Source organism: Streptomyces lydicamycinicus, assembly GCF_000829715.2.
GTDB classification, from domain to species: domain Bacteria; phylum Actinomycetota; class Actinomycetes; order Streptomycetales; family Streptomycetaceae; genus Streptomyces; species Streptomyces lydicamycinicus.
In genome coordinates, this window is record NZ_BBNO01000002.1 from 228149 (window position 1) to 285819 (window position 57671).

General features: G+C 71.0%; 46 protein-coding genes, 2 tRNA genes and 1 other RNA gene (2 of these 49 running past the window's edge). 22 read left to right on the top strand and 27 right to left on the bottom strand.

From position 1 onward, the window contains the following. A protein-coding gene (gene nth, locus TU31_RS06365; protein WP_042150553.1) for an endonuclease III crosses the window boundary here: on the bottom strand, positions 1-771 show its 5' portion. It extends 240 nt beyond the left edge of the window; the window shows 771 of its 1011 coding nt (coding positions 1-771); its start codon is at positions 769-771; its stop codon lies beyond the left edge, outside the window. Between the two features lie 445 nt (positions 772-1216). Between nth and TU31_RS06370 the strand changes: the two genes are divergently transcribed. Both TU31_RS06370 and TU31_RS06375 read left to right on the top strand, forming a co-directional pair. Further along, a complete protein-coding gene (locus TU31_RS06370; protein WP_006604164.1) occupies positions 1217-1891 on the top strand; it encodes a Crp/Fnr family transcriptional regulator in 675 nt (224 codons plus the stop codon). Between the two features lie 133 nt (positions 1892-2024). Further along, positions 2025-2834, top strand: coding sequence for a nucleotidyltransferase domain-containing protein (locus TU31_RS06375; RefSeq protein ID WP_042150554.1), 810 nt, complete (start codon positions 2025-2027; stop codon positions 2832-2834). A 56-nt stretch (positions 2835-2890) separates the two neighbouring features. Here TU31_RS06375 and TU31_RS06380 read toward each other — a convergent pair whose 3' ends face one another. The 4 genes from TU31_RS06380 to sp36 all read right to left on the bottom strand — a co-directional run bounded on the left by TU31_RS06380 (position 2891) and on the right by sp36 (position 5459). Then, positions 2891-3727, bottom strand: a complete 837-nt coding sequence (locus TU31_RS06380; RefSeq protein ID WP_042150556.1) for an MBL fold metallo-hydrolase — start codon at positions 3725-3727, stop codon at positions 2891-2893. Next, positions 3724-4713: an NUDIX hydrolase gene (locus tag TU31_RS06385; RefSeq protein WP_042150558.1), complete on the bottom strand. Its 990-nt coding sequence runs from the start codon at positions 4711-4713 to the stop codon at positions 3724-3726. Before TU31_RS06385 ends, TU31_RS06380 begins: the two co-directional genes overlap by 4 nt. Positions 4714-4836: 123 nt before the next feature. Beyond that, the gene (locus TU31_RS06390) at positions 4837-5301 is read right to left on the bottom strand and encodes a RidA family protein (RefSeq protein ID WP_042150560.1); all 465 of its coding nucleotides are present in this window, start codon (positions 5299-5301) and stop codon (positions 4837-4839) included. Then, entirely contained in the window at positions 5298-5459 is a 162-nt protein-coding gene (gene sp36, locus TU31_RS37855; protein WP_003975360.1) for a Sp36 family protein, read from the bottom strand. Before sp36 ends, TU31_RS06390 begins: the two co-directional genes overlap by 4 nt. A 209-nt stretch (positions 5460-5668) precedes the next feature. Here sp36 and bagA point away from each other — a divergent pair, with 209 nt between their 5' ends. Next, on the top strand, positions 5669-6727 hold the full coding sequence (bagA, locus tag TU31_RS06395; RefSeq protein ID WP_042150562.1) for an ATPase BagA: 1059 nt from the start codon (positions 5669-5671) through the stop codon (positions 6725-6727). Then, on the top strand, positions 6724-8100 hold the full coding sequence (bagB, locus tag TU31_RS06400; protein ID WP_042150565.1) for an ATPase BagB: 1377 nt from the start codon (positions 6724-6726) through the stop codon (positions 8098-8100). The genes bagA and bagB overlap by 4 nt, the downstream gene beginning before the upstream one ends. Positions 8101-8347: 247 nt before the next feature. On the opposite strand, the gene TU31_RS06405 is transcribed toward bagB, so the two are convergent. After that, a complete protein-coding gene (locus TU31_RS06405; RefSeq protein WP_042150566.1) occupies positions 8348-8689 on the bottom strand; it encodes a WhiB family transcriptional regulator in 342 nt (113 codons plus the stop codon). Between the two features lie 383 nt (positions 8690-9072). On the opposite strand from TU31_RS06405, the gene TU31_RS06410 reads away from it, so the two are divergent. Continuing rightward, positions 9073-11262, top strand: a complete 2190-nt coding sequence (locus TU31_RS06410; RefSeq protein ID WP_042150568.1) for a transglycosylase domain-containing protein — start codon at positions 9073-9075, stop codon at positions 11260-11262. A 94-nt stretch (positions 11263-11356) separates the two neighbouring features. Here the strand turns inward: TU31_RS06410 and TU31_RS06415 are convergent, their stop codons facing one another. Continuing rightward, a complete protein-coding gene (locus tag TU31_RS06415; RefSeq protein WP_042150569.1) occupies positions 11357-11821 on the bottom strand; it encodes a GatB/YqeY domain-containing protein in 465 nt (154 codons plus the stop codon). 126 nt (positions 11822-11947) lie between these two features. Between TU31_RS06415 and TU31_RS06420 the strand changes: the two genes are divergently transcribed. The 6 genes from TU31_RS06420 (at position 11948) to TU31_RS06445 (ending at position 20702) form a co-directional block, all read left to right on the top strand. Beyond that, a complete protein-coding gene (locus TU31_RS06420) occupies positions 11948-12874 on the top strand; it encodes a metallophosphoesterase (protein WP_181018553.1) in 927 nt (308 codons plus the stop codon). A gap of 133 nt (positions 12875-13007) precedes the next feature. Continuing rightward, entirely contained in the window at positions 13008-13736 is a 729-nt protein-coding gene (locus TU31_RS06425) for a Pr6Pr family membrane protein (RefSeq protein ID WP_042150573.1), read from the top strand. A gap of 12 nt (positions 13737-13748) precedes the next feature. Next, positions 13749-13822 (top strand) — tRNA-Pro (locus tag TU31_RS06430). 725 nt (positions 13823-14547) lie between these two features. Beyond that, positions 14548-18555 (top strand): nSTAND1 domain-containing NTPase, encoded by a 4008-nt coding sequence (locus TU31_RS06435; protein WP_042150575.1) that lies wholly within the window; start codon positions 14548-14550, stop codon positions 18553-18555. Positions 18556-19149: 594 nt separating this feature from the next. Beyond that, the gene (locus tag TU31_RS06440; protein WP_042150577.1) at positions 19150-19938 is read left to right on the top strand and encodes a GntR family transcriptional regulator; all 789 of its coding nucleotides are present in this window, start codon (positions 19150-19152) and stop codon (positions 19936-19938) included. Between the two features lie 5 nt (positions 19939-19943). Further along, positions 19944-20702, top strand: a complete 759-nt coding sequence (locus TU31_RS06445) for a glycosyltransferase family 2 protein (RefSeq protein ID WP_245698435.1) — start codon at positions 19944-19946, stop codon at positions 20700-20702. A gap of 151 nt (positions 20703-20853) precedes the next feature. Here TU31_RS06445 and TU31_RS06450 read toward each other — a convergent pair whose 3' ends face one another. After that, a complete protein-coding gene (locus tag TU31_RS06450) occupies positions 20854-21789 on the bottom strand; it encodes an FkbM family methyltransferase (RefSeq protein WP_107070641.1) in 936 nt (311 codons plus the stop codon). A gap of 322 nt (positions 21790-22111) precedes the next feature. On the opposite strand from TU31_RS06450, the gene TU31_RS06455 reads away from it, so the two are divergent. Next, complete coding sequence (locus TU31_RS06455; protein ID WP_042150581.1) at positions 22112-22567, top strand: hypothetical protein; 456 nt, start codon at positions 22112-22114, stop codon at positions 22565-22567. Positions 22568-22684: 117 nt separating this feature from the next. On the opposite strand, the gene TU31_RS06460 is transcribed toward TU31_RS06455, so the two are convergent. Beyond that, positions 22685-23902 (bottom strand): amidohydrolase family protein, encoded by a 1218-nt coding sequence (locus TU31_RS06460; RefSeq protein WP_042150584.1) that lies wholly within the window; start codon positions 23900-23902, stop codon positions 22685-22687. 192 nt (positions 23903-24094) lie between these two features. Between TU31_RS06460 and TU31_RS06465 the strand changes: the two genes are divergently transcribed. Together TU31_RS06465 and TU31_RS06470 are read left to right on the top strand one after the other, a co-directional pair. Beyond that, positions 24095-24544 (top strand): DoxX family membrane protein, encoded by a 450-nt coding sequence (locus tag TU31_RS06465; protein ID WP_042150586.1) that lies wholly within the window; start codon positions 24095-24097, stop codon positions 24542-24544. Positions 24545-24641: 97 nt separating this feature from the next. Further along, positions 24642-25208, top strand: coding sequence for a hypothetical protein (locus TU31_RS06470; RefSeq protein ID WP_078885584.1), 567 nt, complete (start codon positions 24642-24644; stop codon positions 25206-25208). 102 nt (positions 25209-25310) lie between these two features. On the opposite strand, the gene TU31_RS06475 is transcribed toward TU31_RS06470, so the two are convergent. Continuing rightward, positions 25311-26669 carry an LCP family protein gene (locus tag TU31_RS06475; RefSeq protein WP_042150588.1) on the bottom strand — a complete coding sequence of 453 codons (1359 nt, stop codon included), beginning with the start codon at positions 26667-26669 and terminating at the stop codon, positions 25311-25313. Between the two features lie 225 nt (positions 26670-26894). Further along, positions 26895-29006, bottom strand: coding sequence for a bifunctional polysaccharide deacetylase/glycosyltransferase family 2 protein (locus tag TU31_RS06480; protein ID WP_042150592.1), 2112 nt, complete (start codon positions 29004-29006; stop codon positions 26895-26897). 596 nt (positions 29007-29602) lie between these two features. Here TU31_RS06480 and TU31_RS06490 point away from each other — a divergent pair. Together TU31_RS06490 and TU31_RS06495 are read left to right on the top strand one after the other, a co-directional pair. Beyond that, on the top strand, positions 29603-30364 hold the full coding sequence (locus TU31_RS06490) for a TetR/AcrR family transcriptional regulator (RefSeq protein WP_052718860.1): 762 nt from the start codon (positions 29603-29605) through the stop codon (positions 30362-30364). Positions 30365-30650: 286 nt separating this feature from the next. Further along, positions 30651-31943, top strand: coding sequence for a cytochrome P450 family protein (locus TU31_RS06495; RefSeq protein ID WP_042150599.1), 1293 nt, complete (start codon positions 30651-30653; stop codon positions 31941-31943). A 103-nt stretch (positions 31944-32046) separates the two neighbouring features. Here the strand turns inward: TU31_RS06495 and TU31_RS06500 are convergent, their stop codons facing one another. Continuing rightward, on the bottom strand, positions 32047-33129 hold the full coding sequence (locus tag TU31_RS06500; protein WP_042150601.1) for a hypothetical protein: 1083 nt from the start codon (positions 33127-33129) through the stop codon (positions 32047-32049). Positions 33130-33382: 253 nt separating this feature from the next. Further along, positions 33383-34216, bottom strand: a complete 834-nt coding sequence (locus TU31_RS06505) for a class I SAM-dependent methyltransferase (RefSeq protein ID WP_042150603.1) — start codon at positions 34214-34216, stop codon at positions 33383-33385. A gap of 246 nt (positions 34217-34462) precedes the next feature. On the opposite strand from TU31_RS06505, the gene TU31_RS06510 reads away from it, so the two are divergent. Next, entirely contained in the window at positions 34463-36289 is a 1827-nt protein-coding gene (locus tag TU31_RS06510) for a S9 family peptidase (RefSeq protein WP_042150605.1), read from the top strand. A gap of 494 nt (positions 36290-36783) precedes the next feature. On the opposite strand, the gene TU31_RS06515 is transcribed toward TU31_RS06510, so the two are convergent. The 11 genes from TU31_RS06515 to ffs form a co-directional block, all read right to left on the bottom strand. Then, entirely contained in the window at positions 36784-37770 is a 987-nt protein-coding gene (locus TU31_RS06515) for a cation diffusion facilitator family transporter (RefSeq protein ID WP_078885585.1), read from the bottom strand. Between the two features lie 397 nt (positions 37771-38167). Then, positions 38168-39124, bottom strand: coding sequence for an SURF1 family protein (locus tag TU31_RS06520; RefSeq protein WP_042150607.1), 957 nt, complete (start codon positions 39122-39124; stop codon positions 38168-38170). 86 nt (positions 39125-39210) lie between these two features. Next, positions 39211-40794, bottom strand: coding sequence for a hypothetical protein (locus TU31_RS06525; protein WP_042150608.1), 1584 nt, complete (start codon positions 40792-40794; stop codon positions 39211-39213). Then, positions 40791-41453, bottom strand: coding sequence for a SigE family RNA polymerase sigma factor (locus TU31_RS06530; protein WP_181018554.1), 663 nt, complete (start codon positions 41451-41453; stop codon positions 40791-40793). Before TU31_RS06530 ends, TU31_RS06525 begins: the two co-directional genes overlap by 4 nt. 488 nt (positions 41454-41941) lie before the next feature. After that, on the bottom strand, positions 41942-43057 hold the full coding sequence (locus TU31_RS06535; RefSeq protein ID WP_245698437.1) for an aspartate-semialdehyde dehydrogenase: 1116 nt from the start codon (positions 43055-43057) through the stop codon (positions 41942-41944). Next, positions 43054-44325 (bottom strand): aspartate kinase, encoded by a 1272-nt coding sequence (locus TU31_RS06540; RefSeq protein WP_042150611.1) that lies wholly within the window; start codon positions 44323-44325, stop codon positions 43054-43056. Before TU31_RS06540 ends, TU31_RS06535 begins: the two co-directional genes overlap by 4 nt. A gap of 343 nt (positions 44326-44668) precedes the next feature. Then, complete coding sequence (locus TU31_RS06545) at positions 44669-45331, bottom strand: DUF5063 domain-containing protein (protein WP_042150613.1); 663 nt, start codon at positions 45329-45331, stop codon at positions 44669-44671. Further along, positions 45324-45923 carry a recombination mediator RecR gene (recR, locus tag TU31_RS06550; RefSeq protein ID WP_018089931.1) on the bottom strand — a complete coding sequence of 200 codons (600 nt, stop codon included), beginning with the start codon at positions 45921-45923 and terminating at the stop codon, positions 45324-45326. The genes TU31_RS06545 and recR overlap by 8 nt, the downstream gene beginning before the upstream one ends. Positions 45924-45974: 51 nt before the next feature. Further along, entirely contained in the window at positions 45975-46325 is a 351-nt protein-coding gene (locus TU31_RS06555; protein WP_078885587.1) for a YbaB/EbfC family nucleoid-associated protein, read from the bottom strand. A gap of 164 nt (positions 46326-46489) precedes the next feature. Continuing rightward, entirely contained in the window at positions 46490-49084 is a 2595-nt protein-coding gene (locus TU31_RS06560) for a DNA polymerase III subunit gamma and tau (protein ID WP_042150617.1), read from the bottom strand. A 46-nt stretch (positions 49085-49130) separates the two neighbouring features. Continuing rightward, an RNA gene (gene ffs / locus TU31_RS36180) (signal recognition particle sRNA small type) lies at positions 49131-49229 on the bottom strand. Positions 49230-49359: 130 nt separating this feature from the next. Here ffs and TU31_RS06565 point away from each other — a divergent pair. Further along, a tRNA-Ser gene (locus TU31_RS06565) sits at positions 49360-49447 on the top strand. 589 nt (positions 49448-50036) lie between these two features. On the opposite strand, the gene TU31_RS39565 is transcribed toward TU31_RS06565, so the two are convergent. Next, the gene (locus tag TU31_RS39565; protein WP_245698438.1) at positions 50037-50804 is read right to left on the bottom strand and encodes a hypothetical protein; all 768 of its coding nucleotides are present in this window, start codon (positions 50802-50804) and stop codon (positions 50037-50039) included. Positions 50805-51318: 514 nt separating this feature from the next. Between TU31_RS39565 and TU31_RS06575 the strand changes: the two genes are divergently transcribed. The 3 genes from TU31_RS06575 (at position 51319) to TU31_RS06585 (ending at position 53062) form a co-directional block, all read left to right on the top strand. After that, entirely contained in the window at positions 51319-51663 is a 345-nt protein-coding gene (locus TU31_RS06575) for a hypothetical protein (protein ID WP_042150620.1), read from the top strand. A 212-nt stretch (positions 51664-51875) separates the two neighbouring features. Further along, on the top strand, positions 51876-52286 hold the full coding sequence (locus tag TU31_RS06580) for a DUF6153 family protein (protein ID WP_042150621.1): 411 nt from the start codon (positions 51876-51878) through the stop codon (positions 52284-52286). 95 nt (positions 52287-52381) lie between these two features. Further along, positions 52382-53062 (top strand): DUF305 domain-containing protein, encoded by a 681-nt coding sequence (locus TU31_RS06585; RefSeq protein WP_042150623.1) that lies wholly within the window; start codon positions 52382-52384, stop codon positions 53060-53062. Positions 53063-53349: 287 nt separating this feature from the next. Here the strand turns inward: TU31_RS06585 and TU31_RS06590 are convergent, their stop codons facing one another. Continuing rightward, positions 53350-53676 (bottom strand): SHOCT domain-containing protein, encoded by a 327-nt coding sequence (locus tag TU31_RS06590; RefSeq protein WP_042150625.1) that lies wholly within the window; start codon positions 53674-53676, stop codon positions 53350-53352. 313 nt (positions 53677-53989) lie between these two features. Between TU31_RS06590 and TU31_RS06595 the strand changes: the two genes are divergently transcribed. Continuing rightward, on the top strand, positions 53990-56026 hold the full coding sequence (locus TU31_RS06595) for a TerD family protein (RefSeq protein WP_181018555.1): 2037 nt from the start codon (positions 53990-53992) through the stop codon (positions 56024-56026). Between the two features lie 39 nt (positions 56027-56065). On the opposite strand, the gene TU31_RS06600 is transcribed toward TU31_RS06595, so the two are convergent. Beyond that, positions 56066-57671: the 3' portion of an APC family permease gene (locus TU31_RS06600; RefSeq protein WP_042150627.1), read on the bottom strand. 53 nt of this gene lie beyond the right edge of the window; only the last 1606 of its 1659 coding nucleotides appear in the window; its start codon lies off the right edge, out of view; the stop codon is at positions 56066-56068.

Below are 57671 nucleotides of genomic sequence, written 5' to 3' on the forward strand. Positions count from 1 at the left end.
CATCGTCCACTCGCTCTTGGGGAAGATCGCGGCGACATCCGCCTCGACCTTCTCGGCGTCCTCCGCGGTGGTCCAGCCGAAGCGGCGGGCCAGCCGGCCGAAGTGGGTGTCGACGGTGATGCCCGGGACGCCGAAGGCGTTGCCCAGCACCACATTGGCGGTCTTGCGGCCGACCCCGGGGAGGGTGACGAGATCCTCCAGGCGGCCCGGGACCTCCCCGCCGAAGCGGTCGCGGAGCGCCGCCGACAGGCCGAGCAGCGACTTCGTCTTGGCCCGGAAGAAGCCGGTCGGCCGGATCAGCTCCTCCAGCTTCTCCGGGGGCATCGCGGCCATGTCCTCGGGCGTCGGGCAGACCGCGAAGAGGTGCGGGGTGGTCTGGTTGACCCTCAGGTCGGTGGTCTGCGCGGACAGGACCGTCGCGACCAGCAGCTCGAAGGGGTTGGTGAAGTCCAGCTCGGGGTGGGCGTACGGATACAGCTCGGCCAGCTCGCGGTTGATCCGGCGGGCCCGCCGCACCATGGCGACCCGGGACTCGGGCTTGCGTGCGGGCGCCGTCTTGGCGGGCGCCTTCCCGGCGGCCGTCTTGGCGGCCTTCTGCGCCGTCGTCTTCTTGGCCGTCGTCTTCTTCGCCGTCGCCCGCTTGGCCGGGGTGGTCTTTCCGGCGGCCGTCTTCTTGGCGGGGGCCTGCTCGACGGCCGCGCCGGTCCGCTTGGCGGCGGCCTTCTTCGCGACGGCCTTCTTGGCCGCCGGCTTCTCGGGGGTTGCGTTCACGGGGCGGCCTTCTTCCCTGCCGAGGTCTTGCCTGCCGGAGTCTTCCTCGCGGCGGTCTGCACGGTCGTATCCTGCGCCGACGGTCGCGACGCGCCGAATTTCCGGACGGGCGGCTTCCGGTGGGGTGCCACCCCGGAGAGGGATTTGTTACTTTTATCCGAATCCGATGCGCGGCCGGACGACTGTTCGCCCACAGCGGAATCCCGCCTTGCGCTCACTCTTCCGGCCCCCCAGTCCTCTGCTCTCACCGGCGTATTGGACACTCGGCCAGACTAAGGCCAGCCACTGACATCCGGCTTGATCGCTGTGATTCCTGACCCCAATCGGCCCCCTGCCTTATGGCTCGGGGCACCGGTCCGGCAAACTTGTGATTGATCGCACTGTTTTGCATTCCGGCATGATGGGGACCACAGTCCCCCGGAGCATGTCGACAAGGAGAGATCTCGTGGACGACGTTCTGCGGCGCGCACCGCTCTTCGCGGCGCTCGATGACGAGCAGGCGGCCGAGCTGCGCGCCTCTATGGGAGAGGTCACGCTCGCCCGCGGCGACGCCCTGTTCCACGAAGGGGACCCCGGCGACCGCCTCTACGTGGTCACCGAGGGCAAGGTGAAGCTGCACCGCACTTCCCCCGACGGACGGGAGAACATGCTCGCCGTCCTCGGTCCCGGAGAGCTGATCGGTGAGCTCTCGCTCTTCGACCCCGGCCCCCGTACGGCCACGGCTTCCGCCCTCACCGAGGTCAAGCTCCTCGGCCTGGGGCACGGCGACCTTCAGCCCTGGCTGAACGCCCGCCCCGAGGTGGCCACGGCCCTGCTGCGGGCGGTCGCCCGCCGGCTGCGCAAGACCAACGACCAGATGTCCGACCTGGTCTTCTCGGACGTACCGGGCCGCGTGGCACGCGCCCTGCTCGACCTGTCGCGCCGCTTCGGCGTGCAGTCCGAGGAAGGCATCCACGTCGTCCACGACCTGACGCAGGAAGAGCTGGCCCAACTGGTCGGCGCCTCCCGCGAGACGGTCAACAAGGCGCTCGCGGACTTCGCGGGCCGCGGCTGGCTGCGCCTGGAGGCGCGCGCCGTGATCCTGCTGGACGTCGAGCGGCTGGCCAAGCGCTCGCGCTGAGCCGCCCGCAGACAGCCTGGAAGGGCCCCGCTCCGGCGGGGCCCTTCGTCATGGGCGCCGCCGGACCGCCGGCCGGCCCCCGCGGCCCGTAATGGGCTCGCCGGAGCACCGCAGGCCCCGCCAGAGTGACGCCATGACCCACCACAAGGGACTGGACCGGGACGGCTGCTTCCTACGGGAGGGAGCCCTGGACCGGGTGTCCGCGCCGTTCGCGCCCGTGGTGGCGGAGCTGGAAGCCCGGCTCGGCGACCGCTTCGTCCCCGCCGGGCTGCACAGCAGCTACCTCTACGGCAGCGTCCCCCGGGGCACCGCCGTCCCCGGCGTCTCCGACCTCGATGTGCTGCTCGCCCTGCGGGACACGCCCACCGAGGCCGACCGGGCCGCCGCACGCTCCGTGGAGGACCGCCTGGACGCGGCCTTCCCCCAGGTCAACGGCGTCGGGATCCTGCTGTTCGGCGTGGACCGCGTGCTGAGCGGGCCGGAGCGGTACGACCTGGGGTGGTTCGTGGCCTGCCTGTGCACGCCGCTCAGCGGCCCCGATCTCGCCGCTCGGCTGCCCCGCTACCGCCCCACCTCGCTCCTCGCCCGCGAGACCAACGGCGACCTCTTCCGCGGCCTGCCCGGTCTGCGCGCGCAGGCCGCGGCGGCCACCACGGAAGCCGAGCGCAGCCGGCTCACCCGGGGCGTGGCGCGCCGACTCGTCCGTACCGGATTCACCCTGGTCATGCCGCGCTGGGGCGACTGGACCAGCGACCTCACCGAGTCCGCCGAAGTGTTCGGCCGCTATTACCCGGCGTACGCCGAGCAGATGGGCGCCGCGGCGCGCGCCGCCCGGACGCCCGCCGCGTACCCGGAGCTGCTGGACGAGCTGCTGTTCGGCCTCGCCCCCTGGCTGGCCGACGAGTATCTGGCCGTCCACGGGGCGAAGGCTCCCCGCCCGTAGGAGCGCTGACGGGGCCTCTCGGCGACCTGGAGCCGCCCGGCGGCCGTCCGTCCGCGTCAGTCCTCGATCAGCCCGTGCTCGCCCAGGTACTCCAGCTGCGCCCGCACCGACAGCTCGGCGGCCGGCCACAGGGAGCGGTCGACGTCGGCGTACACGCTCGCCACGACCTCACCGGGCGTCCGGTGGCCGGCCTCGACCGCGGTCTCCACCTGGGCGAGCCGGTGCGCCCGGTGCGCCAGATAGAACTCCACCATCCCCTGCGCGTCGTTCAGCACCGGCCCGTGGCCCGGCAGGACCGTCGCCACCCCGTCGTCGACCGTGAGGGAGCGCAGCCGGCGCAGCGAGTCCAGGTAGTCGCCCAACCGTCCGTCGGGGTGCGCGACCACAGTGGTGCCGCGCCCCAGGATCGTGTCGCCGGTGAGCACCGCGCGGTCGGCCGGGAGATGGAAGGAGAGCGAGTCCGCGGTGTGGCCCGGGGTGGGTACCACCCGTAGTTCCAGGCCCCCGGTGGTGATGACATCGCCCGCTTCGAGCCCCTCGTCCCCCAGGCGCAGCGCCGGATCCAGCGCCCGTACGGAGGAACCGGTCAGCTCGGCGAAGCGGACGGCGCCGTCGGAGTGGTCCGGGTGACCGTGCGTCAGCAGCGTCAGCGCGATGCGCTTGCCGGCCCGCTCGGCGGTGTCGATAACGGCGCGCAGGTGGCTCTCGTCGAGCGGCCCGGGGTCGATGACGACGGCCAGGTCGGAGTCCGGCTCGGCGACGATCCAGGTGTTGGTGCCGTCCAGCGTCATCGGCGACGGGTTCGGCGCCAGGACGCAATGGGCGCGCGCGGTCGCGGGCCCCGAGATCACTCCGCCGCGGGGCTGTCCGGGGAGGGCGGCTGCGTCGGTCATGCGGGGGTCCCTCCCGAGGGGCCGGTGCCGTCCGCGGGCCCGTCGGGCGCGTCGCCCCCGGGGGCACCGGTTCCGGCGTCCGTCCGTGTGATGTGCTTGGTGAACTCGTCGTGCCCCGGCCAGCTCAGCTCGATCTCGCCGCCCACGAGACGGGCCCTGGCCAGTACGGGCGTCAGGTCCTGGGCCTCCGCGGCGGCCAGCGCGTCCGCGGCGGAGGCGTACGGCTGGAGCCCGCGCAGGGTCGCGATGGTCGGCGGCATCATCAGCAGCTCACCGCGGTCGTAGCCGGCGGCCGCCTCCTCGGGCCGGATCCACACCGCGAGGTCCGCCTCCGTGGTGGCGAGGCGGGCCCCCTCTGGACCGGAGCCGGCCGGCGTCTCCTGGGGGAGGGTGCGCTGGCCCTCGGGCAGCGCGGCGACGAAGAACCAGGTGTCGTAGCGCCGTGGTTCGAACTCCGGGGTGATCCAGCGGGCCCAGGCGCCCAGCAGGTCGGAGCGCAGCACCAGGCCGCGGCGGCCCAGGAAGTCGGCGAAGGACAGCTCATGGGCGACCAGGGCGGCGCGGTCGGCCTCCCAGTCCTCGCCCGTGGTGTCCGCGACGACCGTGTCGGCCGAGGCGCCGGCGAGCAGCACACCGGCCTCCTCGAACGTCTCGCGGACCGCCGCGCAGACGATGGCCTGCGCGGTGGCCGGATCGACGCCCATACGGACCGCCCACTGGGCGCGGGACGGACCGGCCCAGGCCACCGGCCGCTCGTCACGGGGATCGACGGAGCCGCCCGGATAGGCGTACGCGCCTCCGGCGAAGGCCATGGAGGTGCGTCGGCGCAGCATGTGGACGGCGGGGCCGCCGGAGGCGGAGTCCCGCAGCAGCAGGACGGTCGCGGCCCGCCGGGGCTCGGCAGGGGTCAGCTCGCCGTTCGCGAGCGCCCGGATACGGTCCGGCCACTCCGGCGGGTACCACTGGCCATTGGTCGTGGACGACATGGCCGGATGCTATGCGCTCGCGCGCGGATGTTCGAGGGCCACTTTCGCGCCGGAGGGCCCCTGCTGACGCGGGGCCCTCCGGCACAGGGCACGCCACCACGAGGGCGGCGTCCCTGCGCGTCCCTATTCGGCGATCTCGACCTGGATCTCGACCTCGACCGGCGCGTCGAGCGGCAGCACCGCCACGCCGACCGCGGACCGGGCGTGCACGCCCTTGTCGCCGAGGATCTCGCCCAGCAGCTCACTGGCGCCGTTGAGGACGCCCGGCTGGCCGGCGAAGTCCGGCGCGGAGGCCACGAAGCCGACGACCTTGACGACCCGCTGGATCTTGTCGAGGTCGCCGATGACGGACTTCACGGCGGCCAGCGCGTTGAGGGCGCAGGTCGCGGCGAGTTCCTTGGCCTGCTCCGCGCCGACCTCGGCGCCGACCTTGCCGGTGGCCGGCAGCGCGCCGTCCACCATCGGCAACTGGCCGGAGGTGTACACATAGGCGCCGGAGCGCACCGCGGGCTGGTAGGCGGCCAGCGGCGGCACGACCTGGGGCAGCTTCAGCCCGAGCGCCGCGATCTTGTCCTCCACCGCGCTCATGCCTGCTTCTCCCGCTTCAGGTAGGCCACCAACTGCTCGGGGTTGTTCGGGCCCGGAACGACCTGGACCAGCTCCCAGCCGTCCTCGCCCCAGGTGTCCAGAATCTGCTTCGTCGCGTGCACGAGGAGCGGCACGGTCGCGTATTCCCACTTGGTCATGGGCCGAGCGTAATGCCTGTCCAGGGCCGCGCCGGACCCCGTCCGCCGCGGCCCGCCCACACCCGCTCCGGACGGCGTTCAGCGAGCCGGGACGCCGGGCCCCTACGGATCATCCCTGAGCCGTCCCGGACGGCTCGCGGGCAGATATCCGGGGCTTCCCAGGTGTATCCCGTGCGTAGCCGGGACGCGGACTGGTTAGGCTCCTTGGCGTGAGCAGGCTCCATGTCGTCAGCGGCAAGGGCGGCACCGGCAAGACCACGGTCGCCGCTGCCCTCGCCCTCGCCCTGGCCACCGAGGGTCGCCGTACCCTCCTGGTCGAGGTCGAGGGCCGGCAGGGCATTGCCCAGTTGTTCGAGACCGAAGCGCTTCCTTACGAGGAACGCAAGATCGCTGTGGGTCCGGCATCGGAAGGTGCCGCCCCATGGGGTGCGTCCGGCGCGCCGTCCGCCGGGGATCCCGCGCGCGGCGGTGGCGGGAGACGGGCGGGCGGCGAGGTCCACGCCCTCGCCATCGACGCCGAACGCGCCCTTCTGGACTACCTCCAGATGTTCTACAAGCTGGGCAGCGCGGGCCGGGCGCTGAAGAAGCTCGGCGCGATCGACTTCGCCACGACCATCGCACCGGGCCTGCGGGACGTCCTGCTGACCGGCAAGGCGTGCGAGGCGGTCCGCCGCAAGGACAAGAACGGCAAGTTCGTCTACGACGCGGTCGTGATGGACGCCCCGCCGACCGGCCGCATCACCCGCTTTCTGAACGTCAATGACGAGGTGGCCGGGCTGGCGAAGATCGGCCCGATCCACAATCAGGCGCAGGCCGTGATGCGGGTCCTCAAGTCGCCCGAGACCGCGGTGCATCTGGTGACGCTCCTGGAGGAGATGCCCGTCCAGGAGACCGCCGACGGGGTCGAGGAGCTCCGCGCCGCCGGCATCCCGGTGGGCGGCATCGTCATCAACATGACCCGCCCGGCGCTGCTGGACAACGGCGATCTCGACATCGCCGCCCGGGACGCCCGTGGCGGCGTCGCCAAGGCGCTCTCCCAGGCCGGTCTGGGCGGCGCCCGCCGCGGCGGGCTGGCGGAACGGCTGATCGACCCCTTGCTGGAGCAGGCCCGCGAACACGCCGAGCGGGTCGAGCTGGAGCGCGCCGAGCACGCCGAGCTGACCGCCCTCGGCCTGCCCACCTACGAGTTGGAGCTGCTCCCCGAGGGAGTGGACCTCGCCGGGCTCTACCACCTGGCGAGAGACCTGCGGAAACAGGGGCCCATATGACCTCGGACAACACGACGCTGGACGCCTCGGCCCCGCGGCTCGAGGTCGATACGCTGCTCGACGACCCGCACACCCGCATCGTGGTGTGCTGCGGTTCGGGCGGCGTCGGCAAGACCACGACCGCCGCGGCGCTGGGGGTGCGCGCCGCTGAGCGCGGCCGCAAGGTCGTGGTGCTCACCATTGACCCGGCCCGGCGGCTTGCGCAGTCCATGGGCATCTCCGAGCTCGACAACGTCCCGCGTCAGGTCAAGGGCGTCGACGAGTCCGCGGGCGGCGAACTGCACGCGATGATGCTGGACATGAAGCGCACCTTCGACGAGATCGTCGAGGGCCATGCGGACGCCGACCGGGCGCGCGCGATCCTGGAGAACCCCTTCTACCAGTCCCTGTCAGCCGGTTTCGCGGGCACGCAGGAGTACATGGCCATGGAGAAGCTGGGCCAGCTCCGCGCGAACGACGAGTGGGACCTGATCATCGTCGACACCCCGCCGAGCCGCTCCGCACTGGACTTCCTGGACGCGCCCAAGCGCCTGGGCTCCTTCCTGGACGGCAAGTTCATCCGGGTGCTGATGGCACCGGCGAAGGTCGGCGGCCGGGCTGGCATGAAGTTCCTCAACGTCGGCATGTCGATGATGACCGGGACCCTCAGCAAGCTCATGGGCGGTCAACTGCTGCGCGATGTGCAGACGTTCGTGGCCGCGATGGACACCATGTTCGGCGGCTTCCGCACCCGCGCGGACGCCACCTACCGGCTGCTTCAGGCGCCCGGTACGGCGTTTCTCGTGGTGGCCGCGCCGGAGCGGGACGCCCTGCGCGAGGCGGCGTACTTCGTCGAGCGGCTGGCCGCCGAGCAGATGCCGCTGGCCGGCCTGGTGCTGAACCGTGTGCACGGCAGCGGCGCCGCCCAACTGAGCGCCGAGCGCGCACTGGCCGCCGCGGAGGCCCTCACGGACCGCATGGCGGAGGACACCCACGCGGACCCGCCCGCGGACGCCGACGCGGACCCGGGCACCGCGGCCGGTCCCGCCGCCGACCGCACAGAAAATAATCTTGAAGCCCACGGCATTGTGGATCTCGACGGCGGGAAGGCTGGATCACGTACCGCCGGCGGCCTCTCCCCCGCTGCCGCGGCGGAGCACACGACACCCACCTCGGCCTCAGCGGCGCAACTGGCCGCCGGGCTGCTTCGACTGCACGCCGAACGTATGCAGGTCCTCGCGCGCGAACGGCGCACGCGGGACCGCTTCACCGCGCTGCACCCCGAGGTTCCGGTGACGGAGGTCGCCGCGCTGCCCGGCGATGTCCATGACCTCGCGGGACTGCGTGCCATCGGCGACCGTCTGGCGCTGAACCCCACGGACACCGACGACTGAGCCGTACGCACTCCCGGCGCTCCACACACCGAGCCCTCCACACACCGAAGAAGCGCCCGCACCTCACACCCCCGGGCGCCGCACCACGTCTTCACCGGGCGCGCCGGATCAGCGCGCCCACCCCCATCCATGCCTCCAACTCCGGTGCCGCGCACCGTGACTGACGGCGCGTCGCGTCTGTCGGACCGATCAGACCGCGCCATCAACCGAACCTTCTCGGCCGACTTCGTTCAGCCGGTACCCGCCGCTATCCGACCGCGGCGAACTCGTCGAAGGCCTCGTCCTCACAGTCCACCGGCAGGATGCCCGTGCTGTGCTCATATTCCGTACGTGCTGTCTCCAGCAGCCGGCGCCATGACGTCACGGTCGGGCGGCGACGCAGCAGCGCCCTCCGCTCGCGTTCGGTCATCCCGCCCCACACGCCGAACTCCACCCGGTTGTCCAGGGCATCGGCCAGGCATTCCGTGCGCACCGGACACCCGGTGCACACCGCCTTGGCGCGGTTCTGCGCCGCCCCTTGAACGAACAGTTCATCCGGATCGGTAGTGCGGCAGGCTGCCTGTGCACTCCAGTCGGTTACCCAGCTCATGCTGGCGCCGTCCTCTCCCGAATCGAGGCTCCCCCACGGCGGCAAGCGGCATATTCACCGTTGCCAGTTGAGGACGTTACGGAAAGCAGGCAGGGCGCAACACCCCCTTCGGGCCCAATCTTGGATGGCCCGAACGGACTATGCGTATGCGGCAGATCACCCAACGGAGTGACCGCAGGGCATACCTCACTTTGCGCGCAAGACGGGACAGTTCACCGGCCTGACACGGGGTTTTCTTCGGCGCCTGCGGTCACGTGGGGGTGCGTACCGCGGGGAGAGGGGCTTGACGAACTCGGGCGTAACCGTTCGGCTGTGGTAGCTGAGGACAGGCTAAACGAACACGTGCGCCCCTGTCCGGCGGATTGAGAACGTAGGCTGCCCTCATGCCTAAGAAGCGCGATGGCGGAGGTCTGTCCAAGACGCAGCAGGCCGCCAAGTTCCTCGGTGTCAGCGTCCTGGCCGGAGCGGTACTCGCCGGTCTTGCGCTCCCTGCGGCCGGGGCACTCGGTCTGACCGCCAAGGGATCGGTCGAGGGCTTCGACGACATCCCCGCAAACCTCAAGACACCGCCGCTCAGCCAGCGGACCAGGATCCTGGACGCGAAGGGCGGCGAGATCGCCAAGGTCTACTCCCGTGACCGCACGGTCGTCGGCCTCAAGGACATGTCGCCGTACATCCGGAAGGCGATCGTCGCGATCGAGGACGCGCGCTTCTACGAGCACGGCGCCATCGACATGAAGGGCATCCTGCGGGCGGTCAACAAGAACGCCCAGTCGGGCGGCGTCTCCCAGGGCGCCTCGACGCTGACCCAGCAGTATGTGAAGAACGTCTTCATCGAGGAGGCCGGCGACGACGCGGACAAGGTCGCGCAGGCCACCCAGCAGACCCTCGGCCGCAAGGTCAGGGAGCTGAAGTACGCGATCCAGGTCGAGAAGGAACTGGGCAAGCGCAAGATCCTTCAGAACTACCTCAACATCACGTTCTTCGGGCAGCAGGCCTACGGCGTCGAGGCGGCCGCCCAGCGCTACTTCAGCAAGCACGCCAAGGACCTGAATCTGGAGGAGTCGGCGCTGCTGGCCGGCATCGTCCAGTCGCCCACCCGCTACGACCCGGTCAACGCCCCGCAGGAGGCCACCCGGCGGCGCAACACCGTCCTCCAGCGGATGGCCGATCTGAAGGACGTCACCCAGGCGCAGGCCGACGCGGCCGCCAAGAAGCCCATAAAGCTGGCGGTCAGCCGTCCCGAGAACGGCTGCATCACCGCCACCGACGGCGCCGGCTTCTTCTGCGACTACATCCGCAAGGTCTTCCTCAACGACAAGCACTTCGGCAAGAGCCGGAAGGTCCGCCTGCAACGCTGGAACGAGGGCGGCATGACCATCCGCACCACCCTCGATCCGCAGTCCCAGAAGTCGGTCCAGGCCTCGCTGAAGGACCATGTCTACGAGGACGACCCGGTCGCCGGTGCCGCCACCATCGTCGAGCCGGGCACCGGCAAGATCCTCGGCATGGGCCAGTCGCGCCCGTACGGCTTCCGCGAGAACCAGACCGTGATCAACCTCTCGGTCGATCACGACATGGGCGGCGGCGCCGGCTACCAGCCCGGGTCGACCTTCAAGCCGGTGATCGCGGCGGCCGCGCTGGAGCAGGGGACGAACCCGGAGCAGGAGTACCCCTCGCCGTACCGGATGCCGTACCCGAGCCCGGTACAGACCTGCGACGGCGAGTGGCAGGGCAGCGCCATGACGCAGAACGAGAACAGGGAAGAGGTCGGCCCGTACGCCATGAAGGAGGCGACCGCGAAGTCGGTCAACACCTACTTCGTGGAGCTGATCAGCGATATGGGCATCTGCCCCGCGGTGAAGATGGCCCAGAAGATGGGCATCGAGCGGGCGGACGGCAAGCCGTTGGAGCAGGTCCCGTCGATGACGCTCGGCGTGCAGGAGATGTCGCCGCTGACCATGGCGGCCGGGTACGCCGCGTTCGCCAACGGCGGTGAGTACTGCTCCCCCGTCGCCATCGAGTCGATCACCGACGCCCGGGGCCGGGCGCTGAAGGTCCCGCAGACCAGCTGCCGCAGCGCGATGTCCAAGAGGACCGCCGACACGATCAACACCCTCCTCAAGGGCGTCGTCGAGGACGGCACCGGCAGGGAAGCCGGTCTCCAGGGCCGTGACAGCGCCGGCAAGACGGGCACCAGCGACAGCCGCTACGCCGCCTGGTTCGTCGGCTACACCCCGAACGCGGCCGGTGCGGTCTGGGTCGGCGACCCGATGCACAAGCGGAAGATGTACGACATCAGCATCGGCGGGGTCCCCCACGACAAGGTCTACGGCGCCGACACCCCCGGCCCCATCTGGCGCGATGCGATGAGCGGCGCCCTCGCCGACCGGCCCGCGCCCGAGCTGCCCACCGTCCCGATCGACGACCCCGCCAAGGACCGGCCCCAGGGCGACGACAAGGGCCGCGGCAAGCACAAGCCCGGCCGGGGCCACGGCGGCGACGACAAACCGGGCGGCGGCTGGCACATTCCGGGCTTCCCCGACATCCTGGGCGGCGGCAACGGCGGCTGACAGGCGGCCGATTGGCCCGTAGGACAACGGCTGAGGGGCGCCCCCCACCACGGGGGCGCCCCTCAGCCGTCTTTCCGGGACTCGGTCCGGCCGCTCAGCCGGCCAGCAGCTTCTTCACCACCGCGGCCACCCGGCCACCCTCGGCGCGGCCCGCCACCTGAGGGTTGACGATCTTCATGACGGCGCCCATCGCCCGCGGGCCCTCGGCACCGGCCCCCTTGGCCTCCGCCACGGCCGCCGCGACCAGCTGCTCCAGCTCGTCATCGGTCAGCTGCTTGGGCAGATAGTCCGCGAGCACCTCGCCCTCGGCGCGCTCCCGGCCGGCCTGCTCGGCGCGGCCGCCCTGCTCGAAGGCGTCCGCGGCCTCCCGGCGCTTCTTCGCCTCCCGCGCGATGATCTTCTCGACCTCGCCGTCGGACAGCTCACGCGCCTCGGTGCCCGCGACCTCCTCCTTCTGGATCGCGGTCAGCGTGAGACGGAGGGTGGAGGAGCGCAGCTCGTCGCGCGCCTTGATCGCGACGGTGAGGTCGTCCTGAAGCTTGGACTTGAGCGTGGTCATGCCGTTGAGTATGCCTCCCCCCACCGACAACCGCCGAGCCTTTTCCTCCCGGCCCGCCACGCCCGCCGCACGACGGGGCCGCTCCGCCGCTGCATCCACCCCCCGCACTCTGCGACGATGGGACGCATGCGCGCGCGATACGGAGTACCCCTGACCCTGACCGCAGTCGGCGCGGCCGGCCTGGCCTACGCCGCCGGCTTCGAAGTCCGCTCGTTCCGCCTCCGGCGCGTCACCGTGCCCGTACTGCCCCGCGGAATGCGGCCGTTGCGCGTCCTCCAGGTCTCCGACATCCACATGGTCAGCGGGCAGCGCAAGAAGCAGCGCTGGCTCCAGTCGCTCGCCGGGCTGCGCCCCGACTTCGTCATCAACACCGGCGACAACCTCTCCGACACCGAGGGCGTCCCCGAGACCCTGGACGCGCTCGGCCCGCTGATGGAGTTCCCCGGCGCCTACGTCTTCGGCTCCAACGACTACTACGGTCCCAAGCTCCGCAACCCTGCCCGCTACCTGATCGAGCGGGCCCAGGGCCGGCACGGCCTCAACGGCAACGCACCCGCCGTGGGCGTCGTCCACAACCCGTGGGAAGAGCTGCGGGACGCGTTCGACGCGGCCGGCTGGGTCGGCCTGTCCAACTCCCGCGGCCGCCTGAAGCTGGACGGCATCGAGATCGCCCTGACCGGCCTGGACGACCCGCACATCAAGCGGGACCGGTACGCCGAGGTGGCCGGCGGCCCGGAATCCGGCGCGGATCTCTCGCTGGCCGTCGTCCACGCCCCCTACCTGCGCTCGCTGGACGCCTTCACCGCCGACGGCTATCCGCTGATCCTGGCCGGGCACACCCACGGCGGCCAGCTCTGCATCCCCTTCTACGGCGCCCTCGTCACCAACTGCGACATCGACACCGACCGCGTGAAGGGCCTGTCCACCCACACGGCTGCCGGCCACACCTCGTACCTCCATGTCTCCGCCGGCTGCGGCACCAACCGCTACACCCCGGTCCGCTTCGCCTGCCCCCCGGAGGCGACGCTGCTGACCCTGACGGCGCGGGACTGACGGCTCAGGGCTGAACTCAGGGGGGACTCAGGGGCGGGGCGGAACCGGCCCGCGGGCGGGGCACCGGGGGCGACTCGCGGATTTGCCGGATCGGGTCTCCCCGCCCGCTGATCATCCCCCCTAACGTGGAGGAATGTCCGACCCCACCCGGACCTCGCAGTCCACGCGCCACGCCACCGACCCGGCCGCTGCCGCCGCCCGCACCCCGGCCGCAGCCGTCGCCCCCACGATCCGCCGCCCCCTGGCGGCCGCCTTCCGCACCGGCCTCGCCGCGGCCGCCCTGACGGGCCTGGTCCTCGCCGCCGTCGATGACCCCGCCCCGGCCCACCTCCTCGCCCGCTTCACCGTGCAGGCCAACCTCGCCGTGGCGCTGGTCTCCTTCTGCTCCGCCCACCGCGCCTGGTCCGGCCGCCGCTCCGTGAGCCCCCGCCTCACCGGCGCGCTCCTCTGCTTCCTCGTCCTCCCCGCGCTCGTCCACCACGCCCTCCCCGCCGGCGACGCCACCGCCTTCACCCTGCCGGGCACCGGCACCCCCACCGCCGCCCAGGCCCTCTCCCACCACCTCCTCTACGGCCTCACCCCGTTCGCCGCCCTCGCCGACTGGCTGCTGCTCACCGCCCCCCGCGGCTTCCGGCTGCCCTGCGCCTGGCAGTGGCCGGCCTACCCGCTCCTCTACCTCGCGTTCGCCCTCGCCTTCCCCGCCACGGCCGGTGCCCCGCCCCCCACCGTCACCACCGCCCTCACCCTCGCCCTGGCGGTCTGCCTGCTCCCCTTGATCGCCATCGGGATCGACCAGGTCAGGCCCGCTCCCCGGCTCCACAAGAACCGGATTTCACCTACAGGGATCAGTCCGCTAAAGTAGAGCTCGTTGCTTCGGGGTGTAGCGCAGCTTGGCAGCGCGCTTCGTTCGGGACGAAGAGGTCGTGGGTTCAAATCCCGCCACCCCGACTGAAGAAACAACAGGTCAGGCCCGGCCTTCCGTCAAGGAAGACCGGGCCTGAGGTGTTTCCCGGTGCAGCTCGCGGGCGGGCGGGGAGCGGTTGTGGCTTCACGCGGGCCGGTGCCGCCCGTTGACGCCCCTTCAGGGGCTTTTCCCTGCCCGGCGGACGCGACATCGGGTGTGATCCGGGCCACAGATGACGGTGTTCCCGTGGTACCGGACGCCTCGGCAGGGCTGCCCCCGGGACTCCACCCCGCTCATCGACGGGCCGGCGGCGGGCCCGCTCGTGCCGTACGGCAAAAACTACGCCGCGCCGTTCGCCACCGGTCCCTCCCCTGTGAGGACCGGTGCCGAACGGCGCGGGCGGCGATGATCCGCGCCCCCCGTACCGGCGCGGATCCAGGAAGGGCCGGACCCGTGGTCGACGCGGCAGCAATCCGGCGGGGACCGTTTTCCACAGTTCCCTCGCGTGAGCGCGCCAGGACCCTCACCACCGGCTCGTTACTCCGGCGGAGAATGACCGCGAACGTGCATCAGGAGTGGTCTCCGAGCGCTGGGCCGGTGAGCTGTCCGGGTGGGCCCGGTTGCTGTGCCGCTGCGACGGGATCCTGCCAGCTGGGGGTCCCGAAGAGGAGGTTCCGGTCTCGGGACGACGGTGTCTCCACAGGTCAGCCAGCTAAGGTGAGTTTTCCGGTCCGGATGTCCAAGTGCGGGGGACGTAGGGGGTGGAGCCTTGAGTTCCGACTCAGGGGCACGTACAGCCTTCGCTGAACGTCTCGCGCTGCTGTACAAGGAAGCCGGCAACCCTCCGCTCAAGAAGGTGGCCGAAGCGGTCGTCCGGCTCCAGCGGGTCGACGAACGAGGGCGCCCCGTGCGGGTGTCCGTGCAGCGGATCAGCGACTGGCGACGGGCCAAGAACGTACCCGCTCAGTTCGCCGCGCTCGCCGCGGTGCTGCACATCCTGATCCCGCAGGCACGACGGCTGCGGCCCACGCCGGTGTCCCCGGGGCTGTACGACCTGGCGCAGTGGCAGCGGCTGTGGGAGCGCGCGGTCGCCGGGCCGGTCGGCGACCGTGCCGCGGGACCGGCGCACGAGGAGGAACGCCCTCCGGTCGATGCCGCGGCCGTCCCCGGAGTGTGCCCGTACCGGGGGCTGGCTTCGTATCGTCAGCAGGACGCCGGGTGGTTCTTCGGGCGGGAGCGGAGCACGGAGGCCCTCGTCGCGCAGCTGCGCACGGCGGAGGAGACCGGTGGCCTGGTCATGCTGGTGGGTGCCTCGGGGGCGGGAAAGTCCTCCCTGCTGAACGCCGGGTTGGTGCCCGCGTTGCAGAACGGCGCACCGGGTGACGAGAACAGCCCGAAGCGGGAGGTTCTCCAGTTCGTGCCGGGCGGCGATCCGCTCGCGGAGCTGGCCCGCCGGATCCCCGGGCTGGCCCGGGTCATCTCTGCCGCGGCGGGCTCGGCGGCGACGGAGCCCGGCACTTTGCACTTCGCGCACGCGGTGCGGGAGGCCGCCACGGCATGGGCGGAACGCGAGGCGTCCTCCTCCACCGCCCGTCCGGTCGTGATCGTGGACCAATTCGAGGAGGCCTTCACCCTCTGCTCCGACGAAACGACCACACGCACCTTCATCCAGACCCTCCACGCCCTGTGCACACCCTCCGACTCGGGTGACCCGGCCCCCGTGCTCGTCGTCCTCGGCATACGGGCCGACTTCTACGAGCAGTGCCTCGGGCATCCCGAACTGGCCGACGCGCTCCAGCACCGGCACATGGTGCTCGGGCCGCTGACCACCGCGGAGCTGCGCGAGGCGGTGACCGGCCCGGCCAAGGCCGTGGGCCTGGAACTCGAACCGGGGCTGACGGAACTGATCGTCCGGGAAGTCAGCGCCGACGGCGCCGGCGGGGCGCACGACGCGGGGGTGCTGCCGCTCCTCTCGCACGCCCTGCTCGCCACCTGGCAGCGGCGGAAGGCGGGACGGCTGACGCTGTCCGGCTACCGCGCGGCGGGCGGAATCCAGGGAGCGGTGGCGGCGACCGCCGAGCGGGCCTGGTCCGGCCTCGACCCGACGGCACGTACGGCCGCGCGCCTGCTCCTGCTCAGGCTGGTCCGGCTGGGAGAGGACACCCAGGCCACCCGTAGGCGGGGAAAGCGTCATCAACTGGCGGATGAGTCGACGGACCCGGGCAAGACGGAGGAATCGCTCGAAGCGCTGGTGCACGCCCGGCTGGTGACCCTCGACGCGGAGGCGGTCGAGATCACCCATGAGGCGCTGCTGCACGCCTGGCCGCGCCTGCGCGACTGGATCGACGAGGACCGGAACGGCAATCTGCTGCGTCAGCGGCTGGAGGAGGACGGCCGGGCCTGGGAGGACTCGGACCGCGACACCTCCATGCTCTACCGGGGCTCCCGTCTGGAGCAGGCGCGCACCTGGGCCGACTCCGCCGGCGACACCTTTCTGACCCGCAGCGCGGTGGAATTCCTGGCCGCCTCGGTCCGGCTGCGCAAGCGCACCGTCCTGCTCAGCCGTGGTGCGGTGGCGGCGCTGGTCGTCATGACGCTGCTGGCGGTCGGTTCGGCGGTGATCGCGCGGCAGCAGCGGGACGACACCGTTTTCGAGCAGGTACTCGCCCAGGCCGACCGCGCCCAGTACACGGATCCGTCCCTGTCGGCGCAACTCGATCTGGTGGCACACGGCTTGCGGCCCGACGACGAGGGCACGAACAACCGGTTGATCTCGATGGTGAACGCGCCGCTGGCCACCCCGCTGCTGGGCCACACCGGCGCCGTCTACCTCACCTCGTTCAGCCCGAACGGACGGATCCTGGCCACCGCCAGCTACGACCGGACCGTGCGCCTGTGGGACGTGGCGGACCCGACCCGCCCGAAACCCCTGGGCAAGCCCCTCACCGGCCACGCGAGTTGGGTGAGCACCGCGGTCTTCAGCCCGGACGGCCGCACCCTCGCCAGCGCCGGGGACGACGGCACGGTCCGGCTGTGGGACGTACGGGATCCCCGCCATCCGCACGGGCTCGGGGCGCCGTTGTCCGGTCACAACGGCACGGTCTTCCTGCTCGCCTTCAGCCCCGACGGGCAGACGCTGGCCAGCGCCGACGAGGATCACACCGTGCGCCTGTGGGACGTCCGCGATCCCCGGCGGCCGAAGGCGCTCGGCACCCTGACCGGCCCCACCGCCGCCGTACGCTCGGTGGCCTTCAGCCCCGACGGGCGGACGCTGGCAGCCGGCGGTGACGACAACACGGTCCGGCTGTGGGACATGGCCGACCGGCGGCATCCGAAGCGGATCGGCGGGGGGCTGACCGGGCACACGGACACGGTGCACTCCGTGGCCTTCAGCCCGGACGGCCACACGCTCGCCAGCGGCAGCTCGGACAACACCCTCAGGCTCTGGAACGTGTCCTCCCCCCGTCACGCGGAACCGCTCGGCGCGCCGCTCACCGGGCACACCGGCCCCCTGTGGTCCGTGGCCTTCAGCCCCGACGGCAACATGCTCGCCGCCGGCAGCGCGGACAGCACGGCGAGCCTGTGGAACGTCAGCGATCCGGCGTACCCGTCGCAGGTCGGCGAGCCGCTCGCGGGCAGCAGCGGTGAGATGTACGCGGTGGGTTTCAGCCCCGACGGGCGGACCCTGGCCACGGGGAGCGGCGACAGCAAGGTCCGCCTCTGGTCGATTCCGACGTCGAACATGGTCGGCCGGATCGGAGCGTTCCGCCCGGACGGGCAGGTGCTCGCCACGGGCGCCCGCGACAGAAGGGTGCGGCTGTGGAACGTGCAGCGTCCCCACCGCCCCGTGGTGCTGGGCAAGCCGTTCGTGCCCGGCAAGGGCGATGTACGTTCTCTGGCGTTCTTCCCCGACGGCCGCACCCTCGCGGTGCTGATGGGAAGCCAGGCCGTTGAGCTGTGGAACGTCACCGACCCGGCACATCCGGTCCGCTACGGGAAGCCCGCCACGCTGCGGACCCGCTTCGTGGGCCCGGACGCGCTGGCCATCAGCCCTGACGGGCGCACGCTGGCGACCGCGTACGAGGACCACACCATCCAGCTGTGGGACGTCAGCGCCCCGTCCCGCGTCCGTCCGCTCGGCGGGCCGCTCACCGGGCACAAGGGGTACGTCAACTCCCTCGTCTTCAGCCCGGACGGGCGCACGCTCGCCAGCGGCAGCGCGGACGACACCGTCCGGCTCTGGAACACCACCGACCCCCGTCATGCCGTCCTCTACGGCGCGCCGCTCACCGGGCACCTGGGCCCCGTGAACGCGCTCGCCTACAGCCCGGACGGCCATACGCTGGCCAGTGGCAGCGACGACGACACCGTCCGGCTCTGGAACACCACCGACCCCCGTAGGGCGACCCGGCTGGGTTCCCCGCTCATGGGCCACACCGAAGCGGTGGTGTCGCTGACGTTCAGCAAGGGCGGCCACACCCTGGCGAGTGGCGGGAACGACAACACGGTCCGGTTCTGGGACGTCACACCACCGTCGGGGGCCACTCCCATCGGACAATCGACGAGCCCCAACGCCAAGACCGGCAATTTCCTGTCGTTCAGCCCGCAAAGCCGCATGCTCGGGGTGTCGAGCGGCGCCGGAACCGTCCGGCTGTGGAACCTGGACGCCGACAAGGCCATTCTTCGCATTTGCTCGACCACCCGGGGCGTGCTGACACCGGAGAAATGGCGCGAGTATCTGCCCCATCTCGCGTACGCGCCCCCGTGTGACAAGTAACGGAGCCGGGCCCCTGTCGAACGGCACGGGCCCGGCGTCGGACGGGGCGTCCCGGCCGACCGCGGCCCTCCGTTTCCCCCTCTGGCGGACCGCGGCACGTGACTCCAACCACAACTCTGCATTCCACTTCAGCAGTTAGCTCCCACCGCGCGGTCAGCCTTGCTACTCTTGGCCATAGCCCGATCGCTGGTGCATCCCCCGTCGCCAGCGATCGGGCGCTTTCATGCCCCGGCCCCATTGCGAGGCGCTTTGGGCGTCGGAAGGGAACCGACCGGAGACCCGAATTCCGGGCAAGGGGCCTCTTGGGTGAAATGGTCACGGGTTCAAATACCGTTACCGCCGCTCAAGAAACAACGGTCAGGCCGCCCGATTTCCCCGCACGGCAAACCGAAGCCGAGGAACTTCCCGGTGTCTCCCGACGCTCCGCCCGCACTCGCCCCGTTGGCTTCCTCTCTTCCCGGCACCCCTGAACCCGCCCGCCATGGCGGCGCGTACACCTCCTCACTCGTCAACACCTCTTGAGGAGTCGTAAGGTGGGGCCGTCCGGCGGGGACGAGCCGGCCAGGGCACCAGGAAATGGAACGGTGAACACCCATGGCAGTGGCGTACGAGCGGATCGCGGAAGAGCTCCGCGCGGCGATCCGTGCGGGTGAGCTGAAGCCCGGGGACAAACTGCCGGCCGAGTCGAAGCTCGCCGAACGGTTCCGGCGCAGCGTGCCGACCATCCGCGAGGCACTCCGCGCCCTCCGGGACGAGGGGCTGATCGAGAAACAGCACGGCCGCGGCAACTTCGTCCGCCGGCCACGCACCCCGGCACGGCGCTCGAACCTCCGCCACCAGTGGGAGAAGGGCCGGGCCCGCGAGCCGCTGGCGGAACGGGCCCAGACCGGCGCCACCGAGCACGACACCGGCCTGACGGTCGACGACCTGGTCTTCCGGGCGTCGTACCGCAAGATCGAGGCGGACCAGGACCTCGCCGAAGCCTTCGGCCTCCCCGAGGGCACCGCCCTCCTCGAACGCACCTACCGCACCCGGTACGCGGCCGAGAACGCGCCCTTCAGTCTGGTGACCTCGTATCTGGTCCACGACCTGATCGCGCGCAACCCCGCTCTTCTGGACGCGTCGAACGAGCCGTGGCCCGGAGGCTCGCAGAGCCAGCTCTACAGCGTCGGCATCGAGCTCGACCGCGTCGAGGAGCGCGTCACCGCCCGGCCGCCGACACCGGAGGAAGCGGCGGAGCTGGAACTTCCGCCCGGCACCTCGGTCCTCGCCCTCCGCAAGACCTCGATCGACATCCACGACCGGGTCGTCGACGTCTCTGACGTCGTCCTGCCCGGCGACCGCACGGAACTGCTGTTCACCACTCCCCTGGAAAGGTGGTGAGTGCCGTGCGCCGGCGCATCATCATCGTCACCGCCGTCCATCCGCCCTCGGCACACTTCCTGCCGGACGCCTACCGGTCGCTCTGCCAACAGGAGCTCCCCGAAGGGTGGGAATGGCACTGGGTCATCCAGGAGGACGGCACGAGCGACGCGGTCGCCCCCCATGTCCCCGACGACGCGCGGGTGACGTTCCGGCAGGGGCGGGCCGGCGGCCCCGGCGTCGCCCGCACCATCGCCCTCGCGCACGCCGAGGGCGAGTACCTCAAGGTCCTGGACGCCGACGACCAGTTGGCACCCGGCGCGCTGGCCCGTGACCTGGCCGCCCTGGAAGGCGACCCCAGCCTCGGCTGGGCGACCTCCCGCGTCCTCGATCTGCTGCCCGACGGCTCCACCGCGGGCTTCCCCGGCGACCCCGAGCCCGGCCCGATCGAGCGCGGAGCCGTGCTCGAATACTGGAAGGCGAACGGCTTCCGCGCCCAGGTCCATCCCGCGACCCTCTTCATGCGCCGCGACCTGGTGCTCGCCCTCGGCGGCTGGATGGCCCTGCCGGCCTCGGAGGACACCGGCCTGCTGCTCGCCCTCAACGCCACGAGCCGCGGCTGGTTCTCCTCCGAGGTGGGCCTCCACTACCGGAAGTGGCCCGGCCAGGCGACCAGCCAGCCCTCCCACACCGAGACCGCCGAACGCGAAGCCCGCATGGCGGTCGTGGAGGCCAGAGCACGGGAGCTGGGGCGGTTGAACTGGGGGTATTGGGGGGTGGGTTGAGGGGGCTGTGGCTGGCTGACCGGCACTGTCGGGCTATGGGGGGAACGGCGCTGCTGGACATCCCCTCCCCGGCCTGCCTCGACGTGCAGTTCGTCCCATGAGCGCACGGGCCGGGACGGCTGCCCCGAGGGGCGCCGCCCGTCACAGCCCCTCAGGGCAACGTTTCCGCATCAACCCGCGAAAAGATCAGATCGCTCTCCTCGGTCACCGGGTGCCGCCACCGCGCTGCCACGCCCCCTGAGCGGCGCATCGCCACCGGGTAGCTGCCCGGGTCATAGCTGTTGGGGAGGCGATAGGCGTGAAACCCGTGCTCCCGCATCGTTTTGAGCAGGTCATCGGGGGACTCCCCCAGCGCTGCCATCCGTTCAGGGGTCACTTCGACGGTGATCTCCGCGTCCGGCCGGAGGGTGTCGAGCAGGGGGGCCAAGCCGCGGATCACGCCGCCCTCAGCTCCCTCTACATCGATTTTGATCACACGGGCGGACGCGACCTCGTCCGGGTCGAGAAGCTCGGGGAGCGGGCGGGCCTCGATCTCGCGGATGTCCTCCGCGGGGCCCCCGTACGGGACGATGCTGGCCGCCCCCATGTTGTGGGAGCTCGCGAGGATGAGGGTCACCGTCTTCCGCTCGTCGGCGACAGCGGTGTTGACGGCGCGTATGTGGTGGCAGTCGTTGAGCTCGGCATGCTGGAGGATTCTGGCGTGGAACGTCGGCGAGGCCTCGATCGCCACCACCCGGCCCTGCTCGCCGACGAGTTGTGCGGCGAGCAGACTGAAGTAGCCGACATTGGCGCCGACGTCGACATAGGTGTCCCCGGGGCGGAGCCGGCGCTTCAGCCAGTGCGTCATATGCGGCTCCCACAGGCCGAACATATACACGAAGCGCTGGATCAGATCCTGGGTGTCCACGGCCATCGCGGCGCCGAATCGGGTGCGGACGACCCTCTGGCGGGGGTGGTCCCGTAACCACGGATTGAGGCAGCGCGTGGCGAGTGCCGATTTGCCCAGCGATCCGGGGGTGTCCCTCAGATATCCGCGTCCGAGAGTGATCAGGGTCTCCCTCAGGGGGTCCCTCAGGGTGGTGCTCATCCGTTCGCCCTTCCGCCGGCTTCGCTCGGCGCCGTGGTGCGCCGCTGCCTCCATACGGCCCTTATCTCCGCGACAACGTCGCCTACTCCGCGAACGAGGGAATCGGACACCGCTCTGGTCTGTTGTGGCCCGGCATGCCACCCTGCGCGACACCCGCGGCGTGGCCTTGGCACACGCGGTGCCCGGGCCCGGCAAGGGATACCCAGTGAACGGCAGCACTGTCGCTCTGACAGACAAGGAGACGGCAATGAGCGAGTCCCATGGAGACGCGTCGCCACAAGGCGCCTTACAGGACCGAGCCACCCTGAGCCACGGAACAGCGGTGACAAGCACCGAAGAAGCGCTCAGAAAGCGGCACACCGCACGTGCGCGCAGCGCCTCCGGCCGCACCAGGGCCGCCTGCCGCGCCGCCGGCGTCGAAGCGGACCCGGCGGCCGTGATCGCCGTACCCACGGAGGCGGCAGCGAAGGCCGCCAATGCCCTGCGCCTGTCCGCCGACGCGCTCGCCGCGCTGGCCAAGGGAGCCCCGGACCCCGCGGCCGACGCCCGTCAGGCCCGGAACGCCGCCGCTGCCTCCGTCCTCGCCGCCCGGATCGCGCAGTCCCACGGCGCCGGCGCACTCGCCGATGCCGCCTACCACGCCGCCCTCAAGGCCTCGCAAGCTGCCGGTATGGCCGCGGGGAGGGAGGGCATGGGCAGGAGCGAGGTGCTGAACGCCGAGGCGGAGGCGGCCGAGGCAGCCGCCGTCGCCGCTGCCGAGGCCGCGGGCTGGAGGTAGCCCGCACCGGCCTGTCCGGCACCGCCGGCCACGACATGGACGGTGCCGGACAGGACCCGTGGGCGTGCCACAGCCGTTCCGCCCGATCGAACAGGCCGGTCTCCGGGGCGCAGCCGCTCAGCCCTGATCGAAGGGCAGATCCAGCATCCGGATGGCATTGCCGCGCAGCAGCTTGTACGTCACCTCGTCGGACAGGCCCGCCACATGTTCGGCCGCCACCTGCTTCGTGTGCGGCCAGGTCGAGTCGACATGCGGGTAGTCGGTCTCGAAGGTGGCGTTGTCCACGCCCACGGTCTCGATCGAGTCGACGCCGTGCTTGTCGCGGAAGAAGCAGCAGAAGATCTGCCGGTAGTAGTACGTGGACGGCGGCTCGGGGATCAGGTCCTTCACCCCGCCCCACGCCCGGTGCTCCTCCCAGACGTCGTCGGCGCGCTCCAGGGCGTACGGGATCCACCCCATCTGGCCCTCGCTGTAGGCGAGTTTGAGCCGCGGGAACTTCACGAGGACGCCGCTGAACAGGAAGTCCATCATCGACGCCATCGCGTTGTTGAAGCTCAGGGAGGCCTGCACGGCGGGCGGTGCGTCCGGTGACGCCGCGGGCATCTGTGACGACGAGCCGATGTGCATGTTCACGACCGTGCCCGTCTCCTCGCACGCGGCGAAGAACGGGTCCCAGTAGCCGGAGTGGATCGACGGCAGCCCCAGGTACGTAGGAATCTCGCTGAAGGTCACCGCCCGCACCCCGCGCGCGGCATTGCGCCGGATCTCGGCGACCGCCAGATCGATGTCCCACAGCGGGATGAGGCACAGCGGGATCAGCCGGCCGCCGCTGTCCCCGCACCACTCCTCCACCATCCAGTCGTTGTACGCCCGCACGCAGGCCAGCCCGACCTCCTTGTCCTCGGCCTCGGCGAAGGTCTGCCCGCAGAAGCGCGGGAACGTGGGGAAGCAGAGCGACGCCTCGACGTGGTTGAGGTCCATGTCCGCCAGCCGGGCCTTGGGGTCCCAGCATCCGCGCCGCATCTGCTCCCGGGTGATCCCGTCCAGCGTCATCTCGTCGCGGGAGAAGCCCACGGCCGCGATGATGCGCTTGTACGGGAAGATCAGTCCCTCGTACTCCCACCAGTCCGTGATCTGGCCCTCGGGGTCCGTCGTGAACCGGTACTTTCCCCCGACGTACGCCAGCTCGCCGATGCCGGCGGTGAAGGGCTTCGGGCCCTTGTCCTGGTACTTCTTCGGAAGCCAGGTGCTGAAGAGGTGCGCGGGCTCGATCACGTGATCATCCACGCTGATGACCCTGGGAAGCTCCGCCGTGCCGCTCTGGTTGCTGATCACGCTGTACCCCCAACTGCCGGCCGGATGGTCACGCCGCCGGAAACCCGATATCTGACGACCCATCAGTTCGGAGGTTATGGGCTCACCCTTCCGACGACAAGGCGAGACCGGGAACTCCACCCCTTGCGGTATCGCCCGGTGTCCGCTGAACTGACGCATCGTCAGTTCTGGGTGCGCAGTCGAGGGGGCAGCATGCAAACGATCTGGCTCAGCGGCGCCGAGTGGTTCGCCGTCCTCCGCATCGGCCTCGGCCTGTGGTGGCTGGAGAGCTGGCGCCACAAGGACAAGAAGACCTGGTTCACCGGCGGCGGTATCACCTGGGCCGCCGGCATCGCCGCCGACCACCGATGGCCCGTGATCCGCAAGAGCTTCGACCGCCTGGTGAAGCCCCACCCCCGCCTGATGGCCTACATCGTCGCCTATGCGGAACTGGCCCTCGGCCTCGGCCTGATCGCCGGTTTCCTGACCCCGGTGGCCCTGGTCGCCGGCGCCCTCCTCAACCTGATCTACCTCGCCCTGATGATCCACGACTGGGCGGAGCAGGGCCAGAACCTGATGATGCTCCTGATCTCCCTCACCGCCCTCCTCGCCATGAGCTGGCAGACTTGGTCGGTCGATGGGGGCTGGGGGTTGTTTCTGTAGGCGGGGCCTCGGAGACCCCCGGCGACATTGAGCTGACCGCCCGCCCCCACTTGTATGATCGCCAGGCTTTTTCACAAGTGCGTGTACCGGGGGGCGCATGGATGCCGGTGAGCAGTGGGTGACGATTGCTGCGGTGTTGCTGGGGTCGGTCTCCACGCATCTGACCAACTACGCGATGGAACGCCAGCGCAAGAAGCACGAGTTGGTGACGCGCTGGGACAGCAAGAAACTCGATGCGTACGAGGGGTACGTCGACAGTGTGCGGTCGTGCATCTTCCTGGCCGTGCAGCTCTATGAGCACCGGGAAGGGCTGCGGACCGGTGAGATGAGCGAGCCGGAGATGCTGGCGGAGATGTCGGCGGCGGGACGGTTACGGGGGCGGGCCTTCGAGCGGATCATGCTGCTCGGCGGAGATGATGTCGTCGAGGCCGCGCACGATCTCAACGCCCTCGCGCTCAAGGTCGACTGGCAGGCGAACGGCAGGATCGGCGGCACCTTGGAGGAGTGGCGGGAACGCCATCGCGCCGTGTTCCGGGGCATCAACGACTTTCATGAGGCGGCCCGTTCGGACCTGGGCGTCGACGGTGGCGTCACGGGCGAGAAGCACCCCGAGCGCGATCTCCTGCTTCCACCGGCTCAGCGCGAGGCGGGTAGGGGGTCGTAGGGCGAGGGGCCGTAGGACGGGCGTTGGGGCCGGGGCGTCGTAGAGCCGGGCGCTCCGTGTCGCCCACCCGGGCAGCGAGGGTGCCCGGGTGGGCGGATGGCGTCAGCCCTTCTCCCCCACAGTCACCGGCCGGTCGCTGTTCAGCTCGGTGAAGAGTTTTTTGGCCTGGCGGGTGTTCCACTGCACGGCGCTGCCCTTGGGGGTCTGGAGGGCGAGGTTCGAGACGGGGACGTTGAGCCGCTTGCCGTCGCCCTCGGTGACCGCCTTCATCGCCTTGAAGAGCGAGGTGAGGTTCGGCAGGCCGGTGTCCTCGTCGACGATGAGGGTGCCGAGGCCCGCGCTCATGGTCGGGTAGACCGTGGAGGGGTCCAGCAGGACGCCGGGGGTGGCGGCCTTGCGGGCGAGGGCGGCCAGGAACTTCTGCTGGTTCTGGCTGCGGCCCAGGTCGCCCTTGGCCTCCTGGTGGCGCTGGCGGACGAAGGCGAGCGCCGTACGGCCGTCGAGCGTGTGGCAGCCCTTCTTCAGGTCCGCGCCCGACTTCTCGTCCTTGATGTCCCGGTCCAGGCACATCGGGACGCCGCCGACCGCGTTCACGATGCCGACGAAGCCGGCGAAGCCGATCTCCGTGTAGTGGTCGATGTGCACGCCCGTGTTGTGCTCGATGGTCCGGACCAGCAGGTCGGGGCCGCCGAACGAGAACGCCGCGTTGAGCTTGTTCTTCGACGCGCGGTAGTGCTTGCCGGTCTCGGGGCGGATGTGTGAGGGGATGGTCACCCATGAGTCACGCGGCAGGCTCACCATCGTCGTGCCGTGGGCGCCGGTGTGCAGCAGGATCATCGAGTCGGTGCGCCGGCCCGCGTCGGCCGAACCGCCGGTGTGCAGGTCCTTCCTGGCGCGTTCGGAGAGGCCCACCCGGCTGTCGGAGCCCACGATCAGATAGTTGGTCCCCTGGCCCTGCGCCGGGCGGTCCTCGATCTTGCTGAGGTCGACCTCGCGGTGGAGTTCGGTGTCGGCCCAGACGTAGGTGCCCACGGAGCCGAGGGCCAGCACGGTGGACAGGACGATCAGCGCCCGGGTGATCCGGCGGCGCCGGCTGGGCGGGCTCGGGGCGCGTCGGCCCCGGCCGGTGTTGCCGCCCCCCGGGCCCCCGGTGCGGACCGCGGGCCGCCCGTTGCCGGTGTGGCCGTTGTCGAGGTGTCCGTTGATGAGGTGGCCGTTGCCGATGTGACCGTTGGTGAGGTGGCCGTTGCCGATGTGACCGTTGGTGAGGTGGCCGTTTGAGTGGGGTGGGGGCACCGGGACCTGTGGGCCCGTGTCGTACCCGTAGGGGTTGGGTGGCGGTGCCGGGTGTATCTGAGGCGCATGGTCGCCCGGGCGCCATATCTGCCCGGTGCTGATGTGCTCCTGCGCTTGGCCGTCGCGCCAGTTCCCGTCGAGCGGCCCCTCCAGCCAATCATTCATGCGCGGCAGTCTCCATGCTCGTCGGTTCTCCACCAAATAGTGTGCGGATCTGCACAAGCGAATGCGGTGAACGCGGTGAATGTGCGGTCCGGCGGCGGGGTACGGGGCCACGGCCGGGCTCGCGGGCGCAGGCACGGCGGCGGGCGGGGAGCGCCCGGCCGCGCCGCGCGGGGTGTCCGTCCGGTCCGTAGCCGGGCGGACACCCTGGGGCCACACTTCCGACGGTCATCGCGACGGCAAACTCTCGTACGCGACCGGCTGGCCGAGCTCCGGCTGACCGATGTGCTGCGCGGCGGTGCCGGAGCGGTGCATACGCTGCCACTTCAGCCGGGTGCCGAGCAGGAAGGCCACCACGGACTGGATGACCACCAGGTACATCAGCTGCCGGTAGACGAAGAGCTGGAGCGGCATCGCCCACAGCGTCCGCACCGGCTCGCCGTCGAGCCGCAGGGCGTAGCCGGCGCAGGCCAGTTGGAGCGCGAGGAAGCCGACCCACACCCCGGCCGAGAGCACCGGACCGCGGAAGAGCGCCCCGTAGAGGGCGAAGACGTCGACGATCGGCGCGAGCAGCGGCAGGGCGACCTGGAAGAGGGTGAGGTAGCTCAGTCCGCGGCGTCCGAAGCGGCCGGCCGGGCCCACTTCGATGACGGCACGGCGGTGCTTCCACATGGCCTGGAGCGTGCCGTAGCACCAGCGGTACCGCTGCCGCCACAACTGGCTCAGCGAGGTGGGCACTTCGGTCCAGGCGATCGCGGTCTCCTCGTAGACCACCCGCCATCCCGCCTGCCACAGGGCCATGGTCAGGTCGGTGTCCTCGGCGAGGGTGTCCTCGCTGACCCCGCCGACGCCCATCAGTGCGTCCCGGCGGAAGGCGCCGATGGCGCCGGGGACCGTCGGCATGCACTCCAGGACCTCGAACATCCGCCGGTCGAGGTTGAACCCGAAGACGTACTCCAGGTGCTGCCATCTGCCGAGCAGGCGGCGCCGGTTGCCGACCTTGGTGTTGCCGCTGACCGCGCCCACGGCCGGGTGGGCGAGCGGCTGGATGAGCCGGTAGATGGCGTCCGGCTCGAAGACGGTATCGGCGTCGACCATGACGACGATGTCGCATCGCGCGTGGGCCAGACCGGTGTTGAGGGCGGCCGCCTTGCCCGAGTTGGGCTGGCGGATCACCTCCACACGGGGGTCGTCGATCCAGGTGGCGATGTCCGCGGTGTCGTCCGTCGACCCGTCGTCGATCACGATGATCTGTAGTTGCGGATGGGTGGAGGCGAGCAGCGAACGGACGGTGGACTCGATGCCGGCCGCTTCGTTGTAGGCGGGGACCAGGACCGTCACCGGGTCGGTGATCTCGCGTAGCCAGGGGGAACCCGGCCGGAAGCGCTCCAGCCGCCGGACATGGGCGCGGGCGAAGAAGACGAGGGAGGCCAGCCGCAGGACGCCCAGGGCACCGGCGATGCCCAGCACCCAGGTCATCCCCTGCACGAAGGCGTACCCGAGGGCTTTGATCCAGACCAGGGCCGTGCCCAGCCATCGCTCCGGGGCGGGGGCCGGGGTGTCGGCCGGGGGCAGTCCGGCCCCGAACGTCACCGTGGTGAATTTGTCGACTTTGCGATTGTTGAGCAGTTTTTCGGTGTCGTGGTAGGCGACATCGTTGTGACTGAACTGCCGGACCACGCCCTGTGACGGCTTACGGAACCACCGGTCGGCGGCGACCAGCGTGTAGCCGTCCGCGGCGGCCTTCTGGGCGGCCTTCCACTCCGGACCGCACATGGTGTCCACCGCGGTGGTCTGCGGCAGCCGCAGCAGGTCGGTGTGGATGCCCGCGGTGCCCGCCAGCGCCTTCTGCGTCAGCGCCAGCTCCAGCTGGGCACGGACGGGCGAGGCCGCGCCCATGACCGCGCCGGTGTAGGTGTTCGACCCGATCTCATGCCCCTCGGCCTTGATGCGGCGCACCAGGTCCGGGTACTGAGCGGCCTTCGCTCCCTGCACGAAGAACGTGGCGTGCGCATGATGCTTGCGCAGCAGATCGAGCAGGCGTGGCGTCCATACGGGGTCGGGCCCCCCGTCGTAGGTGAGGGCCACGTTGCGGCGGGGCATCCCGGCGGACTTCACCTTGCCACCGTCGAGGCGCACCACCGGACCGCCCTTGTCCACCGCGCTCGGCACCGGCGTGGTGCAGTCGCTCCGGGTCTTCGCGGCGTCGACCTCGTGGGCGGTCCAGCCCTCGAAGAGCAGAGCGCCGAAGACGAGGGGGAGGACGAGCATCAGCAGCAGCCAGTGCCCCCGGGGATCACGGGACTGCGCGTGCCGGCCACCGTTCGTGCGGCGCCTCACGTCGCTCCCGCGGTGACCTCGGTCACGGTGGGGGCGGGGTGTCTTCGGACGGGGCCGCCGGCGGCTGCCGCCGGAGCGCCCGCGGCGCGGGTGAGGAACGTCGGGACGTCGCCGGCGGCCGCGGCGGTCGCCCGGCGGGGGGCGCCTCCGGCGGCGGCGACCGACTTCCGCAGCACGTTTCCGTGCCGGGCGGAAGCGTCGGCACATGACTGGGGAAGACGTATTTTCTGCCGTTTTGCGTTCCGGCTGGCCTCACACATGGTCGGCGAGTGTACTCACTGCGAAGATCGGGTAACGGTCTCCGCCCAAGACCCCTTGCCGCGGTGACAAGCCTCCGAGCCGGCGTCCCGGCGTTCGCACCCGCGCGACATTTGACCAGGTCAGACGGATTTTTCCAGTGACCTTTGCCCGGTATTGCGACCTCTGCAACGCGACGTCCCGCCCCCGCCGTCTGAGAGTGTTGTAACACCCGACCCCACCGGGAGCCGCCCCGGCCGGTGACTGAAAACACCCTTACCCCCCGGCTGCGTCCGACCTAGCTTTGACTGCGTGACCGGATTCGAAATCTGGTCATGGAGCCGGAGGGGGGCCACGGCATGGAACGAGCGCAGCGCGCTGACCGCATCCTGGACGCGGCGGGTGAGTTGCTGCTCGCCTGGGGCTACCGGCGGGTGACGATCGATGAGATCGCCCGCCGCGCCAACGTCGGCAAGGGCACGGTCTATCTGCACTGGAAGACCAAGGACTCACTGCTCCTCGCCGTGATGCTGAAGGCCCAATCCCGAATGCACCAGCGGCAGTTGGAGCGGCTACGGGCGGATCCGCTGGAGATTCTGCCGAGCCGGATGATGAGCCGGCTCTTCCTCGAATTCCAGGCCGAACCGGTATTGCGCGCGGCCTACAGTGACAACGGCGATATCCTCGGCCGGCTCAACGAGACCGCCAAGCAGGAGTTCGCGGATCTGATCGTCGCGGGCGACCGGAATCTGCGTCAGCATCTCGAAGTGCTCCGCGAGCACGGCCTGGTGCGCCGCGACACCGACGTACAACACCAGCAATACGCCTTGTTGGCGACATGCAGCGGATTCTTCATGTCCGAGGCGTTGCTCATCGACCGTGCCCCGGACGGCCTGGAGGTACGCGCCGGCATCCTCGCCCACACCGTCCGAAGCGCGCTGGAGGTGCCGGCCGACGCCGGCCCGCATCCCGGCTCCGACCTGGGCTCCGGCTCCGGGCCGGACGCCGCTTCGGCCCGACTGCGCGCCGCCGCGACCGCGGCCGCTCCCGAGATCATCGCCCGCTACGAGCGTTTCGCCGAACTCTGCGCACAGGAGATGCGCCGGCAGATACGTGACTGAGACCGCCGCGGATTTTCCGCGGGGGCGGATTCTCCCGGTGGATTCGAACAGAGATTCCTCTCCCTTCGGATGCGGGCAGGGCTCCCTACGAGGGGCGGCACGCGACCGGCCGCCCGCCGCCGACTCCACGAAGCGGAATCCACCCGGCTGACTCCGCCCGGCGGAATATCCGGCCACGACTGCCCACGCGCGTTCCCCGAAGGAAAAGAGCCACGTCCCAGCCCTGGCCCGGCCGGGCCCCACCCGGGCCCGCGGGCCCGACTCCCAACCCGGAGGAGATCGAAAGATGTCGGCATTATCCAGCTCCCCGCTCGCCGCACACGTCGGGAAGCACCCTGGCGAGCCGAATGTGATGGACCCGGCGCTGATCACCGACCCGTTCGGCGGCTACGGCGCACTGCGTGAGCAAGGCCCGGTCGTACGGGGCCGGTTCATGGACGACTCGCCCGTCTGGCTCGTGACGCGCTTCGAAGAGGTCCGCCAAGTCCTGCGCGATCAGCGGTTCGTGAACAATCCGGCCGCACCGTCCCTGGGCCGCTCGATCGACGAGAGCCCCGCGGTCAGGCTGCTGGAGATGCTGGGGTTGCCCGACCATTTCCGGCCGTATCTGCTGGGATCGATCCTCAACTACGACGCTCCCGACCACACCCGGCTGCGCCGGCTGGTCTCGCGCGCCTTCACGGCACGCAAGATCACCGACCTGCGGCCGCGGGTCGAGCAGATCACCGACGAGCTGCTGGCCCGGCTTCCCGAGCACGCCGAGGACGGTGTGGTCGACCTCATCCAGCACTTCGCCTACCCCCTGCCGATCACCGTGATCTGCGAACTGGTCGGCATAGCCGAAGCGGATCGTCCGCAATGGCGGAAGTGGGGTGCCGACCTCGTTTCGCTGGAGCCGGAGCGGCTGAGCACCGCGTTCCCGGCGATGATCGAGCACATCCATGAGCTGATCCGCGAGCGGCGCGACGCACTCACCGACGATCTGCTCAGTGAGCTGATCCGTACCCATGACGACGACGGCGGCCGGCTCAGCGACATCGAGATGGTCACCATGGTCCTCACCATCGTCCTGGCGGGCCACGAGACCACCGCACACCTCATAGGCAACGGCACGGCGGCGCTGCTCACCCACCCCGACCAGCTGCGCCTGCTCAAGGACGACCCGGCGCTGCTTCCGCGCGCCGTCCACGAGCTGATGCGCTGGTGCGGGCCGGTGCACATGACCCAGCTGCGGTTCGCCTCCGAGGACGTCGAGGTCGCCGGGACGACGATCCGCAAGGGCGACGCCGTACAAATGATCCTGGTATCGGCGAACTTCGATCCCCGCCACTACACCGACCCCGACCGTCTCGACCTGACCCGTCATCCCGCCGGCCACGCCGAGAACCATGTGGGGTTCGGCCACGGGATGCACTACTGCCTGGGCGCCACCCTCGCCAAACAGGAGGGCGAGGTCGCGCTCTCCCGGCTCTTCACGCACTACCCGGAGCTGTCGCTGGGCGTCGCGGCGGAACAGCTGGAGCGGACGCAGGTGCCCGGCAGCTGGCGGCTGGACCGCCTGCCGCTGCGACTGGGGTGACCGTCCCGTACGGCTGGCACGCGGCCACCGTCGCCGGACGGTCGCCGACGCCACAAGGGCCCCGTGCGGGCGAGTTCTCCGCACGGGGCCCTCTCCGCCGCCGCTATTTCCCGTCGTCCACCGACGCCCGCCAGGTGACCCGCTCCGCGCCCTCCCCTTCACCGTCGAAGACGACGGCGGCCGGGGCATCGCCCTTCGGCAGCAGATGGATGGAGCATTCGGTGACGGTGCCGCCCGGCTTGACCATCTTGTGCGGAACGGCGTCGGGGCACCGGCCGACCCCCGGGCCGCCGATGTCGATCAGCGTCAGCTTCTGCACGGTCTGACCGCCCGTGGTCCGCAACGTCACCCCGTCGCTCATGCTGGGCAGCAGGTCATACGTACCGCTGTTCCGGTACTGCATCGTCACGTAATACGGGATCAGCTTCTTCTCGTCCGCATCCAGGTCGAAGCGGCTCAGGTCGGCGAGGGAGCCGGTGCGCACGCCCTTCGGTGTGATGCGCAGCGGGACGGGGCGGCTGTGGGCGTCCTCCGTGCTGCCGTCGGCGGTCTTGCCCGCGGGCAGCACTCCGGCGGACGCACCGCCCTTGCCGCCGCCGACCTGCCAGATCAGGGTGTCACCGCCGTCGTCCTTGTACGAGACGGTCGCCGGCCGCTGGTCCTTGGGCAGCATGAAGATCTGGCAGATCGCCGCGGTGGCACCGGCCGCCAGTGCTGCCTCGCCGCTCTCGCGGCACTCCGGGGGCTCGCCCGAGCCGGTGGCCATCGGGTTGCTCCTGAACAGCGAGACCTGCTCGGCGGCCTGCCCGTCCGCCCCGTTGACGGAGAAGTTCCGCGCCGGGTCCACATCGCGCACCGTCTTCTTGCCGGTGTTGGTGTAGGAGAAGGTGAGGTAGTACGGCACCATCCCCTTGAGGTCGTCGTCCAGTTGGATGTGCACCAGGTCGGAGTCCGAGCCGCGGGCCAGCCGGGTGGGCGTGATCCGCAGCTGGTGCGCCTTGTCGTCGGAGTCGGTCCAGGTGGCCGGGCGCGGTGTGGCCTTCATCGGCAGCGGCTCGGCGGGCGTGACGGCTTCCGGGGCCCCCGGCCGGGCCTTGCCGGCTCCGGGACCGCCGGCGCACCCCGCGGTCAGCAGCATGAGCGCGCTGACACCGACCGCGCCGGCGATACGTATGGGCATGAGCATGGGCCTGCGCACGGTGAATCCCCCGTTGATGTGTGCCGCGTGGCGTCCCACCACACGACCGTCGTGTGGTGCCGCACCCCACGACCGTTGTCACGTCACTCGACGCCCGAACTTAGCCGCCCGGGCACGGTCGGCCGGCAGCGGCCCCTGGGCCGTCGGGCACGCGAGCCGGGCGTACGGCTGGGCCGGGCATACGGACGGGCGGCATACGGCCGGGCCGGGGCGGGATTGCCGGCCGCCGGTCCGACCGTCCTCAACTCGGGCGGCCGGCCCGCAGCGAGTACATGAGAGGGATGCGGGGGCGGTCGGCGGCGAAACGGTGGTAGCCGTCGTCGTGACGGCTCAGTGCGGTGAAGCGCTGGAACATCGTCTTGTCGTGCTCGTGCAGGAAGTCGATGCGCAGGCCGGTGGCGGCCAGGGCGGAGACGACATCGCCGAGCGGATGCTGCCATTCGACGCTGCGGTTGTTGACCGTCGGCGCGCCGAAGTCCGTGTAGGTGCCGGGGGCTTCGTCCACCCAGGCGTCGCGGCTGAAGTAGTCGTGGACGATGCGCGAGCCGGTCTCGTCGTCCAGGGCGTCGCAGAGCGGGTGGAATTCGGCGAGGTAGAGGAAGCCGCCGGGGGCGACGAGGGAGGCGGCGGTGTCGGCCCAGCGTTCCAGGTCCGGGAGCCAGTTCAGGGCGCCGATGCCGGTGTAGACGATGTCGTACGCGGCGTCGGGGACGGCTTCGGCGGCGTCATAGACATCGGCGGCGACGAACGCCGCACGGTCCGGGCCGTAGCCGAGCTCGGCGGCGAGGGCGCGGGCGGTGTCGATGGCCGCTTCGGAGAAGTCCAGGCCGACGACGCGGGCCGCGCCACGGTGGGCCCAGGAGAGGGTGTCCTGGCCGAAGTGGCACTGGAGGTGGAGGAGGGACCGGCCGGTGACATCGCCGACCTCCGCGACCTCGAAGTCACGGAGCACGTCCCGGACCCGGCGGAACCTGTCCTGGTCGTAATAATCACTCGCAGTGTGGATGGCGACGCGCTCGTCCCACCTCGCACGATTCGCCTCCCGCCAGTCCTCGGCACCCGTAATTCTGCGCATTCGGCGAAGTTATCCACAGCCTTGCGACCCTCGCCAACGGATTTCCCGCCCCGGGCGCAGAATGGGCCCATGACTGACGAGACGACCCCAGCCCCAGGCCCCGACGCCACCGCTCCACTCCCTTCGACCACCGACACCCGGCTCACGGCCGGTACGGGGACCGGCTCGGCCGGCCCGATAACAGGGGCGGACGGGTCGACGACGAGCGCGACCGGCTCGGCGGACGCGGGCGGCACGGACGCCTCGATGCCGGACTGGGAGAAGCGCTTCCGCGCACCGCGGATCGGGCTGCCGGACTGGGCCGAGGACGCCCCGGACCGTTCCCTGTTCGTCTCGAACGCCACCGGCACCTTCGAGCTCTACGCCTGGGACCGGGCCACCGGCAAGCAGCGGCAGGTCACGGACCGGCCGAACGGCACGACGGACGGGACGCTGTCGCCGGACGGCCGGTCGATCTGGTGGTTCTCGGACACCGACGGGGACGAGTTCGGTGTCTGGATGCGGCAGCCCTTCGAGGGCGGCCCGGATGAGCCGGCGACCCCGGGGCTCGCCCCCTCGTACCCGGGAGGGCTGGCGATCGGCCGGGACGGCACGGCGGTCGTCGGATGCTCGACGGACGAGGAGGGCTCGACGGTCCATGTCGTGCGGCCGGGCGAACCACCGGTGGAGATCTACCGGCACCGCGAGTCCGCGGGCGTCGGCGATCTCTCGCACGACGGCTCGCTGATCGCCCTCGAACACACCGAGCACGGCGATGCGATGCACTCCGCGATCCGCGTCGTACGGCCCGACGGCTCCACCGTCGCGGAGCTGGACGACACCAAGGGCGGGACCGAGGAGCTGGGCCTGTCGGTGATGGGCTTCGCACCGGTGGACGGGGACGCCCGGCTGCTGGTCGGACACCAGCGGAGGGGCCGCTGGGAGCCGATGATCTGGGACCCGCTGACCGGGGTGGAGACCGCCCTGGACATCGACCTGCCCGGAGATGTGGGCGCCGACTGGTACCCCGACGGGTCGGCGCTGCTGGTGGAGCACGAGTACCAGGCACGGAGCGAGCTGTGGCGCTATGAGCTGGGCACGCCGGGCGGCCACGGCGCCCCGGCCGGTGCCGGCGACGCGGCCGCCGGGGCGGCCGGTCCGCTGACCCGGGTCGAGACCCCGGCCGGCACGGTCTCGGGGGCCACGGCACGGCCGGACGGCACGGTGGAGTTCCTGTGGTCGTCGGCGGCGCAGCCCCCAGAGGTGCGGTCGACGAGCGGCGAGGTCGTGCTGGACCCGCCCGGTATGAAGGCGCCCGGGTCGGTGCCTGTGCGGGACGTCTGGGTGGAGGGCCCCGGTGGTCGTATCCACGCCCTGGTGCAGCAGCCGGCGGGCGAGGGCCCCTTCCCGACGGTGTTCGACATCCACGGCGGTCCGACCTGGCACGACAGCGACGCGTTCGCCTCGTCCCCCGCGGCCTGGGTGGACCACGGCTTCGCGGTCGTACGCGTCAACTACCGCGGTTCGACCGGCTACGGGCGCGCCTGGACGGATGCCCTCAAGCATCGCGTCGGGCTGATCGAGCTGGAGGACATCGCCGCGGTGCGCGAATGGGCGGTCTCGTCCGGACTGGCCGACCCGGAGCGGCTGGTGCTGTCGGGCGGCTCATGGGGCGGCTATCTGACGCTGCTGGGGCTCGGTACCCAGCCGGACGCCTGGGCCGTGGGCCTGGCGGCGGTTCCGGTCGCGGACTACGTCACGGCGTACAACGACGAGATGGAAGCCCTCAAGGCGATGGACCGGACGCTGCTCGGCGGCACGCCTGAGGAGGTCCCGGAGCGCTTCGAGGCGTCGTCACCGCTGACGTATGTGGACGCGGTGCGGGCCCCGGTCTATATCTCCGCCGGCGTCAACGACCCACGCTGCCCCATCCAGCAGGTGGAGAACTATGTCCAGCGCCTGGCGGACCGCAGCCATCCGCACGAGGTCTACCGCTACGACGCCGGACACGGCTCCCTCGTGGTGGAGGAACGCATCAAGCAGGTCCGCCTGGAACTCGACTTCGCCCAGCGGCATGTGAACGAGAGGAGCTGAGGGGGTTCCTGCGGGGAGCGGCCGGAGGGGCGGAGTGGTCTGCGTCCGTCGTGCGGCCGCGGCTGCGGCTGCGTTGTGGCTGACCGCGCCGCTCCCCGCGGGCCTGGGGGGGGAGCGAGCCAGACCCGTGGTTGCGGCGGGACGGGGCAGGGCCACGGGAGCGGGGCGCGAGCGCAGGGACGGCGGGGTGCCTTGGCGTGGGCGGCCGCGGGGCAGGACGTGAGCGCGGCTGCGGCGTGGGGGCGTGAGCGCGGCCGCTGGCCGGGGCGCGGCAGCAGGTACGGCGTCGGAGCATGAGCACGGGCGCGGGGCCGGGGCGTGGCCGTAGGTGCGGCGTGGGGCGGGGGCGCGGCAGCGGGTGCAGCGCCGAAGCATGAACACGGCCGCGGGGCCCGGGGCGTGGCCGTAGGTGCGGCGTTGAGCTGTGGGTGGGTGGTGGTGAGGAGAGGGTGGGGCGGGGGGGGAGGGGCCCCCGGGGGGGAAGGGACGAGAGGTCAGGGACTGGTGTGATGGGTCAGGGCTGCGTGGGGGTTGCGGCCCTCAGGGGTGTTGTCGGGGGTGTGGTCCGTGTGGACGGTGGCGGCGGTGAGGCGGGGGACGGCGTGGATGAGGGCGTGTTCGGCGGCTACGGCCAGGGCATGGGCCTGCACCACCGTCAGCCGGGCGTCGACGACGATGTCCGCCTCGGCCCGCAGGGTGTGCCCGATCCAACGCATCCGGACCTGCCCGACGCCATGGACACCGTCCACCGCGCGTAGTGCGGTCTCGGCGGCGTCGATGAGTGCGGGGTCGACGGAGTCCATCAGCCGCCGGTAGACCTCCCGGGCGGCGCCGCGCAGCACCATGAGGATCGCGGCGGTGATCAGCAGGCCGATGAGCGGGTCGGCCTGCTGCCAGCCGAGCGCCGCGCCCCCCGCGCCGAGCAGGACGGCGAGGGAGGTGAAGCCGTCGGTACGGGCATGCAGGCCGTCCGCGACGAGCGCGGCCGAGCCGATCCTGCGGCCGGTACGGATGCGGTAGCGGGCGACCCATTCGTTGCCGAGGAACCCGATCACGGCGGCCACGGCCACGGCCCACAGGTGGGTGACATCGCGGGGGTGCAGCAGCCGGTCCACGGACTCGTACGCGGCCCATACCGAGGAGGCCGCGATCGTGAGCACGATGGCGATGCCCGCGAGGTCCTCGGCGCGGCCGTAGCCGTAGGTGTAGCGGCGGTTCGCGGCCCGGCGTCCGAGCAGAAAGGCGATGCCCAGCGGTACGGCGGTCAGTGCGTCGGCGGCGTTGTGGATCGTGTCGCCGAGCAGTGCCACCGAGCCGGACAGGGCGACGATCACCAGCTGGATCAGACTGGTCAGGCCGAGGATGCCGAGCGAGATCCAGAGCGTGCGCAGGCCGTCGCGGGAGGTCTCCAGCGCGGTGTCGACCTTGTCCACGGCCGCATGGCTGTGCGGGGTGAGGAGGTGGGCGAGCCGGTGCCGCAAACGTGCCAGGCGGCCGGAGTGGTGTGGAGGGTGCGGGGGCTCAGTGGCATGGCCTTGCACGTGGCCGTGGCCGCGGCCTTGCGCCGGGCTGTGGCCCTGCACGGAACCCGCGGAACCCTGCACGTGGGGGCCGTGCCCCGGCGCGGCACCACGCCCCTCCGCGTGCCCACGCCCCTCCGGCTGCCCCTGGCCGGACAGGTGATCATTGCCCTGCGGCTGAGTCCCCTTGCCTGCCATAGGCCCTACCGTGGCACGCCGATTCGATTGCGGCTACCAGCGTGATACGCCCGCTGACCAGGTGCGACCTCGTTGCAGAAGCAGGTCCCGTGCGGGTCGCGGGCCGGCGCGGATTTCAGGCCGCCGGGCGGCGCGCGCTGCCGGACGCTCCGGGCAGTGGCTACCGGCCGCCGGCCCTACCGGCCGACGCCGCCTCGCCCTGCCCTTCGCCACCTTCCGCCCCCACGCCACCGTCCAACTCCACGCCACCTTCCGCCCCCGCGCAGCCCTCCGGCCCCACGCCGCCCTCGGGCCCCACGCCACCGTCAGCCCCCACAGCACCGTCAACCCCCACCCCGATCCCCAACGCCGCATCCCTGGCGGCCTCGGACTCGCGGCGGAAGAGGCGGAACCACATGAAGACCACGAAGCCGGCGAAGACGAACCACTCGCCGGTGTAGCCGAGGTTCTGGAAGGCCTTGAGGTCGAGTCCGCTGCCCTCGGCCGCGGCCGGCGGGACGGCGCGCAGCGGGGCCTGGGTGTCGGTGAGCGTGATCCAGGCGTCATAGACGTCATACGGCACGATGTTGACCAGCGACGCCGCGCTGATCATGGTGAGCCGGCCCGGTGCCGGCCCGCCGCCGCCCGGTACGCCGTCGGTGCCCTGGCTCTCGGAGGCCTGGAGGGCGCCGGTGACCGTCACCTCGCCCTTGGGCGGCGCGGGCACCTTCGCCGTGTCGGCCTTGGCGCCGGCGTCGCCGGGCAGCCAGCCCCGGACGACCGGCAGGGCCTTGCCGCCGTCCGTACGGAGCAGCGTGAGGACGTAGAAGCCCTGCCGCTCGCCGTGCTTGTCCTTCAACGTGCGGCCCGGTACGAGCAGTTGGTGTCCGGTGTCGTAGTGGCCGCGGGCACTGGCCTGGCGGCCGGAGGTCACCTGGTCGACGGGCAGCAGCCGCTCCAGGGGGCGGGCGGCCGCGGTCTTGGCCCGGGCGGAGCGGTCCTCCTGCTGCCGGTGGCTGTCGACGCGGTCCTCGAAGCGGCTCAGCTGCCAGCTGCCCATGAAGATGCAGACGGGGATCGCCAGTACGGCGAAGACGTTGATTCCCCACCACCGCGGGGTCAGCAGGAACCGGTACACGCCCTCAACGGTACGGGGCCCGGCCCACGGGGCCGCACCGGCCCCTCCGCGGTCCGGCCCCGACGGCCGGGACCTGGGCCGTCGGGTCACTGCGCCGCGAGCGCCTCGGTGCGGTAGACCGTTCCCGCGCAGGCGTCCGTGACCTTGGCGTCGGCCGTGGCGGGTTCACCCGCCTCCGGTGTGTGGCTGAGCACGATGCCGCCGGGCGCGGTGCCGCCGTCGCCGGGGCCCTCGCTGCCGCCCGTCTCGCCGCCGCCGTCGCCGGGCGGGGTCGCGCCGTCCGGGGACTGTCCCGGGTCCTTGGAGGCGTCGGGCGTCGGCGACGGGCCGGGATTGACGCACCCGGTGGTGCCGCCGCCGGACTCCGGGATCCAGGCGAACTTGACCTCGTACGCCTCCCCCGGCTTGAGAACCAGCTGGTCAGGGGTGGTGGCCGGGTCGGGCAGCCCAGTGGCCTCGTCGCCTGAGGTGTGGTCGACGACATGGATGCGGTCGGGGCTCGTGGAGCCCTGGGCGACCAGGCCGATGGTGCCGCCGCCCTCGACGGAGCATGCGGTTCCGGAGGTGTTGACCACCCGGAACGCGCCGTAGACGCGGCCCGTGGAGTCCGCCGCACCGACCGTGCTGGTGCCCTGGCCGAGCTGTTCCCGCCCACAGACCGGCGAGGTGACGTCCATGGTCTCGTCCGGGGCGGGGGTGCCGGCGCCCGCGCCGTGGCCCGCGCCGCTCTTCCCCGGGTTCTTGCCCTTGCCGGCGGGCTTGTCCTCGCCGGGCTTCTCGCCGTCCTTGCCGGCCGGCTGCGGGCCGGCCTGCTCGGTGCCTTCGCCGTGTGCCCCCTCGGCGCCGCCCTGGGGGTGTGGGCTGCTCGCCGCGTTGGCGGGCCGCTCCTCGGAGCTGCCGGCGAGGTGGGCCACGTGGACCATGGCGGGGATGGAGGTGCCGCCGAGCAGCAGCGCGGCCGCGGCGCCCACGACGGCGTGCCGGCGGCGCTGACGGCGGGCGGGCACCGCGCGGCGCAGCTGCTCAAGGGCGTCCGGCGCGGGTTCGAGGTCGCCGACGCGGGAGTGCAGCAGCCGCCGGAGATCGTCCTCGCCGCCGAAGTCGCCGCCGGTGGGGTGGCTTCGGCCGGGGCCGTCGCCGCCGCCGTTGCCGGTGCCACCGCCGAAACCGGAGCCGGTGGGCCCGTCGCTGCCGTACGCATGACTGTCGGGTTCGTCACCGGGGCCCGGGGCACCCTCCGTGGCGCCGGTCGCACTGTCCGTGACAGCGATGTCATCGCCGTTGCCGGATACTTGGCCGGTTTTCGTGCCCTGCCCGCAGGGATCGTCGGGCTGACGGCCGCCGTCCGGCTCACCGTCGGGCTCCCCTTGCGCCGCACGCGCCGCAGAGAGCCCACCCGTCGCATCGGCGGGCCGCGCGCGCATGCCATCCGGTGCGTCCGCGTCGCGCCGTGCCACGAGGCCGGGAGCGCCACGGACGCCGGGTGCTGCGGGGATCCGGCCGTACGGGGTGCCGGGGCGGGCCGAGTTGAGCGGGCCGGGCCCGGGGGTGCCGCTGTGGTTCATGAGGTCGATCGAGGTGCTGGGGGAAATCGGGGTGCCCGGGCGGAGCGTGTCGTACGAGCCGCAGGCGTCGTACGGGTGGTGCCGGCCAAACGTCGTGCCACTCATGCCGGAGCCTCCATCGCGACGCGGAGCGCCGCGATGCCCCGCGAGCCGTAGGCCTTCACGGAACCGAGCGATATGCCCAGCGTCTCGGCGACCTGCGCCTCGGTCATATCGGCGAAGTAGCGCAGCACCAGGACTTCGCGCTGCCGGCGCTGGAGTCCGCGCATCGCCTTGATCAGCTGGTCCCGCTCCAGCAGGTCGTACGCGCCTTCCTCGGCGCTCGCCATGTCGGGCATCGGCTTGGAGAGCAGCTTGAGCCCGAGGATGCGCCGACGCAGCGCGGAGCGCGAGAGGTTGACGACGGTCTGCCGGAGGTAGGCGAGGGTCTTTTCGGGTTCGCGCACCCGTCCGCGCGCGGAGTGCACGCGGATGAAGGCCTCTTGGACGACGTCCTCGCAGGAGGCGGTGTCGTCGAGGAGCAGCGCGGCGAGACCGAGCAGCGAGCGGTAGTGCGCGCGGTAGGTCTCGGTGAGGTGGTCGACTGTGGTGCCCGCTGCCATCGCGTCGTCAGTGTCCCCACGCTGAGGGGGAATCTGTGCGGGACGCGTGGTGGGCCAGGGAGCGATCACCGGCATGCCCCCGGACACACGGGAGCGCGGTGGGTGCACTGCCGCGCCGGCTGCGCCCGCTGGGGCGATGGTGAATCCGAGTACCTCTGCCACGCCTGTTGGACACGCTTCCCCCTATAAGGGTTGTACGCGCAAGGCACCGCTTTTGACGATGCATCAAATGCCCTCATGCGTACCAGCTCTTCCTGAATGCCCTGATTTGCCCCTACGTGAAGACCCCGATGCCCGAGGGCTCACCCTGTGGCCCGCGGGCACCCCTGAGGCCACCCCTGAGGGCGGCCACAAAGACGCCCCCCACCCAACTGCCGGTTGCAGTGCGGCGGGGAGCGAATGGTCGAACGGATCGTCAGCCCAGATCAAGAGGCAGGGACCGGCAATTCGCTCACAGAATCTTCACACGCTGCACAAAGTATCTACCAGGCGGACGAGGCACGACGGCCGATCCCGCCAACTCGCCCCCCACGGCGCCCACCACGACGGAACGCGCGGCGGCAGAACGCGGGGAGACCAGGAAAACGGGAACGCCGGAGCACCGGGCCAGCAAGACAGTAAGGCACGCGGAAACCGGTCCGGGACCGGGCCTACCCCTGGAACTCGGCCGCCACCAGCTCGCCGATCTGCGCGGTGTTGAGAGCCGCCCCCTTGCGCAGATTGTCCCCGCACACGAACAGCTCCAGCGCCCGCGGATCGTCCAGCGACCGCCGCACCCGCCCGACCCAGGTCGGATCCGTCCCGACGACATCGGCCGGGGTGGGGTACTCGTCCTGGGCCGGGTCGTCACTGAGGACGACGCCGGGGGCCGCGGCCAGGATCTCGTGCGCACCGGCCACCGTGACCTCGTTCTCGAACCGGGCGTGCACGGTCAGCGAGTGGGTCGTGATCACCGGCACCCGCACACAGGTCGCGGTGACCGGCAGCTCCGGCAGCCCCAGGATCTTGCGGGACTCGTCACGGATCTTGAGCTCCTCGGAGGACCAGCCGTCCTCCCGGAGCGAGCCGGCCCACGGCACGACATTGAGGGCGATCGGCGCCGGAAACGGCCCCAGGGTGTCCCCGACGGACCGCCGCACATCGCCGGGCGTGTTCCCCAGCTCCGTACCGGACACCGCGGACAGCTGGGCCCGCAGGGTGTCGACGCCTGCTTTGCCCACCCCGGAAACGGCCTGGTACGAGGAGACGATCAGCTCGCTCAGCCCGTACTCGGCGTGCAGCGCGCCCAACGCGACGATCATCGAGAGCGTCGTGCAGTTCGGGTTGGCGATGATGCCGCGCGGGCGGACCCGGGCGGCGTGCGCATTGACCTCGGGCACGACGAGGGGCACGTCCGGGTCCAGCCGGAACGTGCCCGCGTTGTCGATGACCACCGCGCCCTTGGCGACCGCGACCGGCACCCACTGCGCGGAGACCTCGTCGGGGACGTCGAACATCGCGACGTCGATCCCGTCGAAGGCCTCCTCGCTCAGCGCGATGACCTCGACCTCCGCGCCCCGCACGGTCAGCTTGCGGCCGGCCGAGCGGGGAGAGGCGATCAGCCGGATCTCGCCCCAGATGTCGGCCCGCTCGGACAGGATGCCCAGCAGGACCGAGCCGACGGCGCCGGTGGCACCGACGACGGCGAGCTGCGGCTTGGCGGCCGTACGGGCGTCCGTCCCCAGCGTGTCAGCGAGGGACGGACGGCCCGCCTCGGCCGGAATCATCGACCGGTGCCGCCATAGACCACGGCCTCGTCACTGTCGGTGTCGAGACCGAAGGCGGTGTGCACGGCGCACACGGCCTCGTTGACGTCATCGGCACGGGTGACGACCGAGATGCGGATCTCGGAGGTCGAGATGAGCTCGATGTTCACGCCGGCGTTCGACAGCGCCTCGAAGAACGTCGCGGTGACGCCCGGGTTGGTCTTCATCCCCGCGCCGACCAGCGAGATCTTGGCGATCTGGTCGTCGTAGCGCAGCGAGTCGAAGCCGACCGCGGCCCGGGTCTTCTCCAGGGCGGCGACGGCCTTGCGGCCCTCGGCCTTCGGCAGCGTGAAGGAGATGTCGGTCAGACCGGTCGAGGCGGCCGACACGTTCTGCACGACCATGTCGATGTTGACCTCGGAGTCCGCGATCGCACGGAAGATGCGCGCGGCCTCACCCGGCTTGTCCGGGACTCCGACGACCGTGACCTTCGCCTCGGAGGTGTCATGTGCGACGCCCGAGATGATTGCCTGCTCCATCGGCTGGTCCCCTTGCGGTTCGTTGCTGACCCAGGTGCCCTTCAGTCCCGAGAAGGACGAGCGGACATGGATCGGGATGTTGTAACGGCGTGCGTATTCGACGCAACGGTGCAGCAGCACCTTGGAGCCGGAGCTGGCCAGCTCCAGCATGTCCTCGAAGGAGATCCAGTCGATCTTCCGGGCCTTCTTCACGACCCGCGGGTCGGCGGTGAAGACACCGTCCACATCGGTGTAGATCTCACAGACATCGGCGTCCAGGGCGGCCGCCAGCGCGACGGCGGTGGTGTCCGACCCACCGCGCCCCAGCGTCGTGATGTCCTTCTTGTCCTGGGACACACCCTGGAACCCGGCGACGATGGCGATATTGCCCTCGTCGACGGAGGTCTTGATCCGGCCCGGCGTGACGTCGATGATCCGTGCCTTGTTGTGCACGGAATCGGTGATGACACCGGCCTGGCTGCCCGTGAAGGACTGTGCCTCATGGCCGAGGTTTTTGATCGCCATCGCCAGCAGGGCCATGGAGATCCGCTCTCCGGCGGTCAGCAGCATGTCGAACTCACGCCCCGACGGAATCGGGGACACTTCCTGCGCGAGATCGATCAGCTCGTCCGTCGTGTCGCCCATCGCCGAAACCACCACGACAACCTGGTTGCCGTTCTTCTTGGCTTCGACGACTCGCTTGGCAACGCGCTTGATGCCCTCGGCATCCGCAACGGATGAGCCGCCGTACTTCTGCACGACAAGGCCCACGTGCGCTCCTCGCAACTGTCTCTTCGGGAGTTTCCTCCCGGACCCCCGGAAATGGGGGTACTGCGGTCGGCTCAGTCTATCGAGCAGGCGGAGTCCGCCCTGCTGATACCACATCGTGAGACATGGGACTCACCCATTGATCACGGCAACCTCACCGTGTTCACCTGGCTCGTGCGTTCCACGTCCCGCGGCGGCTCCACAAGGCGCACCGTTGCGCCCGCTCGGCGAGCACATGCCCGCTCCAGGCCGGTACACACGGAAACGTAACCCAGGTCACAGGGTCCGGCCACGGCGAGGACGCCCACGGAGCCGGAGCATTCCGCCCCGGCGGCCGCCCCCGGGCTCACATCCCCCGCAGTCCCAGCGGCCCGGCGATCTCCGCCGCCATGACCTTCCCGGCCTCCTCGGCGAGCTGCTCCTCGTCGCCGCTGACGCCGCTGTCGGTGTCCAGGCCGTCCAGCTCGTCCAGCGGCTGGTCAAGGCGTACGTGGGCGACCAGCGACTGAAGCGCCCGGAGGGCGGCGGAGGCGGTCGGGCCCCAGTTGGAGAGGTAGGAGAACTGCCACCACCACAGGGCCTCACTGACCCGGCCCGCGCGGTAGTGCGCCAGACCGTGCCGCAGATCGGTGATGATGTCGGCCAGGTCGTCGGAGATCCGGCTGGCGACCGGCTCGCTGCGCGGCACATACGGGTCGAAGACCTCGGAGTACACGTCCACCGGGTCGAGCAGGTTCGCGAAGCGCTCGCGCAGCTCGTCGACGTCCGGCTCCGGGCCGATGTCCGGCTCGTACCGCTCGTCGGGGACGAAGTCCTCATGAGCGCCCAGACGGCCGCCGGTGAGCAGCAGCTGGGAGATCTCCAGCAGCAGGAAGGGCACCGCGCTGTCCGGCTCGTCGCCCTTGGCGACTTCCGTCACGGCGACGATGAAGCTCTCGATCGAATCGGAGATCGATACCGCGAAGTCGTCCGGGTCCTGTGTCGCGTTGTGCAGCGTGGCATCAGACATCGAGAAGTCTCCTCCCTTCGAAGGCCCGCCCCAGCGTGACCTCGTCCGCGTACTCCAGATCGCCGCCGACCGGCAGACCGCTCGCCAGTCGCGTCACTCTCAGGCCCATGGGTTTGATCATGCGGGCCAGATACGTGGCCGTGGCCTCGCCCTCCAGATTCGGGTCGGTGGCCAGGATCAGCTCGGTGACGGTGCCGTCCGCGAGCCTGGCCAGCAGTTCCCTGATCCGCAGGTCGTCGGGGCCCACGCCCTCGATCGGGCTGATCGCCCCACCGAGGACGTGGTAGCGACCGCGGAACTCGCGGGTCCGCTCGATCGCCACGACGTCCTTGGGCTCCTCCACGACGCAGATGACCGCCGGATCGCGCCTCGGGTCCAGGCAGACCCGGCACTGCTCCTCCTGCGCCACATTGCCGCAGGTACCGCAGAACCGGACCTTCGCCTTGACCTCCATCAGCGCGTTCGCGAGCCGGCGGACATCGGTCGGCTCGGCCTGAAGAATGTGGAAGGCGATCCGCTGCGCGCTCTTGGGACCGACGCCGGGCAGCCTGCCCAACTCGTCGATCAGGTCCTGGACCACGCCTTCATACACGGAACGTCTTCTTTCTCTTCTGCCGTGTTGCGTACGCTAGTTGGCTACTCCTCAGAAGGGGAGACCAGGGATTCCGCCACCGCCCAGACCCTGGGCGAGCGGACCGAGCTTCTGCTGCTGGAGCTGCTGGGCGCTGGCGTTGGCGTCCCGGACCGCCGCCAGCACGAGGTCGGCGATCGTCTCGGCCGTCTCCTCCGCGGAGTCGGTGTCGATCGCCTTGGGGTCGATGACCAGGCCCTGGAGCTCTCCGGAGCCGGTCACCGTCGCCTTGACCAGACCGCCGCCCGCGGAACCCTCGACGGGTGTCTCCGCCAGTTCCTGCTGGGCTGCCGCGAGGTCCTGCTGCATCTTCTGAGCCTGCTGAAGCAGCTGCTGCATATTGGGCTGACCACCGGGGATCACGACGTGACTCCTGCCATACGAACGATTGGTGCGGTAGCCCGAGCCTACGTGTTTCACGGGCCCCGCGCCCTACGCCGTAGGGAGGAGCACGGGTGTACGCCGGGCGTACGCCCGGTTACCCGTTCTCGCGCTTCCCACCCCACCTACGCAATGCCCTTCGGCGCCTACTCGTTGTTGAACTCTTCCAGCACCGTCGCGCCCAGTTCGCGCACGATCAGGTCGTGTCCGCTGAGCGCGGAGTCGACGAGATCGGGGTCGTCCTCGGCCGGCATGTCGTACTCGATGGACGTCGGCGGGGGCTCCGGCGCTCGGTACGAGGACTCCGCCGCGGGCGCGCTCTGCCCGCCGCCCCCGGAGGACGGGGCGGAGACGGCCTCCCGTGCCCGCCTCGCGCCCTGGCTTCCGCCGCCGGCGCCGCCGCTGCCACCGTCCTGCCCGTACTGGCCGCCGGGCGACGGGGGCGCCGCCGGGCCGCTCTGCTGGGACGGGGGCTGCGGCGCGCTCTGCTGCGGTGCGGCGGGCGCACCGCCGCCGAAGCCGCCGCCCCCTCCGCCGCCGCGGGGGCCACCACCGGTCGCGGGACCGGCGCCGCCCGACGGGTCGACGATCGCCTCGACCCGCCACTGCACCTGGAACCGCTCGGCCAGCACGTCCTTGAGGACGTCCTCGCTTCCGCCGTTGGCGAAGCTGTCGCGGGCACCGGCATTGGGGAAGCCGATCTGGAGCGTGGTGCCGTCGAAGCCGGAGACCTGGGCGTTCTGGCTCAGCAGGATCCACGTGAAACGGCGGCGGTCCTTCACCGCCTCCAGGATGTCCGGCCACATCTGCCGCACCTGGGCGGCACCCTGCGCCGCCCCGGGGGCCGCGGCGGCCGCCGGCGGCTGCGGGGCCGCGGGCGCGGGCGCGGGCGCCCCGGCCGGCGGTCCGGACACGGCCGGCGGCGCAGCGGGAGCCCCGCCCTGCGGCGCCTGACCGCCCTGCCCCGGCGCCACGGCCGTGGGCCAGCCACCGGGCTGCCGTCCGGCACCACCGCCATTGCCGGCCGCGGGACCGCCACCGGTGGCGTTGCCCGCACTTCCGGGCCAGGCGCCGGGCCGGGGGGCCGCTGCCTCACTGCTCTGGGCGCCCTGGCCGCCCTGGCCGCCCTGCGGAGCGTCGGCCGGGGCGCCGCCAGTCCCCCTGCCCGTACTTCCGGGCCAGGCGCCGGGCCGCGGAGCCGCTGCCTCACCGGCCTGGCCACCGCCCTGCGGAGCGTCCGCCGGGCCGCCCGGCGCCGCCGCACCACCGCTGTCACCTTGCTGCTGCCCGCCGGCGGGCGCGGCCACCGGCCCGCCGGATGCCCCGGCTCCGGCCGTCGGGGCGGCGGCCGGTGCCCCTGCCCCGCCGGCCGGGCCGCCGCTCACCGCGCCCCGCACCGCGGCCCGCGCGGCGGCCGGCCCGGACGGTCCCGCCGGCATCGGCGGATGCGCCTCCGGCCCCGGCACATAACCGGCCGCGGGCCCGCCACCGGACGCCACCACGGGCGGAGCCCCGAGCCCGGGGCCTCCCCCGGAACCCGCACCGCCGCCCATGCCGCCGGCCCCGCCCAGCAGCGCGGCACCCGCACCGCGCTCCAGACGGTCGAGCCGCGCCTGCACCGACCGCTCGTCGTCGTACGCCGCGGGCAGCAGCACCCGGGCACAGATCAGCTCCAGCTGGAGCCGCGGCGAGGTCGCTCCGCGCATCTCCGTCAGGCCCGCATTGACCAGGTCGGCGGCCCGGCTCAGCTCGGCCGCCCCGAAGACGGACGCCTGCGCCGTCATCCGCTCCACGACATCGGCGGGGGCGTCGATCAGCCCCTTCTCCCCCGCGTCCGGCACGGCCGCCAGGATCACCAGATCCCGCAGCCGCTCCAGCAGGTCCGCGACGAAGCGCCGCGGGTCGTTGCCGCCCTCGATGACCCGTTCCACGACCTCGAAGGCCGCCGCGCCGTCCCCCGCGGCGAACGCCTCCACGATGGAATCCAGCAGCGACCCGTCGGTGTACCCGAGCAGCGCCGTCGCCATGGCATACGTCACACCGTCCGCACCGGCACCCGCGAGCAGCTGGTCCATCACGGACATCGAGTCCCGCACCGAACCCGCCCCGGCCCGCACCACCAGCGGCAGCACCCCGTCCTCGACCGGAATGTCCTCCCGCCCGCACACCTCCGCCAGGTAGTCCCGCAGCGTCCCCGGCGGCACCAGGCGGAAGGGGTAGTGATGCGTACGCGACCGGATCGTCCCGATGACCTTCTCGGGCTCGGTCGTCGCGAAGATGAACTTCAGATGCTCCGGCGGCTCCTCGACGACCTTCAGCAGGGCGTTGAAGCCCGCGGAGGTCACCATGTGCGCCTCATCGATGATGTAGATCTTGTAGCGGCTGCTGGCCGGCCCGAAGAACGCCTTCTCCCGCAGCTCACGGGCGTCGTCCACACCACCGTGGGACGCCGCGTCGATCTCGATCACATCGATGGAGCCCCGGCCGTTCCTGGCCAGGTCCACACACGACTGGCACTTTCCACAGGGTGTGGGGGTGGGACCTTCCTCACAGTTGAGGCAGCGCGCCAGGATCCGCGCACTCGTCGTCTTGCCGCAGCCACGCGGGCCGCTGAACAAATAGGCGTGGTTGACCCGGTTGTTCCGCAGAGCCTGCTGGAGCGGATCGGTCACGTGCTCTTGCCCGATGACCTCGGCGAAGGTCTCGGGCCGGTAGCGGCGGTACAGCGCAAGGGACGACACGCATACGACGATATCGGGCCGCACTGACAACCGACGGGGCCCCGCAAACGCAAGCGCCCCCCACGCACCCGCCAGAGCCGACCTACCCTTGCTGCCTTCCGGCCCTGGGGGAGTTCAGTCAGATAGCGCCACGTGAGGGGCTGCGCACCACACTAGCGGATCCCCCGCCCAAGAAACGAACCCGACCCCGCCTCCGACCCGCTCCCCCACCCTCGCGATCCCCTCCCGAGGATCATGGTCGCGAGCACTCCCCAACGTCTTGTATTGTTTGCGGCGGAGGATTCGCCTAGTGGCCTAGGGCGCACGCTTGGAAAGCGTGTTGGGGGCAACCCCTCACGAGTTCGAATCTCGTATCCTCCGCCAGTGCCTCACCGGGCACAACGTTGAAGGGCCCCACCGCTTGCGGTGGGGCCCTTCGCGGTTCTCCGCCCCTGTTCTCTCGCCTCGGTTGGTTTCAGGCGCCTGACAGCGGCGCCCAGAGCGCGTCTCGGATCTGCTGCGCGACTTTCCGGGGCATCGGACCTGTGATGTACACGTACCGGGCGCGCATCCTTGCCACTCCCCTCGCCCCGGGCTCCCAGCCCATTTTTGATCGCGTCGCCCACGACGTCCGGATCCTCCGCACTGCCGAGGGGGCCGGTCCGCTCGGGCGGCCGACCCCTGGCGCTTCCTTCAGCCACCGGCGAACAGGGCTCTCAGCCCCAGCGCTTCGCGAATTCGGCTCCCTCCAGCAGATCGCCGGTCCGCACGACGGGATCCTCGATCCCCATTGCCTCCATCACGTCCGGGACGAAGGCCACGTACTTCCCCCTTACCTTTGTGACACGGCAAGGGAATCGGCCCGCTCTCACCAGTCCAGATGCCTTTGACGCGTCAAGGTCGAGGAGAACTGCCACCTTCCGTAGTGGCATGGGCTCGGGGAACCACTGCGAAAGCCGCCTTGCGTGCGAGGTCACTGGGTTTCCTCCTCCGGCCCGGCGCATTCATCAGGCTCACCCTCGGACGCCTGGGGCGTATCCGAGACGAGGAACTCATCCAAGATCCCCAAGTGCTGCATCGTCGCACCCAAGCGTTCACCTCCGATTTGCTCCCGCAGCGAAGAATCCACCTCGGACACCACGTGGACGTCCGATTCGTTTCGGATGGGTGAGTAGTCGTCGCCATGGCGGCCTTCGCGGTCAACAAGGGTGTGTGGATCCGTCGTGCGCTCCGCCGTATTGGCCCGGGCCACCGCCCAACCGACGGCATGGGCGGCTCGCACGACCTCATTGCGTACGTCGTCACCCTCGGTCGCCAGAGCCAGTCCACACAACGCGCCGAACACCATGGCGGACCTCACGTCCGCCACGTCGACGCAGAGCCTCGTCGATACCTTCGCGGCTGACTTCCGCAAGTAGGGGACGACGAAGTACAACGCGAGCAACTGGCTGCGGCGAGCCAAGTCAGGAACGTCGCTGTGGGCGTCGCGCCCCACACATCGCCACAACGCATCACGCACAGAGCGGTCAGCAGCATCGCGTGCCGCCGCTTCCTTGGCCTCCGAGAGAGTGAGGTGCTCTCCCGCAGAGCAACTCTCCCCTGGCGCATGCGGGCAGATGAGCAGTCCACGATGGAGCTGCGAAACCTGTAGCTCCACCGACCTGAAGACGTCTGCCGAAGGCAGTAAGGACATCGAGCTCGCCTCCTGTCGTTCCTCCAATTGCAGGAGGCTCACCGCCATGAAGGATGGCTATCCGCACTCATCCCTGCATGCGCTGGCAAGGGTGAATGGTGCGAGATAGTCGAATGAAGCGGGATCGCCCTGGTCAGCCGGCACGGAGGGCCTCTTCGGTCGCTCTCCGGGTGCTTGCCGATCGTGACGAGACCGAACGTTTTCCCAGTGCGCGCGACGGTATCGGCTCGGACGGTCAACGCCAGGCCAGGCCGGCGGGCTCCGTGCGCTCACGTTGACGGCATGGATGACCTGATACGGCATGGCGAGGAGCCGCACCGTGATTGCTCCGGTCCTGTGATCTTGACGTAGGGAAGCCCAGCGTGCCCGGAGCCGCGCCAACTCCCGTTTCGGGTGGGGAAATCGGCGTAACGGCGGACTATTTTCTCGGGGGAATGGGAAGCCGACGAAATGCGGCGCAGCGGGGCGGGGAAAAGCGGGTGGTCGCCGATGATGCCGAGTGGTTATCGAATCGCAGGCGGAAGGGTGGTTTCGCCTACTCGGCCCCGGCAAACACGAAGACATGAACAACACCCACGAATCCATGCCCACAAACCACTCCTATGACGGTTATGGACACAACCGGCCCGGTCTCGGCGCAAATCGGGCTGCGCTGATCATCCACACGATCGGGGATGTGGCCGCCGGCTTCCTGGGCCTGTGGATACTGCTGTACCTGCTCGAAGCGAACCAGGGAAATGTCTTCGTCGAATTCGTCCATGGAGTGGCCGACGCGCTCGCTTGGTGGTCGCAGGACATCTTCACCATGGACGGCGAAGGGGTGCGGGTATTCCTCAATTACGGTCTGCCTGCGGGGCTTTACCTGCTGCTGGGGCATGGGATCGCCGCTCGGGTCCGTCGTATCTGACGGGTTTCCGTCCCCAAGTGGGCTTGAGGGGTCCGCGATCGGACCGAGCGGAGGCGGAAGCAGAGGCGGAAGCAGAGGCGACAGTCGAGGCGGATGCGGATGCGGATGCGGATGTGGATGCGGCTGGGTCGCGGGCCCCGGGGGGTGGGGCGGCTTCCCTCGGGGGAGCCGCTCGTTCGCGGTTTTCTGCTGCTGCCTAGCATGAGGGCGTGATGTCCAGCCGCCCGTTCGTTCCGCCACGGGCCGCCGCACGGCGGTGGCGTGTGTGGTGTGTGCTCGGGCTGTTGGCGGGGCTGCTGGGTATGCATGGACTCGGCGCTGCCGTTGCGGCGCCCTCGTTCGCGCACGAGCACGAGCACCGGATGACCACGGCAACCGTGGTGGCCACGGTCCAGGCCCACTGCCCCGGGGACGGTGACTGTGGTGGCACCGGACATATCCATCACGCGGACTCGACCTGTGCGTCCGCTGCGCTGCACGGACCGCCCGCGCCCCCGGCGCTGACTCCCTCGCTCGACTGCCCCGCACAGCCCGCCGCCGCGGCAGGCGTGGGCGCACCGAGCAAGCGGGACGGCGGACGGGCACCGCCCGATCTGGCCGAACTCCAACTCCTGCGGATCTAGGAACACCCCGACGGCACGCACGCCCCGCTCAAGGGCGCGGTGCCGCCGTTCGGCATGTTCCGATACCGCTGCTTTTTCCAGGAGTTCAGCCAGCCATGAGCAGGTCCAAGTACAACCGTTCGTTCTCGCGCCGCCTCGTCGTCGTGGCCACAACTGCCGCCTCCGCGGTGGTGCTGGCCGCCTGTGGCGGCAATGACAGCGGTAGCCACACTGCGCACCGCTCCCCGTCACCGTCCGCCTCTTCGCCCAGCGCCTCGGCCGGCGCGCACAATGCGGCCGATGTGGCGTTCGCGAAGGGGATGATTCCGCACCACCGGCAGGCCGTGGAGATGGCCGGCCTGGCCGCCGGCCGAGCCTCGTCGAGCCAGGTGAAAGAACTCGCCGCCAAGATCAAGCAAGCTCAGGACCCGGAGATCAAGACCATGTCCGGGTGGCTGACGGCCTGGGGCGAGCAGGTGCCGGAGGAGATGTCCGGCATGGATCACTCCGAGCACTCCGGCTCCTCCGGCCACTCCGGTATGCCTGGCATGGACCACTCGGGCATGCCGGGAATGATGAGCGCTGAGGAGATGGCCGCGCTGAAGAAGAAGTCTGGCAAGGACTTCGACACGGCCTTCATGGAGATGATGGTCGAGCATCACCGGGGCGCGGTGAAGATGGCGGGCACCGAGAAGGAGAAGGGTGCCTACGGCCCGGCGAAGACGCTGGCCGACGCCGTCATCAAGGCCCAGGAGGCGGAGATCGCGCGGATGAACAGGTTGCTGGGGAAGGGGTGAGCCGCCGGCCACTTCCGGTGCGGCAGCCGGTAGCCGTCAGTGCGGCAGTCGGTAGCGGCCAGCGGTAGGACGCAGCTGCCGGTGGTAGTCCGGAGCTGCCGGCGGTTACGGCAGCCGGCACCGGGCACCAGCCGTAGCCACCGGCAGGCCGTAAGCCGCCTGACCGTTGTCCGTGGGCCCTCCGTGCAGACGACGGGCCCACGGGCGGCGGTCAGGCATCGGCGGCGGAGTGCGGAGTCGGAGGCGGGGTCAGGGTCAGGGTCGGCACGACCGTCCACCCCGCTCCCTCAAGGAGAAGCCCCACCCGGCGGCACCCCACCCGGCGGCGCCCCTCCCGGCGGTGCCCCTCCCGGCGGTGCCCCCCGGAGCGTGGCCAGCCGGCGGCGGTACTCCTCTTCGTCGATCTCACCGCGTGCGTAGCGCTCCGCGAGGATCTGTTCGGCGTTCGGTCCGCCGCGGTGCGCCGGGGGCTCGCCGCGGGCGGGGGCCGAGTGGCCCAGGGCGCGGACGATCAGCAGAGCGATGACGAAGAGCAGCGCCAGGAACAGGAAGATGCTGATCGACATCGCGAGCCAGGCCCACCCGCCGCCATGGCGGCCGTACCAACACAACATCGCCCTCCACCTCCCGCGCGCCACGGGGTGCGGGCCCGGTGCCCGCAGGGGACCTCGGCTTCGTGCCCTTCCATGGTCCCTCCGTTCGGGGCGGGGAGCCATGGGTCCGTCGCGGAGGCGGGGGTCGCGGGAAGTCCGTCGGCCGGGGCGGTCGTCGTTCCTCGTCAGGCCCCTTTCTTCACATCATCTCGGCGTCCGTCCGCCGTGAGCGCTACGGTGCAATCCGTGCGCAGCGAGTACACGTTGCGTCACGGATCGACATGTCGTGGCTGCCTGGGCATGCCCGAGTGCCGCCGCGCGTCTGGGGGACTGCATGCACGAGATGACCAAAGGCTCCAATGTCGGCCTGACAGCCCTGAGCGACGACACCGGCTCCGTGATCGTGAGTCTGAGCTGGAGCAGCGCGGCGGGGGCGGGGGACGCCGATGTGTCCGTACTGCTGCTGGGCGGCAACGGCAAGGTGCGCAGTGATGCCGACTTCTTCTTCTACAACAACCCGGCCTCCCCCGACGGCAGTGTGCAGCTGCTGGGCAAGACACCGACCGGCAGTGGCAGCGAGGACCGCATCAGCCTCGATCTGACCGCGATGCCGCCCGAGGTGGACCGCGCGGTGCTGGCGGCCAGTCAGTACGGCGACGCCCGCTTCGGGGAGCTGGACGATCTGCGGCTGACGCTCGCCGATCGTGCGGGTGAGGCGCTGTTGGGCTACACCATCGCCGGGGCCACCACGGAGAGCGCGTTCCTGTTCGGTGAGCTCTACCGGCGGGGCGAGGAGTGGAAGTTCCGGGCCATCGGCCAGGGTTACGAGACCGGGCTGGCAGGGCTGGCCACGGACTTCGGTATCGACGTGGACGAGGGGAGCGAGGAGAGCGGCGAGAGCGACGGCCTGCCTGCGGAGGGGGCCGCGGTGGAGGCGTCCGCGGGCAAGGTGCTGCAAGCGCCGGCTGCCGCGCCGGGGGTGGCGCTGCCCGCGCAGGCGGCACGTGCGACGGCGCCGGACGGGGTCGCGGCGGCCCGCGGCCGGCGTCCGCGTACCGCCAAGAAGAAGGTCACGCTGCCCAAGGCGGAGAAGAAGTCGCTGGCCGAGAACGACAGTTGGCAGGCCGCACGGCTCTTTCCCGCGGGCTCACTGAAGAGCGACCGGGAGCGGGAGGGCCGGGCCACGTCCGTGCTGCTGTCGGTCATGGCCGAGGTTCCGGAGTTCGGCCGGCGGCTCACCGCTGCGTTCGGCGCGCCGGCCGGCCGGATGCAGACGTTCACCGAGGTCGCGCTGCCGCACGGGGACAGCCCCAAGCGGCCGGACGGGGTGATCCGGGTGGAGCGTGCGGGCAAGTTGTGGACCGCGCTGGTGGAGACGAAGACGAACGGGAATCCGCTGCGGTCCGAGCAGGTCCAGAACTACCTGGACATCGCGGCCCGTCGTGGCTACGAGGCGGTGATCACGCTCTCCAACGACGTGGCCCTGGAAGGCCGTCCGCTGGTGCAGGTCAAGACGGACGGGCGGCGTAAGCACAAGGTCGCGCTGTGGCATCTGTCGTGGGCCGAGGTCACCTACCAGGCGCAGACGCTGATCCGGCACGAGGGCGTCGGCAATGCCGCCCATGCCTGGCTCCTTCAGGAACTTCTGCACTACCTCCAGCACGAGAACTCCGGCTGCCACAGCTTTCAGAACATGGGCCCGGCCTGGGTTCCGGTGCGCAACGGCATCGATACGGAGACGCTCTGCCGGGGGGACGCCCGCGCGGTGGAGGTCGTGGAGAGCTGGGAGCGGCTCATCCGGCAGGTCTGCCTCCGGCTGGGCGGGGAACTCGGCCAGAAGGCGCTGCCGGTACAGCGCGGCAGGCGCGGCACCGATCCGCAGGACCGGCGGGCCGTGCTCGCCGACCGGCTGTGTGACGAGGGCCGGCTGTCCGCCGAATTGCGCGTCGAGGGTGCGCCCGGGGTGCTCGCCCTCGCCGCCGATCTGCGGACCGGCAAGCTCCGCACCTCCATCGACGTCCCGGCTCCTGAAGGCGGTTATCCGCTCACGTCCGCCAAGCGGCTGATCCGGCTCCTGGCCAAGGCGCCCGCGGACCTCCATGTCGAGACCCTCGTCGAGGGGGACAACGGCCCCCGCGGCACCCTGGAAAGGCTGCGCCCGGAACCGGCCGACATGCTGCCCAAGGGAGGGGACCTGATCACCGGTTTCCGGCTGTCGCTGTTCAAGGGCATGGGTGCCACGCGGGGCAGCGCCGCCTCCGGATTCATCCGTAGCGTCGATGAGGCCGTGGATCAGTTCTACGCGAGCGTGGTCGCTCATCTGCCGCCGCCCGAACGGCGGGCCGCCCGCGCTTCGGACGGGGTGGGCTGACCTCCGTTACGGGTTCCCCGGCCGCCGGCCCATAAGTCGTCAGCGGCCGGAGCCGCCCGGCGGCTCGGGTACCGACTCGCCCGCTTCCTCGTGTTGGACGGCTGCGTCCACTGCCTCGGAGGGCATCGCGAGCCGTACCGCGGTGTAGTGGATGGCCAGGCTGAAGACGATCACGATGACCAGGTCCCACCAGTCGGGGAGTGCGCCGGTGCCGCCGTAGCGGCCGAAGCGGGCGATGAGGATCATGCCGCCCAGCCAGGGCCATACCCACAGGGCGGAGCGGGCGCGCAGGCCGCTGCGTTCGGCCGCCGGGATGCCGCGGCGGGTGAGTGCGAGGAAGACGAAGCCGAGCAGGGCGGCGATACCGAGTTTCCAGTCCGCCTCGTAACCGGACCAGTAGAAGATCAAGTTGGCGAAGACGAAGCCGAGCGGGGCCATGACCGGTCCGGCGGGCAGCCGGTAGGGGCGGTTGCGGTCGCCGTCCCGGATGCGGAGGGCGTGCAGCGACACCGGGGCGAACGCGTACATGATCGCCGCTGCCGAGGTGACCAGGCCCACCAGGGCCTGCCAGCTGGGGAACGGCAGGAAGGCGAGCTCGCCGACCACGAAGGCGAGCAGGGTCGAGATGACGGGGACCCGGCTGCGGCCGACCTGGGTGAGCGGCTGGGGCAGCACCCGCTCGCGTCCCATGGCGTAGGAGAGGCGCGCGGCGCCCGCCATGTAGACGAGGCCGGTGCCTGCCGGGGAGATGACGGCGTCGACGTAGAGGATGGTCGCCAGCCAGCCGGCGCCGACGGCGGTGGCCAGGGTGGCGTAGGGGCCGAAGTTGCCCGCGCCTACGGGGTTGTCCCAGCTGCGGGCCAGGGCGCCGGGGTCCAGGGCGGCGATGAAGGCGATCTGGAGCAGGAGGTAGAGCGCGGTGCCGACGGCCATGGCCACGACCACCGCCCGGGAGATGTCGCGCTGGGGATTGCGGGCCTCCCCGGCCAGCTGGATGGCCTGCTCGAAGCCCAGCAGCGCGAACACCACTCCGGCGGGCAGGGCCGCGAAGACACCGTGCGCCCCGTGTGGGGCGAAGCCGCCGCCGGCGGTGAAGTTCGAGCTGTGGAAGGACAGCGTCATCAGGACGATGACGGTCAGCAGGGGTACGGCCGTCTTGAACACGGCGGTGACCGAGTTGATCCCGGCCATCAGCCGGACCCCGAGGACGTTGATGACCGTGAAGATCATCATGAAGACGGTGGCGATCACCAGGCCGGGGGTGGTGAGGGTGCCGTTGGGGTGCAGCATCTGCACCCGGTCGTGGATCCAGCCGATGCGGTCCAGGTAGGAGAGCGTGGCCTCGACCTCGATGGGGGAGATCAGCACCGAGCGCAGCCAGGACATCCAGCCCGCGGTGAAGCCGGTCAGCGGGCCGAAGGCGAAGAACGGGAACCGGGCGGTGCCGCCCGCGATCGGGTAGGTGGCGCCCAGCTCCGCGTGGGCCAGCGCGAGCACCGCGAGCATCGCCGAGGCGAGCACCCAGGAGACCAGCGAGGCCGGGCCGGCGATGACGGCGGTGGTGAGCGCGCCCAGCAGCCAGCCGGAGCCGATGATCGACCCCAGGGAGAGGAACATCAGCCCCCAGAATCCGACCGCCCGGCGC

Bases quoted from the DNA above. Each gene is read 5' to 3' on its own strand.
- TU31_RS06375 (WP_042150554.1), top strand. From the start codon at position 2,025: ATGACCCACCACAAGGGACTGGACCGGGACGGCTGCTTCCTACGGGAG.
- TU31_RS06380 (WP_042150556.1), bottom strand. From the start codon at position 3,727: ATGACCGACGCAGCCGCCCTCCCCGGACAGCCCCGCGGCGGAGTGATC.
- TU31_RS06385 (WP_042150558.1), bottom strand. From the start codon at position 4,713: ATGTCGTCCACGACCAATGGCCAGTGGTACCCGCCGGAGTGGCCGGAC.
- TU31_RS06390 (WP_042150560.1), bottom strand. From the start codon at position 5,301: ATGAGCGCGGTGGAGGACAAGATCGCGGCGCTCGGGCTGAAGCTGCCC.
- sp36 (WP_003975360.1), bottom strand. From the start codon at position 5,459: ATGACCAAGTGGGAATACGCGACCGTGCCGCTCCTCGTGCACGCGACG.
- bagB (WP_042150565.1), top strand. From the start codon at position 6,724: ATGACCTCGGACAACACGACGCTGGACGCCTCGGCCCCGCGGCTCGAG.
- TU31_RS06405 (WP_042150566.1), bottom strand. From the start codon at position 8,689: ATGAGCTGGGTAACCGACTGGAGTGCACAGGCAGCCTGCCGCACTACC.
- TU31_RS06410 (WP_042150568.1), top strand. From the start codon at position 9,073: ATGCCTAAGAAGCGCGATGGCGGAGGTCTGTCCAAGACGCAGCAGGCC.
- TU31_RS06415 (WP_042150569.1), bottom strand. From the start codon at position 11,821: ATGACCACGCTCAAGTCCAAGCTTCAGGACGACCTCACCGTCGCGATC.
- TU31_RS06420 (WP_181018553.1), top strand. From the start codon at position 11,948: ATGCGCGCGCGATACGGAGTACCCCTGACCCTGACCGCAGTCGGCGCG.
- TU31_RS06425 (WP_042150573.1), top strand. From the start codon at position 13,008: ATGTCCGACCCCACCCGGACCTCGCAGTCCACGCGCCACGCCACCGAC.
- TU31_RS06440 (WP_042150577.1), top strand. From the start codon at position 19,150: ATGGCAGTGGCGTACGAGCGGATCGCGGAAGAGCTCCGCGCGGCGATC.
- TU31_RS06450 (WP_107070641.1), bottom strand. From the start codon at position 21,789: ATGAGCACCACCCTGAGGGACCCCCTGAGGGAGACCCTGATCACTCTC.
- TU31_RS06465 (WP_042150586.1), top strand. From the start codon at position 24,095: ATGCAAACGATCTGGCTCAGCGGCGCCGAGTGGTTCGCCGTCCTCCGC.
- TU31_RS06470 (WP_078885584.1), top strand. From the start codon at position 24,642: ATGGATGCCGGTGAGCAGTGGGTGACGATTGCTGCGGTGTTGCTGGGG.
- TU31_RS06475 (WP_042150588.1), bottom strand. From the start codon at position 26,669: ATGAATGATTGGCTGGAGGGGCCGCTCGACGGGAACTGGCGCGACGGC.
- TU31_RS06490 (WP_052718860.1), top strand. From the start codon at position 29,603: ATGGAACGAGCGCAGCGCGCTGACCGCATCCTGGACGCGGCGGGTGAG.
- TU31_RS06495 (WP_042150599.1), top strand. From the start codon at position 30,651: ATGTCGGCATTATCCAGCTCCCCGCTCGCCGCACACGTCGGGAAGCAC.
- TU31_RS06500 (WP_042150601.1), bottom strand. From the start codon at position 33,129: ATGCTCATGCCCATACGTATCGCCGGCGCGGTCGGTGTCAGCGCGCTC.
- TU31_RS06505 (WP_042150603.1), bottom strand. From the start codon at position 34,216: ATGCGCAGAATTACGGGTGCCGAGGACTGGCGGGAGGCGAATCGTGCG.
- TU31_RS06510 (WP_042150605.1), top strand. From the start codon at position 34,463: ATGCCGGACTGGGAGAAGCGCTTCCGCGCACCGCGGATCGGGCTGCCG.
- TU31_RS06525 (WP_042150608.1), bottom strand. From the start codon at position 40,794: ATGAGTGGCACGACGTTTGGCCGGCACCACCCGTACGACGCCTGCGGC.
- TU31_RS06535 (WP_245698437.1), bottom strand. From the start codon at position 43,057: ATGATTCCGGCCGAGGCGGGCCGTCCGTCCCTCGCTGACACGCTGGGG.
- TU31_RS06545 (WP_042150613.1), bottom strand. From the start codon at position 45,331: ATGTCTGATGCCACGCTGCACAACGCGACACAGGACCCGGACGACTTC.
- TU31_RS39565 (WP_245698438.1), bottom strand. From the start codon at position 50,804: ATGGCGGTGAGCCTCCTGCAATTGGAGGAACGACAGGAGGCGAGCTCG.
- TU31_RS06575 (WP_042150620.1), top strand. From the start codon at position 51,319: ATGAACAACACCCACGAATCCATGCCCACAAACCACTCCTATGACGGT.
- TU31_RS06580 (WP_042150621.1), top strand. From the start codon at position 51,876: ATGTCCAGCCGCCCGTTCGTTCCGCCACGGGCCGCCGCACGGCGGTGG.
- TU31_RS06585 (WP_042150623.1), top strand. From the start codon at position 52,382: ATGAGCAGGTCCAAGTACAACCGTTCGTTCTCGCGCCGCCTCGTCGTC.
- TU31_RS06590 (WP_042150625.1), bottom strand. From the start codon at position 53,676: ATGTTGTGTTGGTACGGCCGCCATGGCGGCGGGTGGGCCTGGCTCGCG.
- TU31_RS06595 (WP_181018555.1), top strand. From the start codon at position 53,990: ATGCACGAGATGACCAAAGGCTCCAATGTCGGCCTGACAGCCCTGAGC.